Origin of the sequence: Anabaena azotica FACHB-119 (assembly GCF_014697625.1) — a bacterium.
In the GTDB taxonomy this organism is placed as follows: Bacteria; Cyanobacteriota; Cyanobacteriia; order Cyanobacteriales; family Nostocaceae; genus Trichormus; species Trichormus azoticus_A.
Genome location: NZ_JACJSG010000030.1, coordinates 57,672 through 100,376 on the forward strand (window position 1 = coordinate 57,672; position 42,705 = coordinate 100,376).

Annotated in this window: 34 protein-coding genes, 1 tRNA gene and 1 pseudogene (1 of these 36 cut by a window edge); 19 read left to right on the forward strand and 17 right to left on the reverse strand. The window is 40.8% G+C overall.

All coding sequences use genetic code 11. The annotated features are described in order from the left end of the window. A protein-coding gene (locus H6G83_RS21060) for a two-partner secretion domain-containing protein (RefSeq protein WP_190475911.1) crosses the window boundary here: on the forward strand, window positions 1–286 show its 3' end. The gene continues 2,138 nt to the left of window position 1, outside the view; only the last 286 of its 2,424 coding nucleotides appear in the window; its start codon lies beyond the left edge, outside the window; its stop codon occupies window positions 284–286. A gap of 33 nt (window positions 287–319) precedes the next feature. On the opposite strand, the gene H6G83_RS21065 is transcribed toward H6G83_RS21060, so the two are convergent. Then, window positions 320–1,351 carry a hypothetical protein gene (locus tag H6G83_RS21065; RefSeq protein WP_190475958.1) on the reverse strand — a complete coding sequence of 344 codons (1,032 nt, stop codon included), beginning with the start codon at window positions 1,349–1,351 and terminating at the stop codon, window positions 320–322. Window positions 1,352–2,205: 854 nt separating this feature from the next. Between H6G83_RS21065 and H6G83_RS21070 the strand changes: the two genes are divergently transcribed. From H6G83_RS21070 to H6G83_RS21080, 3 genes are all read left to right on the forward strand, one after another. Further along, a complete protein-coding gene (locus H6G83_RS21070) occupies window positions 2,206–2,436 on the forward strand; it encodes a NifU family protein (RefSeq protein WP_190475913.1) in 231 nt (76 codons plus the stop codon). A 212-nt stretch (window positions 2,437–2,648) separates the two neighbouring features. After that, window positions 2,649–4,883, forward strand: coding sequence for a glycoside hydrolase (locus H6G83_RS21075; protein WP_190475915.1), 2,235 nt, complete (start codon window positions 2,649–2,651; stop codon window positions 4,881–4,883). A gap of 363 nt (window positions 4,884–5,246) precedes the next feature. Beyond that, on the forward strand, window positions 5,247–6,308 hold the full coding sequence (locus H6G83_RS21080) for a serine/threonine-protein kinase (protein WP_190475916.1): 1,062 nt from the start codon (window positions 5,247–5,249) through the stop codon (window positions 6,306–6,308). A 74-nt stretch (window positions 6,309–6,382) separates the two neighbouring features. Here H6G83_RS21080 and H6G83_RS21085 read toward each other — a convergent pair whose 3' ends face one another. Continuing rightward, on the reverse strand, window positions 6,383–7,054 hold the full coding sequence (locus H6G83_RS21085; protein ID WP_190475918.1) for a GntR family transcriptional regulator: 672 nt from the start codon (window positions 7,052–7,054) through the stop codon (window positions 6,383–6,385). A gap of 75 nt (window positions 7,055–7,129) precedes the next feature. Here H6G83_RS21085 and H6G83_RS21090 point away from each other — a divergent pair, with 75 nt between their 5' ends. Next, entirely contained in the window at window positions 7,130–8,737 is a 1,608-nt protein-coding gene (locus tag H6G83_RS21090; RefSeq protein ID WP_190475920.1) for a 2-isopropylmalate synthase, read from the forward strand. Between the two features lie 726 nt (window positions 8,738–9,463). Here H6G83_RS21090 and H6G83_RS21095 read toward each other — a convergent pair. The 3 genes from H6G83_RS21095 to H6G83_RS21105 all read right to left on the reverse strand — a co-directional run bounded on the left by H6G83_RS21095 (window position 9,464) and on the right by H6G83_RS21105 (window position 14,228). Next, window positions 9,464–9,889 carry a KTSC domain-containing protein gene (locus H6G83_RS21095; protein ID WP_190475922.1) on the reverse strand — a complete coding sequence of 142 codons (426 nt, stop codon included), beginning with the start codon at window positions 9,887–9,889 and terminating at the stop codon, window positions 9,464–9,466. A 286-nt stretch (window positions 9,890–10,175) separates the two neighbouring features. Beyond that, window positions 10,176–11,210, reverse strand: coding sequence for a response regulator (locus H6G83_RS35460; RefSeq protein WP_242044717.1), 1,035 nt, complete (start codon window positions 11,208–11,210; stop codon window positions 10,176–10,178). A 9-nt stretch (window positions 11,211–11,219) separates the two neighbouring features. Continuing rightward, window positions 11,220–14,228: an ATP-binding protein gene (locus tag H6G83_RS21105; protein ID WP_190475924.1), complete on the reverse strand. Its 3,009-nt coding sequence runs from the start codon at window positions 14,226–14,228 to the stop codon at window positions 11,220–11,222. Window positions 14,229–15,216: 988 nt separating this feature from the next. Here H6G83_RS21105 and H6G83_RS21110 point away from each other — a divergent pair. Beyond that, a complete protein-coding gene (locus tag H6G83_RS21110; RefSeq protein ID WP_190475926.1) occupies window positions 15,217–17,670 on the forward strand; it encodes a two-partner secretion domain-containing protein in 2,454 nt (817 codons plus the stop codon). Next, window positions 17,663–20,311, forward strand: a complete 2,649-nt coding sequence (locus H6G83_RS21115) for a CHAT domain-containing protein (protein ID WP_190475928.1) — start codon at window positions 17,663–17,665, stop codon at window positions 20,309–20,311. The genes H6G83_RS21110 and H6G83_RS21115 overlap by 8 nt, the downstream gene beginning before the upstream one ends. A 217-nt stretch (window positions 20,312–20,528) precedes the next feature. On the opposite strand, the gene H6G83_RS21120 is transcribed toward H6G83_RS21115, so the two are convergent. Further along, window positions 20,529–20,735, reverse strand: coding sequence for a hypothetical protein (locus H6G83_RS21120; protein ID WP_190475930.1), 207 nt, complete (start codon window positions 20,733–20,735; stop codon window positions 20,529–20,531). A 37-nt stretch (window positions 20,736–20,772) separates the two neighbouring features. Then, window positions 20,773–21,399, reverse strand: a pseudogene (locus tag H6G83_RS21125) (Uma2 family endonuclease). Between the two features lie 373 nt (window positions 21,400–21,772). On the opposite strand from H6G83_RS21125, the gene H6G83_RS21130 reads away from it, so the two are divergent. From H6G83_RS21130 to H6G83_RS21145, 4 genes are all read left to right on the forward strand, one after another. Beyond that, entirely contained in the window at window positions 21,773–22,357 is a 585-nt protein-coding gene (locus tag H6G83_RS21130) for a Uma2 family endonuclease (protein ID WP_190475933.1), read from the forward strand. Window positions 22,358–22,781: 424 nt separating this feature from the next. Then, window positions 22,782–23,966 (forward strand): AAA family ATPase, encoded by a 1,185-nt coding sequence (locus H6G83_RS21135; protein WP_190475935.1) that lies wholly within the window; start codon window positions 22,782–22,784, stop codon window positions 23,964–23,966. Then, a complete protein-coding gene (locus tag H6G83_RS21140; protein ID WP_190475937.1) occupies window positions 23,966–24,529 on the forward strand; it encodes a DUF4276 family protein in 564 nt (187 codons plus the stop codon). Before H6G83_RS21135 ends, H6G83_RS21140 begins: the two co-directional genes overlap by 1 nt. A 6-nt stretch (window positions 24,530–24,535) precedes the next feature. Beyond that, on the forward strand, window positions 24,536–24,817 hold the full coding sequence (locus tag H6G83_RS21145) for a hypothetical protein (protein WP_190475939.1): 282 nt from the start codon (window positions 24,536–24,538) through the stop codon (window positions 24,815–24,817). Window positions 24,818–24,859: 42 nt separating this feature from the next. Here the strand turns inward: H6G83_RS21145 and H6G83_RS21150 are convergent. Further along, window positions 24,860–24,932: transfer RNA gene (locus H6G83_RS21150), tRNA-Val, on the reverse strand. Window positions 24,933–25,034: 102 nt separating this feature from the next. Between H6G83_RS21150 and H6G83_RS21155 the strand changes: the two genes are divergently transcribed. Then, window positions 25,035–25,637 (forward strand): metal-binding protein, encoded by a 603-nt coding sequence (locus H6G83_RS21155; RefSeq protein WP_190475941.1) that lies wholly within the window; start codon window positions 25,035–25,037, stop codon window positions 25,635–25,637. Continuing rightward, window positions 25,612–26,436 (forward strand): nucleoside triphosphate pyrophosphohydrolase, encoded by an 825-nt coding sequence (mazG, locus tag H6G83_RS21160; RefSeq protein ID WP_190475943.1) that lies wholly within the window; start codon window positions 25,612–25,614, stop codon window positions 26,434–26,436. Before H6G83_RS21155 ends, mazG begins: the two co-directional genes overlap by 26 nt. Here the strand turns inward: mazG and H6G83_RS21165 are convergent. From H6G83_RS21165 to H6G83_RS21180, 4 genes are all read right to left on the reverse strand, one after another. Continuing rightward, window positions 26,426–26,989, reverse strand: coding sequence for a thioredoxin family protein (locus tag H6G83_RS21165; protein ID WP_190475944.1), 564 nt, complete (start codon window positions 26,987–26,989; stop codon window positions 26,426–26,428). The genes mazG and H6G83_RS21165 overlap by 11 nt on opposite strands. Window positions 26,990–27,108: 119 nt before the next feature. Further along, complete coding sequence (locus H6G83_RS21170; protein ID WP_190475945.1) at window positions 27,109–28,671, reverse strand: cation:proton antiporter; 1,563 nt, start codon at window positions 28,669–28,671, stop codon at window positions 27,109–27,111. Between the two features lie 305 nt (window positions 28,672–28,976). Further along, window positions 28,977–29,195 (reverse strand): chlorophyll a/b-binding protein, encoded by a 219-nt coding sequence (locus H6G83_RS21175; protein ID WP_190475946.1) that lies wholly within the window; start codon window positions 29,193–29,195, stop codon window positions 28,977–28,979. A 177-nt stretch (window positions 29,196–29,372) separates the two neighbouring features. Next, entirely contained in the window at window positions 29,373–31,055 is a 1,683-nt protein-coding gene (locus tag H6G83_RS21180; RefSeq protein WP_190475947.1) for a DUF1565 domain-containing protein, read from the reverse strand. A 272-nt stretch (window positions 31,056–31,327) separates the two neighbouring features. Here H6G83_RS21180 and H6G83_RS21185 point away from each other — a divergent pair, with 272 nt between their 5' ends. Next, window positions 31,328–31,813 (forward strand): hypothetical protein, encoded by a 486-nt coding sequence (locus tag H6G83_RS21185; RefSeq protein WP_190475948.1) that lies wholly within the window; start codon window positions 31,328–31,330, stop codon window positions 31,811–31,813. Window positions 31,814–31,983: 170 nt separating this feature from the next. Next, window positions 31,984–32,853: a polyphosphate kinase 2 family protein gene (locus H6G83_RS21190; RefSeq protein WP_190475949.1), complete on the forward strand. Its 870-nt coding sequence runs from the start codon at window positions 31,984–31,986 to the stop codon at window positions 32,851–32,853. A 154-nt stretch (window positions 32,854–33,007) separates the two neighbouring features. On the opposite strand, the gene H6G83_RS36000 is transcribed toward H6G83_RS21190, so the two are convergent. Continuing rightward, a complete protein-coding gene (locus tag H6G83_RS36000; protein ID WP_277876389.1) occupies window positions 33,008–33,130 on the reverse strand; it encodes a hypothetical protein in 123 nt (40 codons plus the stop codon). A gap of 425 nt (window positions 33,131–33,555) precedes the next feature. Between H6G83_RS36000 and H6G83_RS21195 the strand changes: the two genes are divergently transcribed. Further along, the gene (locus H6G83_RS21195) at window positions 33,556–33,777 is read left to right on the forward strand and encodes a DUF4327 family protein (protein ID WP_190475950.1); all 222 of its coding nucleotides are present in this window, start codon (window positions 33,556–33,558) and stop codon (window positions 33,775–33,777) included. Between the two features lie 265 nt (window positions 33,778–34,042). Here H6G83_RS21195 and H6G83_RS21200 read toward each other — a convergent pair whose 3' ends face one another. Then, window positions 34,043–34,567 (reverse strand): GNAT family N-acetyltransferase, encoded by a 525-nt coding sequence (locus H6G83_RS21200; RefSeq protein ID WP_190475951.1) that lies wholly within the window; start codon window positions 34,565–34,567, stop codon window positions 34,043–34,045. A 236-nt stretch (window positions 34,568–34,803) separates the two neighbouring features. Continuing rightward, entirely contained in the window at window positions 34,804–35,058 is a 255-nt protein-coding gene (locus tag H6G83_RS21205; protein WP_190475952.1) for a hypothetical protein, read from the reverse strand. A 413-nt stretch (window positions 35,059–35,471) separates the two neighbouring features. Between H6G83_RS21205 and H6G83_RS21210 the strand changes: the two genes are divergently transcribed. The 3 genes from H6G83_RS21210 to H6G83_RS21220 all read left to right on the forward strand — a co-directional run bounded on the left by H6G83_RS21210 (window position 35,472) and on the right by H6G83_RS21220 (window position 40,334). Next, the gene (locus H6G83_RS21210; RefSeq protein ID WP_190475953.1) at window positions 35,472–36,062 is read left to right on the forward strand and encodes a Crp/Fnr family transcriptional regulator; all 591 of its coding nucleotides are present in this window, start codon (window positions 35,472–35,474) and stop codon (window positions 36,060–36,062) included. 9 nt (window positions 36,063–36,071) lie between these two features. Then, window positions 36,072–38,036, forward strand: coding sequence for an MFS transporter (locus H6G83_RS21215; protein ID WP_190475954.1), 1,965 nt, complete (start codon window positions 36,072–36,074; stop codon window positions 38,034–38,036). Window positions 38,037–38,147: 111 nt separating this feature from the next. After that, window positions 38,148–40,334 (forward strand): tetratricopeptide repeat protein, encoded by a 2,187-nt coding sequence (locus H6G83_RS21220; protein WP_190475955.1) that lies wholly within the window; start codon window positions 38,148–38,150, stop codon window positions 40,332–40,334. A gap of 366 nt (window positions 40,335–40,700) precedes the next feature. Here the strand turns inward: H6G83_RS21220 and H6G83_RS21225 are convergent, their stop codons facing one another. Then, on the reverse strand, window positions 40,701–41,351 hold the full coding sequence (locus tag H6G83_RS21225) for a sigma-70 family RNA polymerase sigma factor (RefSeq protein WP_190475956.1): 651 nt from the start codon (window positions 41,349–41,351) through the stop codon (window positions 40,701–40,703). A gap of 664 nt (window positions 41,352–42,015) precedes the next feature. Beyond that, window positions 42,016–42,573, reverse strand: a complete 558-nt coding sequence (locus tag H6G83_RS21230; protein WP_313936651.1) for a YidH family protein — start codon at window positions 42,571–42,573, stop codon at window positions 42,016–42,018. Window positions 42,574–42,705: the final 132 nt, after the last annotated feature.

Below are 42,705 nucleotides of genomic sequence, written 5' to 3' on the forward strand. Positions count from 1 at the left end.
CACAGATAAGGGAAGCACTACGGGAGTTGGAGACCAAAACACACAACAAGTTAATTCTAGCGATCGCCTACCCCCCACCGTCAATGATACCCCAGAAATTATCGAAGCCCAAGGTTGGCAAAAAGATGGCAATGGCAACATAGTTTTAGTAGCCCAAACACCCACCATCACCCCCCACAAACCAATGCTTAATTCGTCAGCTTGTGCTTTGGTGGGGACAGTGAACAGTGAACAGTTATCAGTGAACAGTAAACAGTTATCAGTGAACAGTAAACAGTGGAAATAACCTGATAACTGATAACTGATAACTGATAACTGATTAATTCGTCTCCTGAATTTGCAGCCTAACGGTATGTTCAGTTGCGCCAGTGAGTTGTATTTCCATCACTTCGCTACCTAGAGGTTCAATACAACTCAGGAGCGATCGCAAATTAGGAGTACTTGCGCCAGTATCCACATATAATCTATCCGCTAAATTACTGATGCGTTTCCAAGTCATGTATAATTTAGCAATTGTTTGTTCTATCTGGGATGCTTGATTTACCAAATCAGCAGCCACGCTTAAACAGCCGACTCTCTGGGCTTCTTCTAGGGCTGTTTCGATATCTACATCTTCTTTCGTCAACGCTTGGACTTGGGCGGCAGATTTGAGATATTTGGCTAGTTGTCGCGCTTCTGTGGTAGCTTGTTTGAGGGTATCCACATCAGGATTAGCGGCTATTTCTTTCTGGATGAATTTTTGGTGTGATTCTGGTAACTTCTCCATTTCCTTCACCAAAGGAGCAATGTAACGCGGGGGAAGGGAATTTTCGGCGGCTTTGACCTTGACTGGTTCTGGTAACAATTCTGACGACATTGCCGTCCATTCGTCAGTGAGTTGACGGACTTCCCGCCTAGTGATGCGATCGCCTTTACTAGCCGCTTCACTCACCATTTGCTGCACTTCTGGCGAGGCTTTGGAGGTTTCCACAAAAGCGCGTTTACTAAAATTATTGACTGCGCTTGGTTCAAGTTTGCCCTCTTGTAATAGGGTATCAGCACTATTTGCCAGTTGAATCCAGGCGTAGGCTTGACTCTTACTAATTTCCCGTTCCTTGAGCCAGTTGAGAAAGCCAGTACCGCGTCCATCACCGCCTTTCTTTTCTCTGTCGCGGATAGCCCTTAAGATACGCCCCCGCCAGATTTCCGTTTGCAAGTCAAAGCGATCGCATACCTGCCATGCTACATCCAACTGCTGTTGGAAATCTGACTCTGGAATTTGTTCATCTTCAGGATCTGGCAGTTCAAAGGTGAGATCCGCAGGCTGTTGTAAAGCCGCAGCAAGGTCGTTGATGTTGTCCGTTGATTGCACAGTTGGTAACTTATTACTCTTAGGAGTCGGCTTATTATTACACAATCTGGGGACATTGGCTATATTGAGAATTTTAGTCAACAGTCAATAGTCATCGGTCATTTGTATTTTTATATTTTGCACCACTTGCTGATTGCCAACATAACATTTTGTAGTGGCGTGGCAAGGCTAAAATAGTGCATTAGCCAACAATCTATCATCTTACTCATCTGCGTTCATCTGCGTTCATCTGCGTTCAATTTTTTTCAAATCTAATGCCACATTTGAGTCTAGACACGCCAGTAGTGGACTGGCAAGGCTAAAATGTTGCATTATTCCTTTCTTGTAGGATGGGCATCTTGCCCGTCCGGTGCGGACAAGATGCCCACACCACAAGATTTATTTTCATTGCACTATTTTAGCCTTGCCACGCCACTATTGCCAAAATGGAACGCAGATGGACGCAGCGAAAAGTTCTGTAGCAGGGTTAGCTCGACCTAGTAAACTTTTCAAGACAGATAAACGCAGATAATTAGGTTGCTCAAGGAGTTTTCCCAAAAATGTATTTAAGAATACGGTTTTTTTGATGATAATCAGTTTTGCAGATACCAATCACGGAGCGATCGCAAAACTTTTCAGTCTACTGAATATATTAACTTTTGGTGGACATTAACACAGATAACACCCAGCGCCGCCAGAGAACGCTGGAATTAGATATCATAGGTTTTGGACGAGACACAATTTAGCAACAACTCGATCTAGGATCATCTAAATAAAGCTGAAAATAAATTTTTGGCTGGGTGATGGGACAGTATAGAAGTAACATCTAATGCCCAAAGCCCAATCTACACTGTTAACTGATTAGGTATCAAGCTATGGAACTCACACTGGAAAACGTGGAAACAGTTTTGGATGAAATGCGTCCTTACCTGATGTCTGATGGCGGTAACGTGGAAGTTGTAGAACTCGATGGCCCTATTGTTAAGTTACGTTTACAAGGTGCTTGTGGTTCTTGTCCTAGTTCTACCATGACCCTGAGAATGGGTATTGAGCGCCGTCTGCGGGAAATGATTCCGGAAATCGCTGAAGTTGAACAGGTACTATAGGGACTGGGGGCTGGGGACTGGGGACTGGGGACTAGGGACTGGGAATTGGGAAACAGACAAGACAAATAAATCAGACCAAGCAGAAGCAGCAATAGCTATGATGGCAGTTGAGGTAACTTTGGAAACTAAAGCATTTCACTGCTTCCCCCCATACCCAATCCCCAATACCCAATCCCCAATACCCAATACCCCATCCCTAATACCCCATCCCTATGACTCATCCTCTTTACGTTGCTTTTATTTGGCATCAACACCAACCGTTGTATAAATCTCCAGACCACGGTATTTCTGGAGTCTCTGGTCAGCAATATCGTTTGCCTTGGGTACGGTTACACGGTACGAAGGATTATTTAGATTTGGTGTTGATTTTGGAGAAGTATCCGAAATTACACCAGACGGTGAATTTAGTTCCTTCGTTAATTCTGCAACTAGAAGATTATATTGCGGGTACGGCTTTTGACCCTTATCTGACGGCTAGTTTGACACCTACTGAGCAACTGACTCAGGTACAAAGAGAGTTTATCATTCAGCATTTTTTTGATGCTAACCACCACACTTTGATTGACCCTCATCCCCGGTATGCTCAGTTGTATCATCAAAGGCAGGAGAAGGGACAAGCTTGGTGTTTGGAGAATTGGCAATTAAATGATTACGGTGATTTGCTGGCTTGGCATAATTTGGCCTGGATAGACCCTCTGTTTTGGGATGACCCAGAAATCGATGCTTGGTTAAAGCAGGGGCGTAACTTTACATTAAGCGATCGCCAGCGCATCTATTCCAAACAACGCGACATTCTCAGCCGCATTATCCCCCAACACCGGAAAATGCAGGCATCGGGACAATTGGAAGTCACCACTACACCCTACACTCACCCAATTTTACCTCTGTTGGCTGATACCAATTCCGGGCGGGTAGCAGTACCAAATATGACATTGCCTCATGCCCGGTTCCAGTGGGCGGAAGATATTCCCCGCCATTTAAGCAAAGCTTGGGAATTATATATAGATAGATTTGGACAGGAACCGAGGGGTTTATGGCCTTCGGAACAATCTGTTAGTCCAGAAATATTACCATATATTATAAAACAAGGTTATCAGTGGATTTGCTCAGATGAAGCTGTTCTGGGCTGGACATTAAAACACTTCTTTCATCGGGATGGTGCAGGGAATGTACAACAGCCAGAACTGTTGTATCGACCTTATCGGCTGACAACTCCAGCCGGAGATTTAGCGATCGTTTTCCGTGATCATAGATTATCAGACTTGATTGGCTTTACCTACGGGGCAATGCCAGCGAAACAAGCAGCCGCCGACCTGGTGGGACATTTGCAGGCGATCGCCAAAACACAGAGAGAACGCCCCAGTGAGCAGCCTTGGTTAGTTACCATCGCTTTGGATGGCGAAAACTGCTGGGAATATTACCCCGAAGATGGCAAACTCTTCTTAGAAGCTTTATACCAACGTTTAAGCAACGAACCCCATATTCAACTCGTTACCGTCTCCGAATTTCTCGAAAAATTCCCAGCCACAGCCACTATCCCTGGAGAAAACCTCCATAGCGGTTCTTGGGTTGATGGTAGCTTTACCACCTGGATAGGTGATCCTGCTAAAAATCGCGCTTGGGATTACCTCACCGCAGCGAGAATCACGCTAGCAAACCATCCAGAAGCCACAGAAGAAAGTAATCCCGAAGCTTGGGAGGCTTTGTATGCTGCGGAGGGATCGGACTGGTTTTGGTGGTTTGGGGAAGGACATTCTTCAAATCACGATGCCATTTTTGACCAGTTGTTTCGAGAACATTTGTGTGGCATATATAAGGCTTTGAATGAACCTATTCCCGCATATCTCAAGCATCCAGTAGAGGTTCATGCAGCCAAAACAGATCATTCTCCCCAAGGCTTTATACATCCTGTAATTGATGGGAGTGGTGACGAACAAGACTGGGACAAAGCCGGACGGCTGGAAATTGGTGGGGCGCGGGGAACAATGCACAATAGTAGTGTGGTTCAGCGCCTATGGTATGGGGTAGATCACCTAAATTTCTACATACGGGTAGATTTTAAAAGCGGGGTGACACCAGGAGGAGATTTGCCTCCTGAGTTAAACTTGCTGTGGTTCTATCCTGACAGGACAATGCACAATAGCCCAATTCCTCTGGCTGATGTGCCGGATACGGCTCCACTTAATTATCTATACCATCATCATCTAGAAATTAACTTGCTCACCCAATCAGTTCAGTTTAGGGAAGCAGCAGAACATTATCAATGGCATCCTCGTGTAAGCCGCGCACAAGTGGCTTTAGACAGATGTTTGGAACTAGCGATTCCTTGGGCAGATTTACAAGTTCCACCTGATTATCCTCTGCGGTTGGTTTTAGTGCTGGCTGATGAAGGACGATTTAGTAAGTATTTGCCAGAGGATGCTTTGATTCCGATTGAAGTTCCTTGATAGGTGGTTTTCAGGACTTACGCACCAATGTTATTTGTTAAGACTGGGTGTAAGGGTGTAAGGGTGTAAGGGTGTAGGTTTTGAAGGCTTACACCCCTATACCCCTCTCTTACAAAGTTCTGATCGCCGGAAGCCGGCGCTCAGACTTTGCGCTATACCCCTATACCCTTGTCCAAACCCTTGATTTTTCGTTTTCATGCGTAAGTCCTAGTTTTTTAAAGGCAGAGGAGGGTGTTTCCTACCTCCTGCCTCTTAGCTGCTGCGATAAAATGGTAATGATTTGGTAAAGTTGCCGTAATGCTACTGGCATAGATGAAATTTTGTGGTTAGATTATTAACATCTAAAGTAGCTAGCGTTGGGCTATGAATCGCTTTTCGGGAAACATTACAAATTTACATGAGTACAATTGGCAGCAGAGTCATCTGGTGCAAATCTGTGGTTCTAAACACCTATTTCGCGATCGCTATCAGGTATTGCGAATATTAGGGAGGGGTGGTTTTGGGATCACCTTTCTAGCTCAAGATGCTGTGTTACCCGGAAATCCTTTATGTGTGATTAAACAGCTTTGTCCTAAAGCCACTAGTGCTAAAAGTTGGCAAAACGCCTGTCAGCGCTTTGAAAAGGAAGCCAAAACTTTAGCTAAACTCGGTAGTCACTCGCAAATTCCCATGCTGCTTAATTATTATCAAGGCGATGGGGAGCTTTATTTAGTCCAAGAATATGTGCATGGTTGTACTTTGGCGCGAGAAGTAAAACAAGGTGGGACAAAAACCGAAGCTGAGGTTAAGCAATTTTTGCAGGAATTACTCCCAATTTTGCAATATCTTTATCAAAATCATGTAATTCATCGAGATATTAAACCGCAAAATTTGGTGCGCTGTGCGGATGATGGACGGATGGTGTTGATAGATTTTGGTGCTGTTAAAGAACAATTGGCTGATGCGTATATAAATTCAGCAGTTCCATATCAGACGAATTTTGTAGGGACAATGGGATTTGCACCACCAGAACAGTTGTCTTTACGTCCAGTTTATGCTAGTGATATCTACGCTTTGGGTATAACTTGTATTTATCTGTTAACTGGTATATCACCTTTGGAACTGGAAAATGACAGCGAAACCGGGGAGATATATTGGCGTAACTACGTAAATGTCAGTGATAGTTTTGCCAAGGTTATCAACAAGATGGTAAAGTTTTCTTTAAATGAGCGTTACCAAAAGCCACAAGATGTTATCAGAGCTTTAAATGCAGAAGCTGACTTACCCAACTTGAGTGATTGTTTAACTAGCAAACCATTGAGTCATAGGTATCAGAAAAAAGTAGAAACTGCTGAGACTTATGTCCCTTCTGTGGCTAAAACTGCGATCGCTATTCGTGAATGGAAAGCTAGACTTCAGCAAAGACAGTCAAAATATTCTCACTAACAAAGTAATATAAAGTTCGTAGTGGGGACTTTAGTCCTCAAGAAAGGACTAAAGTCCTGACTACAAACCTTGATTTATTTAAACTTCTGCTGTAAATAAGCCACTAGCTGTTCCCCTGCACTGTCGATGTGTTGTTTAAGTAAGGGAACAGCTATTTTACTATCTCGCTTTCGACAAGCATCTAAAAGTTGATAGTGTTCTTTTTGAGAACGTTCTTGATAGTCCATTTGCGCCATTTGTACACGGACATAGCGATCGCAATTTATCTGTAATGTCTTAATCATCCCTAACAGTCGCGGACGTTCAGCCGTGGCGTAAAGAGTGGCGTGAAATTCCCAGTTTAATTTGGCTAACTCACCAGCATCGGTGGTTTGGTTGCTGGCTTCCAATATTACCGCCGCTTTTTCTATATCTATTTCCCTAATTTTGGGCATTGCTAATTCTATCGCTGTCACTTCCAAAGCACTGCGAATTTCACAAATTTCTTGCAATTCTGCCGCCGTTAGCACGGAAACCATCGCCCCACGATGCAGATGCAGCGTCACTAAGCCTTCCGCCTCTAACTGTCGCAATGCTTCACGCACAGGAATGCGGCTGACACCAAATTGTGTGGCAATTTCATCTTGTCTGAGAGATTGTCCTTCCGCAAAAATGCCGCGTAGAATCGCTTCCCGCAAAGCATCAGCAATTAAATCTGGGGTGCTGCGTTGTTGTTGCAGGTTAGCGGCTAGTTCGGTTAAATTCATAATTTATATTGTATACAATTTATGTTATTGTATACAATATCCAAAGTAAATCCCTTAAACCGATGGGAGACAGTTATGAGTATGGAATCCACAGCAGATAGAATTATCATCTTCGACACCACCTTAAGAGACGGCGAACAGTCTCCAGGTGCAACCCTGAATGTAGAAGAAAAGCTAGCGATCGCTCATCAACTGGCTCTCCTTGGTGTAGATGTGATAGAAGCGGGTTTTGCTGTGGCTAGTCCAGGGGATTTTCAAGCCGTGAAAACCATTGCTGAACAAGTGGGAACCCCTGATGGCCCGGTGATTTGTAGTTTAGCCAGAGCGACGCGCCAGGATATTCAAGTCGCCGCCGAAGCTTTGAAAGGTGCAGCACATCCACGTATCCACACGATGATTTCCACCTCGGATATTCACTTGCAATATCAGTTGAAAAAAACTCGCAGCGAAGTATTGGCGATCACCTCAGAGATGGTAGCCTATGCTAAATCATTTGTGGATGATGTAGAATTTTCGCCAATGGATGCAAGCCGTACCGAGCCTGAGTTTTTGTATCAAGTGTTGGAAGCGGCGATCGCCTCCGGTGCAACCACAATTAACATTCCCGATACCGTTGGCTACTGCACACCCAAAGAAATGGGTAATTTAATTCAAGGAATTCGGCAAAACGTCCCCAATATTGAGCGAGTCATTCTCTCAATTCACACCCAGAATGATTTGGGTTTAGCAACAGCCAATGCTTTGGCAGCAATTGAAAACGGTGTACGTCAGGTAGAATGTACAATTAATGGGATTGGCGAACGAGCAGGAAATGCAGCCTTAGAAGAAATTGTCATGGCTTTACAGGTTCGCAAACATTACTTCAATCCCTATTTTGGGCGTACAGTTGATAGCGATGCACCCTTAACCAATATCAAAACCCAGGAGATTTACAAAACTTCCTCCTTGGTTTCCCAATTAACAGGAATGCTGATTCAACCTAATAAAGCGATCGTTGGGGCTAACGCTTTCGCCCATGAATCGGGGATTCATCAAGATGGTGTGATTAAGCATCGCCAGACTTACGAAATTATGGAAGCCGCATCTATCGGTTTGCCAGAAAACAAGATAGTATTAGGTAAGCATTCTGGTAGAAACGCTTTTCGGACTCGGTTGCAAGAATTAGGCTTTGAATTGAGTGAGGCAGAATTAAATAAAGCCTTCAATCGGTTTAAAGAAGTCGCCGATAAGAAAAAAGAAATGTCTGATTGGGATTTAGAGGCGATCGTTAGAGATGAAACCCAGATGCAAGTAGACAGTGGTTATCAGATAGAACAAGTCCAAGTCATCTGCGGTGACTGCACTTGTCCCACTGCAACTATCACCATTGTCACTCCTGACGGGAAAATTATGACCGATGCTAGTGTCGGTACAGGCCCGGTAGATGCTGTGTATCAAGCAATTAACCGCTTAGTGCAGATTCCTAATCAATTGATTGAGTTCTCTGTACAGTCGGTGACGGGTGGAATTGATGCACTAGGAACGGTGACAATTCGCTTGGAGTATCAAGGACAGATATTCTCTGGACAAGCATCTGATACTGATATTGTGGTGGCAGCAGCTTATGCTTATATCAATGCTGTTAATCGTCTTTATCGGTATTTGGAAGCTCAAAAGTCAGTTTTGTTGACTGTTGACGGGTAAATATTCATTGTCTATAGGACTTACGCAAGTGTTATAGTCAAAGTAACTCAGGACTTACGCAAGTGTCACAATTGGTGGTAGGTGCGTGACGCTACAAGTCTCATGACTAGGTTCAAATATTATCGCTCCTCACACACCCTACAGAAAAAATATGCCAGTTGCGTAAGTCCTATAACTGTAGGGTGCGTCAGCCCCAATAATTTCGTATAAATTAACGTGAGTTCGATGAACCTCTCCCTCCCAACCTCCCTCTCCTAAAAGATGAGGGAGGAGAAACGAAAAAATCACCATCTCAGGACTTACGCACCAATGTTATCTGTTAAGACTGGGTGTAAGGGTGTAGGTTTTGAAGGCTTACCCCCCTACACCCCTCTCTTACAAAGTTCTGATCGCCGGAAGCCGGCGCTCAGACTTTGCGCTATACCCCTATACCCTTGTCAAAACCCTTGATTTTTCGTTTTCATGCGTAAGTCCTACATCTTACTCCCCTCTCCTCGAAGGAGAGGGGTTGGGGGTGAGGTCAAAATAAGTCCTGGTCTATAACGTTACTAACTGTTCATGGTTATTTATCGGCTTTATCGGCGGTAAATTACCTATGACTTTAGACTTTTGCAAGAAGTCTATTGATGAAAATCACATATATAGCAGTCGCCACATAGGTTAGGACATAGATGAATCATCAAATCTTTACTGCAAGAGCTTTCTGAACCTGTCCCCTGTAACCTATCACCTGTCCCCTGCTATATTATCTAAACGTTCACACTCATATCTGCCTTTAATTTCTTGATTAAAAAATTTACCAACGGAGTCTGCTGATTGTAAATCTTCCCAAGTTTCAGCTTCTACTCCTGAATATTGATAAACTGCACCATTGTAAAATTCTACCTGCAAAACTTGCTCCTCACTATCGTAGCCAACAGCCGTCGCCATTGATGAGTTCACTGGTAACATGGCAATTGCTTCTTCTTCAGGCGGAAGTGCATTAGCTTCAGCAACAATTTCGTTCAGTTCTTGCAAACCTTCATAAGCTTGTATTGGTGCAGGAATTTCTAAAAACTCAAATTCATCGCCTGTGTCGAGCAACAATTGCAAATATCCATCAGAGTGAGAGATAGCTACTAAATTGCTCAAGTCTATCTTCGATAGCTTCATGAATTTGCTCTCCTATGGGCGTAATTGGAGTTTTAAAACAGTTATCAGTTATCAGTTATCAGTTATCAGACGTATGGTGGGGGATAAAGAAGCGCCACCAACGCCATACACCAATTGGTGTGGTGTTTCACCTTCGTATTTAACTGGTAACTGTTGACTGTTCACTGTTAAATTGATGCAACTAAAATCTTATATAGTATATATGTACTAAATAAATTGTTACTTGTCAATTGGCTTTACAAAGACTTCACATAATACTTGATAGGCTAGGGTGGGAAATATAAATTTATCTGACGACGGCTGTAGTTTGATAAATTTGATATTGACGCAGGACTAACGCACAGTGATAGAGTACTTGTTTCACTAGGCGAATTTCCAGTTCTGAAAACATTTCTGCGTTTCTCTTCAACAGCCACAAATTACCGAAAATACCGTGGGTGGCAAAAATTGAGTAGATGAGAATTGTATGATGGCATTCCCATTCCTGTATCGAGTTAGGTTCCCAGCAACAAAATTGCGTCACATCTGCTGGCGGTAATTGGTGATAAAATTTAGGCGAGTTGATCAAGGACTCAATCACATTACAACTTTTACTATCTTGGCAATCGAGATATTGATGGGTAATAGTGCAATTGTCAAATTCAGGGTTGCACATAGTTAAATAACAACCATCGAGTTCTAAACTTCTAGCTAACTCTTGTACTACTAATTGCCAAATATTGGGTTCTGCGAAGCTATCATGCACCTTAGCTGTAATCAGTTGCATTTGCTCCACTAATTCTAGCGATCGCTGGAGTTGGTTAGTCAATTCTACAACTTTCTCTTCAAAAACTCGTTGAATTTTTTTTAAGTTTGCCTCTACTTGTAGACGTTGCTTAATTTCTTGTTGTAATTTTTGGTTTTGTGTTTTTAGTTGTCGCTGCTGGTGATGAATAATTAATTGGTGTGTAACTCTAGCTAAAACTTCCGCTTCTTGAAAAGGTTTAGTAATATAATCTGCCCCACCAAGGTCAAAAGCTTTTACTTTATCTATAGCTTGGTCTAATGCACTAATAAAAATAATAGGAATACTAGCAGTTTTTTCTTGAGACTTTAACTGTCTGCAAACTTCATAGCCATTAATTTCTGGCATATTAATATCCAGTAAAATTAAATCTGGAGGCTCGATTTGTGCAGCCTGAATTGCCATCTTGCCACTAACAGTTTTTCTTACCTTAAAGCCCTGAGACTCTAAAATTTTAGATAGCAACCTCAGATTATCAGGTGTATCATCAACAAGTAAAATAGGGCCAGATTCATTAAAATATTGAGGTATGTACATATTATTTTACTATAGACGGGTGAGGTTAATAATAGTTTCTAAATGAAAGTTATCAACTAAATCTTTTAGAGCATCAGCAAGTTGTTGCTCACTTTGGGGAATTTGGTTGATCAACCCATAGAGTTTTTCATCATCAATAACAAGGGCTGCATGATAGACTTGAGCAATCCAATCAGCAGGCATAATTTGCAAATCGGCTGCTGTTAACTGTAGAGATGACTTTTTAGGTTCAGGTAAGTTTTGAGTGGAACTTTCGGCATAAATATAACGTACACCGAGATATTCTGCCATTTTGTCAAAGAGAATAGTTTCTTCAAAAGGCTTGGTGACAAAATCATCAAAGCCAACTTTTAACACAAATTTTCTATCTTCCTCAAAAGCATTTGCAGTCAAAGCAATAATTGCTATATTTTCTCCTTGAGGAATAGCTCTAATTTGATTAGTTGCTTCATATCCATTTAATATAGGCATTTGGAGATCCATCCAAATCAAGTGCGGTTCCCATTCTTGGCAAAGATTAACTGCTTGCAAACCGTTCTCCGCCGCACAGACTTCAAAACCCACCGACTCCAAAAGTTTAACGATCAGCTGCCGATTTTCTTGAATATCCTCAACAATGAGAATGCGGTAATGAGGTTGTCCTGGTTCTAAACCAATTACTCTTCTAGTAATTTGTGCTAGAGGCAGAACATCAACGGTTTCTGCTATACTCAGTTGGACACGACAAGTAAAAGTTGTACGTTGAGATAAAGTACTCTGGACTGTTACCTCACCCCCCATCAATCTGGCAAACTGACGGCTAATAGGTAAACCCAACCCTGTTCCCTGGGTGAATTGTCGCCCACTCTTGGCTTGGACAAAGGCATCAAAAATTAACTCCATATCTTCAGTATCAATTCCAGGGCCTGTATCTTCAACTGCAAATTCAATCATTACTTTCCCTAGCGCTGGGGAAGAATCACGAGGATAGGAAACTTTGACTGCTATATGACCAGTAGCAGTAAATTTAATTGCATTACCTATGAGGTTAATTAATATTTGTCTGAGTTTATTTTCATCTCCACAAACATATTGATTCACCTCTGGACTTAATTCAATAATTAAGTCGAGTCCTTTATCTAAAGCTTTGAGAGCAAACATCTCCCGAATTGAGTAAATTAGACGATGCAGGTCAAAATAGTTTTCATTTAAGGTTAATTGACCAGCTTCAATTTTAGACATTTCTAAAACATCATTAATTAACCCTAACAAGTGTTCGCCACTTCTACTAATGATGTCTAAATTTTCCTTATCTTCATAGGATAAAGCGTGATTACGGGCTATAAGTTGGGTAAACCCCAAAATAGCATTAAGTGGTGTGCGTAATTCATGACTCATCTTGGCAAGAAATTGGCTCTTAGCGCGGTTGGCAATTTCTGCTTGTTCTGCTGCTTGCTTGAGTGCTGCATGGGAAAATTCTAATGCAGCAAGCATCAGATTATTTTTCATTTCCTGAGCAACTTCAATTTCAAAATGCTGCCAAGGCAATGATTTATCTTTGACAGTTTCTTTCCACAATTCAAATGATTTGCGTGGGGATAAAAGCAAGCTATTATCTGAATCAACAGACACTGGTTTATTAGGGTTCCCTGCCCAATTAACAGTATGAATTTGTTCTGGTCGGAACCAGATAATGTGATATGACCTATGATTAAGGACAATGGAGATTGCTAATATACCACAAGCTTTATCTTTAAAATTCTTTGCTTTTGCATACAGTTGGGGTAAGGAATCTGTGTATATAATCTCTTGAGCATTTTGGCTCATCAGCCAGTTGACGATCGCTTGCGTCTGTGTTGGTGTTGGTGTAGACCCCAGTAGCGTTAGTTGTCCCTCTAATAAAATCGCCGCCCCTTGTGCCTGAACTAATTCTAATAAACTTGCTTCATTCCGCTTAAATACATTCCCGATGTAGTCTGACTCATCAGATAATGCCTGTCTTAACTGTTCTTGAATTAATTTTACTTGTTGGCGGTAAGAATGCAGCGATCGCTCTTGTCGATTAAGTAATTCTATGGATGCAAACTTACCGATCAATTCGCATATTTTGCGAACTTCATAATTAACGTTTTTAGGTGTGTAATGGTGACAAGCTATCAAACCCCAAAGCCTTTTTTCATTAATCAGGGAGACACAAACAGTAGCTGTAACACCCATATTTTGCAAATACTCGATATGTAAAGGTGATACACTTCTCAATACCGCCTCGCTCAAATCAAGCGGTGTATCTGTCAGAGGATTGTTTGTGGGTATCAATCTTACAGGTTGATAATTAATATCTGGGATCAGTCGCAGCCATTTTTGATAGTAAAGTCTTCTGGCTTGCACGGGAATATCAGAGGCTGGATAATGTAGTCCTAAATAGCTATCTAAATGACTTTCTTTATCTTCAGCAATGATGACTCCACTGTTATCTGCTTCAAACTTATAAATCACTACCCTGTCAAATTGGGTGATTTGTTTCAACTCATGAGTAATGTTTCGATACAATTCTGCCATACTTGTAGAATTACGGATATTGGCGATCGCTTGTTCTAAAAATTGATAATTTTCTAAATAATCGCTGGTTTTTCTTGATTCTTGGGCTTCTAGCTCTAAGATTAAAACGTCACCAGAGCGATGCAGCATACCTAGAAAAAATTCAGACTTAAGCTGATGAGCAACTTCATTACCAGTTAACAGATTCTGATTAATCTTCAATAACTGTATAAATACTTGGTTTTCTTGCATTAAAGCATCCTGAATTATACTGACTTGCTCAGGTGATATTAAGTGGCTTAAATGTTTACCTATGAAAAATTCTGGGTAAACACTGAAAAAAACCTTCGTATTTTCACTAGCTTGTAAAATTGTCAGTTCTGGTTCTTGTAAAACTATCAACACGCCATGCGGCTGTGTCAGTCCTGGTATATGAATAGGCTCGCGATCGCAATTTGTAATATCAAATTTTTCTGGGACAATCACTTCTGAATCTTTCATCTTTTACAAGAATTTTTATACCCAATAATATTATGTAATTCATAACACAAATTTATTTAAAAATTCATGTGTTACTGATATTTTTGAAACAAATCCAAAATTGTTGTCGGCCTTGGTATTAAATCACCTTACTCTTCACTGAGTCTCACTCTGTATTCGATAGCAATAAGTAATTACTAGGGTAAATTAGTATATACAAGTAGGTAGCCGTAAATATTTACTGTTGGGAAAAGGCAGGAGTTATGAGGAAAGAAGGTTTCAGCTTGTTTTACTTTTATTTACATAGTTTGTTTTTTCCACTTCTTTATACTTAAATATACATAAAATTTTATCTATTTTTGTTAAAATAAGTTTATATAAACTGTTTTAAGTTTTAGGACTTACGCAAGTGTCATAATCAAACTAACTGTAGGTTGCGTCAGCCCCAATAATTTCGTACAAATTCAAGGATTTTCCACATCTGACGCACCCTAAAATTGTGCCAGTTGCGTAAGTCCTGAGTTTGTTAAAATATGAATTTTTTCTTATTTCTTGATTTTGTTTATGTAAATTGAACAAGTTGAGTTTAAGCTAATACCAATTCTCTATGAAGTTGAGCCAAATAAATAATGTAGAGACGTTGCATGCAACGTCTCTACAGTCAAGAATAAAGCGCATCTATGGCTACGCCAGACAAGCTACATGAAGAAACGGTATAAGGAACTTCTTAGTAAATATCTTATCCTGGCGCTGACTTTTCACGTCATGTGGAAAAGTTAACGCTCCTACCTAACCCCCCAGCCCCCTTCCCTTCAAGGGAAGGGGTAGCACAATTAAAGCCTCTCTCCTTCTAGGGGAGAGGTTTGGAGAGGGGTCTTTTAGAACCTTGCGAACTAGGTTGAGAATCAAAATTGCTAAAAAAACTATAAATAATCATAAAAAAAAATTCTTCTTTTATCACCTCAAAAAGGATATTAATTTTAATGTTGTTGCAGTAAAGGATAACGCTTTGCTTAGAACTGCATTATCATTATTGAATCTTACTGTTTTCTTTTGGTTATTAAACCTCACTGCCACAAAAGCAGACATCATTCCCGATACTACACTTCCCAATAACTCAACTGTTAGAGAGGTGGGAAACCTGAGAGTAATTGAGGGAGGTACTCAAAGGGGAGTAAATTTATTTCATAGTTTTCAAGAATTTTCTTTCTCTGCTTTAACTAGCAACTATACAGGTGACACTGCCATTTTTAACCATAATTTGGGAGTGCAAAATATTATTACCAGAGTAACAGGTAGTACATCCTCTTATATTGATGGACTGATTACAGCCACGAGAGGAAGTAGAGCTAATCTGTTTTTTATCAATCCCCACGGCATCATTTTAGGGCCAAATGCTAGTTTAAACATTGGTGGTTCTTTTGTAGCAACTACAGCCAATAGCCTCAAATTTGCTGATGGTACAGAATTTAGTGCGACTGCTGCCAATCAGGTTCCTTTATTAACAGTGAGTGTTCCTTTAGGGCTACAATTTGGTAATAATCCAGGGAATATTGAACAACCAATTTCTTATGATTTACCCTTGGTTTTGCAAGTAGAAAATGGCAAAACTTTGGCGTTAATTGGCGGTAATATACTGCTTGAAAGTAGTATTTTGTCAGCACCGGGTGGCAGAATTGAATTAGGTAGTGTGGCTGGCAATAGTTTTGTCAGCTTGAGCGAAATTGATAAGGGTTATGCTTTGGGATATTTAGGGGTAAAAGACTTTAGAGATATCAAAATCTCTGCGGGAACTTTGATTAATACAGATAATTTACCAAGGCAAGATAGTAGCGGTGCTATACAAATTCAAGCGAGAAATATCAGGATTGAAGATTCGCTAATTTTTGCAGTTAATTTTGGTGTACAATCAGGCGATCGCCTAACTATTAATGCTACAGAATCTCTCAAATTATCTGGTGGCTCTAGTATATTCACTATCGCACAAAATACAGGTCAAGCAGGAGATATCTGGATTAAAGCAAAAAATTCTCTAGAACTAGGACAAGAAGCATTTATTGCTTCACAAGTCTGCTCATTAAGTGGAAATTGCCAAAACGTTACAGGTAATGGTGGTAATATTCATATTGAAACTGGACGGCTTTTAGTAACAGATGGTGCAGGGATAGAAGCCTCTACATTTGGTGCAGGTAATGCAGGTAATATCTTCATAAAAGCTACAGATTCTATAAACTTAATCGGAGAAAGTCCTGATGGCAATATACCCAGTGGAATTTTTGCTGAAGTTGCTCGTGACGCTACCAAGAATGCAGGTAATACGGGAACAATTTCCTTGGAAACTCAACGTTTGCAGATCGCAGGTGGCGCACAAATATTAAATATCGCTAGATATGGTACTCAAGGAGGTAATGTCAATATCAAAGCTTCAGAAAGTATTTATGTGAGTGGTGCTTCTCAATTTGCTACAACCTCACCTTTAGATATTTTTCGGAGTGGGATTTTTGTATCTACTCAAGCAGGAACTACTAACAATACATTAAATATTAATACCGGAAAGTTTACTGTAGCAGATGGGGCCAGAATTACAACCGATAACTTAAATATTATCAGCGATCGCTTAATTGTCCAAGATGGTGCAAAAATTGCTGTCACCGGCGAGTCGGGGAACTTGGTAATTAATGCGCGATCGCTTAAACTAGATAACCAAGGTCAACTAACTACTCAAACTAACTCAGGTAATGGTGGCAATATCACCCTCAACCTCAACGAGAGTTTGCAACTCAGTCGTAATAGTCGCATTTCTACCTTTGTTGGTGGCAATGGTGGCAACATAGAAATTAACAGTCCCTTAATTGTGGCGACCCCCAACGAAAATAGCGACATCACCGCCTATACTTTTAGGGGTACGGGGGGTAAAGTCACAACTAATACTGCAAGTATTTTAGGTTTAGTTGTCCGTAGTCGAGCAGAACTTGCACAAATTCTCAATACTACCGATCCCTATCAGCTTGACTCAGCCAGCCTAGCAAGCAACGATATCATCACTCTCTCACAGACTAAACCCTCTTTAAAAGCTACACTCCCACCAAGCACACCTGAAGTAAACTCAAACCGAAAATTTCTCCCACTCCCAACTCGTCCTCTTGACACATCAGAGCAAATTACTCAAACTTGTAGTTCAAATAGTAGTTCCAAAGAAAAACTAGAAACCGGAAACTCCCCTGACAACAGCGACTCTCAAGAAAATCCTTCTTCCGCGCAACCTTCCCAACACAATCATTTGTTACAAAGCAGTAATATTTACCCGCATACTGTTGTGGAAAACCCTGATTCCCCTAAAATTGTAGAAGCACAGGGATGGATAATTGATCACAATGGCCAAATTATCTTAGTTGCTCGCATCCCTACTGCGAATTATCAGTATCCCTGGTATTCGTCTACCATCTGCCATGTTCATGAATAAAACTGCTCAGGTCTGTTATCGTGCTGTTATTAACAGCATAGCAAAGATGAAAGGCAAGTTAATCAAATTCTTCCGTTTGTCTTTGTGTTTTCTGTTGGCTTTGCTTTGTACAGTTAATGCGCCTGTGCTGGCTAAAGTATCAACCCCAAACACACCAGTTACTTCCACAGTTCCTTTGTTAGAGCAAGGTAAAATATTATACGACGCAGGCAGATTTGCCGAAGCAGTGCAGATATTACAGCAAGCTGTACAAGAATATAGGCAAAAAGGTGAGCATCTCAGGCTGGTTGCAACCTTGAGTAACTTGTCGTTAGCATACCAGCAACTAGGAGCATGGAACGAAGCACAGCAAGCAATTAAAGAGAGTTTAAATTTACTTGCAGACAAACAAGCAAACCTACAAGTATTAGCCCAAGCATTAGATATTCAAGGCCGTCTGCAACTAGCAATGGGTAAAGCAGAGACAGCTTTAAGCACTTGGCAACGCACAGCAGAGATTTATCGACAAACTGAGAATTTTCCTGGCGAAGTGCGATCGCAAATCAATCAAGCCCAAGCATGGCGGACACAAGGCTTTTATCGTCGGGCTGTGAAAATTTTACAAGAAGTTGGGGAGAAGTTACATTCACAACCAGACTCATTAGAAAAAGCCGTAGGATGGCGATCGCTTGGTGATGCCTTAATGGTAGCGGGAAATTTAACCGATTCCCAAACAAGTTTAGAACAAAGTCTAGCAGTTGCCCAGCGTCTACAAATACCTAAAGAAATCGCCGCCAGTTTCTTTAGTTTGGGGAATAACGCCCGCGCCAAACATCAAACTTCACAAGCAATCAATTACTATCAAAAAGCAGTAGCCATAACCCCCTCACACTTAACAAAACTGCAAGCTCAAATTAACTACCTCAGCTTACTACTAGAAAATCAACAATTAACAGAAGCGCAAACTTTAATACCAGCAATTCAAGAGGAAATTAATCAACTTCCTCCCAGTCGCGCTCCTATCTACGCCCAAATTAACTTTGCTCAAAGTCTGATCAAAGTGATCAATACAGATTACCTAGCGCTGAATAAAAATGGTACATCAATACCCAGCACTGAGGATTTAGCAAAGTTACTAGCAAAAGCTATCCAACAAGCCCAAAGTTTGGGGGACAACAGAGCAGAAGCCTATGCAACATTAAGTTTAGGCAATTTGTATGAACAAAACCAGCAATGGGCAGAAGCAAAAAGTCTCACAAGAAAAGCATTAATTTTAGCCCAAGGTAGTAATGCCGCAGACATTATCTATCGGTTAGAGTGGCAATTGGGAAGATTGTTATGGGCGCAAAAAGATATTTCTGGTGCGATCGCCGCTTATGATGCAGCAGTAGAAACCCTAAAATCTCTCCGCAGTGACCTAGTAGCTGTCAACCAAGACGTGCAATTCAACTTCCGCGACAGTGTAGAACCAGTTTATCGCCAATCAGTAGAATTACTATTACAATCCCAGCCAGACAAACTTGATGCAAAAACTCTTGATAAAGCCCGTCAACGGATTGAAGCCTTACAATTAGCAGAATTAGATAACTTCTTTCGGGAAGCTTGCCTACAAGGTCAAGCTGTGTTACTCGATAAAGTAGTAGACCAAGATAACCCCACATCTGCCATTTTCTACCCAATTATTTTGCCGCAACAGATTCAGGTAATCGTCAAGATTCCTAACAAACCTTTGCAGTTGCACAGCATTGATATTAAACAACCAGAAGTAGACAAAGTTATCAGCGAACTGCGAAGAAATTTAGTTAATCCCACAGCTAGCAAAGTTATTAAAGCACAAGCACAACAAGTTTATAACTGGCTCATCAAACCTGTAGAATCACAACTAGCAGCCAGTGGAGTCAAAACTTTAGTATTTGTCCCAGATGGGTTGTTACGAAATTTACCACTAGGCGCACTATATGATGGCAAACAGTATTTAATAGAGAAATATGCGATCGCACTCAGTGTGGGTTTGCAACTCCTCGACCCCAAACCCCTCCAGCGAGGACAACTCAAAGCTTTAACAGCCGGACTAACTCAACCCCCGCCAGATTTTCCCAACTTTTCCCCATTACCCGCCATCAAGGCAGAAGTAGACTTAATTGCTAGCGCCGGAGTGGATATCACCAGCTTGCTAGACCAGCAATTCACCCGCGAAGCACTAGAAAAAGAAGTTAAAAACGTTTCCTTTAACGTAGTGCATTTAGCCACACATGGTCAGTTTAGCTCCCGTGCGGAAAATACTTTCATTTTGGCAGCCGATGGGCCAATTAACGTCATTCAATTCGATACCCTACTGCGTGGTCGAGAGCAAATTCGCCCGAATGCAGTCGAACTATTAGTATTAAGCGCCTGTCAAACCGCAGCCGGCGACAACCGCGCCGCCCTTGGTTTAGCCGGAGCCGCAGTCCGCGCCGGCGCACGCAGTACAGTAGCATCTTTATGGCAAATAGATGATGAATCAACGGCTTTATTGGTGGGTGAATTTTATAAACAACTCAAAACTAGCAGCACCACCAAAGCCGAAGCCCTCCGCCGCGCCCAGTTAAAGTTATTAAAACATCCCAACTACGGCGCACCAAGTTATTGGTCTGCTTATGTGATGATTGGCAATTGGTTATAGATTAGTTATTGGTCATTAGTGTGATCGCCTTCTTTGCCGCAGACATATAGCCATTTTCAATCTAATGAGGTAGAGGTATGCAAATAGACCTAACCCCCTAACCCCCTTCCCGAAGCGGGAAGGGGGAACAATTCAAAGCCTCTCTCCTTTTAGGCTACGGTGTACACACAAGTACTATATACAAGGGTTTCAGGCGTTATAGCCCCTTAAATTGTCATTACGAGCGGAGCGAAGTAATCACATAATCCCGTGGTTTTTGCAATTGCTTCGTCGTTCCTCCTCGCAATGACAGGTTTGAGAGAGCGATCGCACAACCTAAAGCTAGATGACGAAACCAAGTACTAAAGGGAATTTTCCGACTTGTGTGTACACCGTAGCTCCTTTTAGGAGAGAGGTTTGGAGAGAGGTTAAAATTGTACTTCACTAGACCGAGAACCGCTATAACTCATATAAAATAATGCCTAGATTTGCACATCTCCTGTTTGAAAAATCTGTTCTGCGGTTAAATTCAATTCTCTTAATATGGGTGAAATAATGCGATCGCTTCCACGAAACTGGCTGATCTGGTACTCACCATCAACTAGTCAATAGACTGATATTGTCGGTTGTTTGGGATTGCCAATAAACCGCCTACCACCTAAAGCGGCGTAATCAACAATCCAATATTCAGAGATTCCCACTGTTTCATAAGCAGCCACTTTTGTCAAATAATCATCACGCCAGTTACTACTAACCACTTCAATCACCAATGGTAGAGATTTAGCTAGGCTGACAGTAGAGTCTTTTTTCCAAAGGGTTTCATTAACTAAATTGGGGCGGTTTAGTACCAGCACATCTGGTGAGTAAGCTGATTCACTCTCAAGCGGTTTAACTAATGCTGTTTTGGGAATGAAGTAGGGCAGTTTTAGCCGCCCAATTTCTATAGATATATTCAGTGCCAAAAAACCTATAACTTCTTCGTGTTCACCAGTAGGCTGAGACATCTCTATAACTACTCCATCATGCAGCTCATAGCGTTTTCCAGAGTTGTCTGGGTATTTGGCTACGAATTCATCGAATGTGACTAGTTTGCGTATGGCTTGAGTCATAAATTTATCGCTCCCAGTAGTTATTTCGGCAATGCTTGCGGTGGAAACTGAGTTTTGTTGAGGTGCTGGCTACGCATTTGTTATTTTAGCGATCGCATTTCTCTTGCCCAAGAGCGATCGCGTTGTGCTTTCTTAAATCAAGAGTAGGGCATTACGGATAAATCTATTTGTGTAAAATCAAAGTGCAGCAGAGATTTTTCTATATTAGGACTTACGCAACTGGCATATTTTTTCTGTAGGGTGTGTGAGGAGCGATAATATTTGAACCTAGTCATGAGACTTGTAGCGTCACGCACCAACCACCAATTGTGACACTTGCGTAAGTCCTGTATATGAAAGTGTGCGAGTCATCCAACCCAGGAGTTTCCCCACCATGATCGCAGCCAAAGACAACACCCCCCACCTCACCCCAGACGATTACTTTGCCTGGGAAGCAACCCAACTGGAAAAACACGAATACATCGACGGCAAAGTTTACGCCATGAGCGGCGGCAGTGTCAATCACGGTCGTATCGCCATCCGCTTCACCGCCATGTTCGACAGCCACTTAGAAAATACAGGTTGCATCACTGGAAATTCTGATGTCAAAGTCAATATCTTTGGCAGTAATAACTATACCTACCCAGATGCCAGCGTTACCTGCGACGATCGCGACAAAACCACAACCCATTATATTACTTACCCCTGCTTAATCGTCGAAGTCCTCTCCGCCAGCACCGAAGCCTACGACAGAGGTAGCAAATTCCGAATGTACCGCCAAAACCCAGCCTTAATCGATTACCTACTAGTCAGTTCCACCAGCATCGAAATCGATTTGTATCACAAAAATGACGCAGGGGACTGGTTGATTATTAACTACAAAGCAGGCGACACAATCGAACTCAAAAGCATTAACCTCAACTTTCCCATTGAACAAGTCTATCGCGGTTTAACCCTTGAACCAGAGAATAGGGAATAGAATCAAAGCATTACCCATTTCCTTCTACCTATTGCCCAATATGCTAACCCTGGAACCCGTAATCCAAAAAATCCAACAACTCCCCCCGAACAACAAAAAAGTGGTCGAATTTGTGGAATTTCTAGAATTTCAAGCGAGCCGCAAACACCCACTGCATCAGAAACCGCCGAAACATCCTTCGCCGACGCGACTAAAGAATTTATCGGCTGCCTTGATAGCGATCTCGAAGACCTATCCCATAATCCCCAATACTTAGCAGGATTCGGAAAATAATGACTCAAAAAAGGCAACGTCTTCGAGCGAGTGCAAGTATTTTTCGAGTTAGCAAGATTGTGGGAAAACAAGGAAATTAACACCAATTCCTACACATAGAAGCATAGCAGGAAGACAAGTAGTATTCTTTCTTTTTAAAGCAGATTTAGTGATGAAAATTGTTTCTATAAAAATTAAAAATTATCGAGCCTTTGAATCTCTAGAGATCAAAGAAATTCCAACCTTTTGCGTCATCATCGGAGCCAATGGTACAGGTAAATCTACCCTATTCGATATTTTTGGTTTTCTACGCGATGCCCTAAAAAATAACATTCGTCAAGCCCTTCAGATCCGAGGTGGATTTAATGAAGTTGTCACTAGAGGCAAAGAAAAAGAAGATATCGAAATAGAACTAAAATTCCGCATGAATATTCTGGAAACAGAGCGCCTCGTTACCTATGTCTTAAATGTTGGACAAGAAGAAAGACGACCCTTAGTTAAAAGAGAAATTCTACGTTACAAACGCGGCGAATACGGTTCTCCCTATCACTTTCTCGACTTCCAAAACGGTAAAGGATATGCCATCACCAATGAAGAAAACTTTGAACAAACGGACGAAGAACTAGAACGTGAAGAACAACAACTCGAATCCAATGATATTTTAGCAATTAAAGGACTGGGGCAATTTCAACGTTTCAAAGCCGCCAGCGCCTTCCGTTCACTGATTGAAAATTGGCACGTTTCCGACTTCCATATCAGCGATGCCAGAGGCAGCAAAGATGCACTCTATGCCGAACATCTCTCCCCCACAGGCGATAATATGGCACTCGTTGCCCAATATATTTATCAAAACCATCCCGATATATTCCAAACCATCCTCACAAAAATGCAGGAAAGAGTCCCCGGTATTTCTAAAGTAGAAGCAAAAGAAACAGAAGACGGAAGATTAATCCTTAAGTTTCAAGACCAAGCTTTTAAAGATCCCTTCATTGATCGCTATGTTTCTGATGGCACAATGAAAATGTTTGCCTATTTAATTTTGCTCTTCGATCCCAAACCCCACCCCCTACTTTGCGTCGAAGAACCCGAAAACCAACTTTATCCTAGTTTGCTTCACGAACTTGCTGAAGAATTTGCCAGTTATGCCCATAGAGGCGGACAAGTCTTTGTTTCTACTCATTCCCCCGACTTTCTGAATGCCGTTCCCCTAGACAGTATTTTCTGGCTGATAAAAGAACAAGGCACTACAAAAATTTTCCGAGCTACCGATAGCGAAATCCTGAAAAACTTAGTTCAAGCTGGAGATTTACCTGGCTATCTTTGGAATCAAGGTTGGTTTGAAGGAGTCGCTCCCTAATGAGTTACGATCTTATTTTTTTATTAGAAGAACCTTCTATAGAAAATGTTTTAAAGGAAATCTTACCCAAAATAATTCCTGATGAAATCTCTTTTATTTGTATTCCTCACCAAGGTAAACAGGACTTAGCTAAATCTATACCAAAGAAAATTAGAGCCTTTCAATTTAACCCTGCCACAAAATTTGTTATTGTTCACGATCAAGACTCCCATGACTGTAAAAAACTCAAATCAGAACTTTTAGAAATTTGTCAAAATGCAGGAAACAAAAACATACTGATCCGAATAATATGTCATGAACTAGAATCTTGGTTTTTAGGTGATTTAGTTGCAGTTGAAAAAGCCTATGGGCTAAAACCCGAAAGTTTGAGTCAAAAACAAAATCAAACAAAGTTTCGTAACCCCGATCAACTCAACTCTGCTAAAGAAGAACTCAGAAAGTTAGTTTCAGAATATTATCCCGGCACTCATTCTAGGATGATTGCGCCCTATTTATCCTTGACTGAAAACAAATCTCGTAGTTTTCAAGTTTTTCTCGATGGCATCAATAAAATTCTCAACTAGAGTAACATGACCCAAAGCGAAGCCGAACTAGAACAAAAGCAGATTTATCGCCTAACTGGACTAGGTTACGAACCCGTCACCCTTCGCAATGCTGAAGACTTCAAAGCGAACCTCAAAACCCAACTAGAAAAACATAACCACATCAAACTCAGCGACACAGAGTTTAACAGCATCCTCAACCATCTCGATAAAGGTAACGTCTTTGACCGTGCCAAACGCCTCCGCGATAAAATGGAACTCAGGCGCGACGATGGTAAAACCTTTTACCTAGAATTTCTCAACACATAACACTGGTGTTACATTGACAACGGACAATTAGAAAGTAAAAAATGGGTAGTACTGGACTCGAACCAGTGACATCCTGCTTGTAAGGCAGGCGCTCTACCAACTGAGCTAACCACCCGCGCTTTTCGTTTGCGCTCACAATTAAATAATATAGCAAATAATTTTGGATTGCGCTACTATTTTTGAGAAAAAATTTTGCAAAATTTTTGAGAACCGATAAATGCCCTCTGGTCGGACGCACGATCGCATTACTCTCTGGGCGTTACCAATGGTGGCGGGTGTGACTTTTTGGCAAACTCGCTCTGGTAATGTCACTTTGTTGGTGGCTGGTGGGTTTATGTTTGGGGGGTTGATGTTCGGCCCTGATTTAGACATCTACTCGCGTCAATATCAACGCTGGGGTTTTCTGCGTTGGATTTGGCTACCTTATCAAAAAAGCCTCCGCCATCGCTCTTTCTTATCCCACGGGCCGCTAATCGGCACAACTCTCCGGGTTGTCTACCTGAGTAGCTTGTTGGCTGTGTTGACGCTGGTGATATTGGCAGTTGCCGATAAGCTCTTGAATATGGCTGTGACATGGCAGGATGTAGAAAGGACTGTAGGGCGATCGCTTTCCAGCTACACTCCCGAATTTCTTGCCCTGTTCTTAGGCTTAGAATTAGGGGCTATGAGTCATTCTCTCAGTGATTGGGGCGGTTCGGCTTACAAGCGTTTCCGCAAACAGGGGATTCGCGGCATACTTCCTAGTGGCAAAATTAAGAAGCGTAAAGTAACTCGTCGTAAGGGAGTAAGGGCGAATGACCGAGGAAAAAGTACAAAGTAACGGTGATTTGGCGGCGTTGCAAGAGTTAATTGATGTTGTCGCTAAGTTGCGATCGCCTGATGGGGGTTGTCCTTGGGATTTGGCACAAACTCCGCAAACGCTGACACCTTACGTCATTGAGGAGGCTTACGAGGTTGTAGATGCAATTAAGACGGGGGATAAAGAAGCGATCGCTGAGGAGTTGGGTGATTTACTATTACAAGTAGTTTTACAAGCCCAAATTGCTCGTGAATACGGTCAATTTTCTCTACAAGAAGTCGCTCAAGGTATTACACAAAAATTAATCCGTCGCCATCCTCATGTATTTGGTGATGTGTCGGTAAATAGCGCTGATGAGGTGCGGCAAAATTGGGAACAAATTAAGGCGGCGGAAAAAGGCGCAACCTCACCGGAAAGTCAAAAGTTGAGTGAAAAACTCAGTCGCTATGGGCGTACTCTACCACCACTGACAGCAGCGATGAAGATTTCCCAAAAGGCTGCGGCTGTGGGTTTTGAATGGGAAAATATTGATGGTGTGTGGGCAAAATTTCATGAGGAGTTGCAGGAATTTCAACAAGCTTTGGCTGAGGAAACGCCAGAACGCCAACAGGCGGAGTTAGGTGATTTACTATTTGCAGTCATTCAGTTAGCCCGTTGGCATAATCTAGACCCCAGCGAAGGATTACAAGGCACAAATCAACGCTTCGTTCAAAGGTTACAAAAAATGGAGGCGGTAGTCAATCGCCCCCTTTCCGATTACAGTTTGGATGAGTTAGAAGCATTATGGCAACAGGCTAAAGCCCAACTCGCTAAGGAGTAGATTTCCATTTAATATTGCAACCCACACTCGGTTTTTGTTCACCACTCACAGCTTGACCCGCCAATACTGCATCGATAGCTGCACGTAAATCTGCACCAGTTACGGGTTTACCATTGCTGGGGCGGCTATCATCTAATTGTCCTCTATATGCAAGCTGGCGCGAGCTATCAAAGACAAAGAAATCAGGTGTACAAGCAGCAGTATAAGCCTTGGCTGTTTCCTGTGTTTCGTCATAGCAAAAGGGAAATTGCCAACCTAATTCTATTGCCAAGGCTTTTAAAGCATCTGGTGCATCATCTGGATAATTTTCGGCATCGTTGGCGCTAATGGCGAGGATGCCTAAATCGCTGTGGAGATAATCTTGCCCTATCTTTGTTAATTCGCCTTGAATGTGCTTTACAAATGGACAATGCCGACAAATAAACATGATCAACAGTGCTTTTTTATCGGCAAAGGTAGACAGAGAAATTGTTTCACCAGAAACTACGTCTGGTAGATGGAAATCTGGAGCTTTTGTTCCTAGTGGAACCATCGTGGAAGCAGTTAAAGCCATAGTAGAATACCTTGATTTTGAATTTGGGAATGGGTAATAGCTAATTGGTAATTGTTTTCTACTATTACCAATTACCAATCCCCAGGATATTTTAATTGTTTAAAGGAACATAATATCACCTATTGATTAGTATCTGGCAAAATATTCTCTAGTAAAGGTGCAAGTTCGTTATTTAACCGACCAGAACGCACAAATTCTGCATAGGTATCTGCCTCAATTGCTAATAGCTCATCACGGAATTGTTCGGCTGTAAAGTGCCGGAGATTGGGATATTCATCATGTAATTTATCAATCTGTGTTTGTATTTGCTCAATTTCGCCTTGGATGAGTTTCTCTTGATAGCGAATAAACTCTGGGTCAATGCCTGGACGTTGTTCTATTTGGAGGTATTGTAAAACTCTCTCTAGGGCAACATTACGGGCAACTAATTCTAAATAATGCTGGCGTAAGGGTGCATCGCCTAGTAAGTTGAGTTTTTCCAGTAAGGGTTTAATCGTTAAACCTTGAACGAGTAGGGTAAATAAAACTACACCAAATACAGTGGCAATGACTTTTTCTCTGTCAGGTAATATTGTCGGTACACTCAAGGCTAAGGCGATGGAAACTGAACCACGTAACCCACCCCACCAGAGAATTGTTTGGTCGGGTAAAGATATTGCTGATTGAGTGATGGTTGCACTGATGTTGCTGAGAAGATAAAGTGCGATCGCTCGCATTAAAATCATCGCTACAACTGTAATACCGATGATTTGCAAGTTTTCTCCTAAACTAGCAAAGCGGATTTGATCGCCAATCAATAAAAACACAATGGAATTCACAAAAAATGCCAAAAATTCCCAAAATTCGGAAACAATAATCCTTGTCCGGGGATTCATCCCTATGCGCGAACCAAAGTTACCTAAAATTAAGCCTGTGGTCACAACTCCAATAACGCCAGAACCTCCCAAGTCTTCAGTAATTAAGTAAGTACCATAAGCAGAAACCAAGGTTAAGGACTGTTCCACCATTGGCAAGTCAAACCGTTGGGTAAGATAGGAAATACCAAAACCAATCAAACCACCGACAGCTAAACCGATACCCACAACTTGGCAAAACTGCAATAACAGGGGTTGAAATCCTAATTCGGCATTTCCTAAAGGTAAGGCTACCAAAAAACCAAAGGCAACTACCGCCATACCATCATTAAATAAGCTTTCACCCTCCATTAAGGTGGTAAGGCGACTACCTACACCCAACTCCCGAAACAAAGCAGTCACAGAAACCGGATCTGTTGCAGATAAGCTAGCACCGATAAGCAAGGCTGTAGTTAAGGAAAGTCCGGCTATTTGATTTAAACCAATGGCGACTCCGGCGATGGAGATAACCACCCCTAACACTGCATACAGACATATGGGGAGAAAATCTCGCTTCAAGTCAGACCATTTCAAATTCCAGGCGGCTTCAAATAATAGCGGTGGTAAAAAAATGAAGAGAATTAAGGCGGGGGAGAGGATGACAAGACGGACATCAACAACTGCTAAACCTAAGCCGACAATAACTAAGAGTAGGGTGTAGGGTATTTGCCGAAACCAGCTAAATACTTGGGGTAGGGTTGCTACTCCCAAGGACACCGAAAGGACTAGGAGGAACTGCTTGAGATTGCTAGCGATCGCTTCTTCACTGATTGCTGATTCTATTACCATAAATCAATATTTGCTAGAATTTCGTCCTTATTGTCCTTTGACTATTTTTAGATGACATCGGCTAAATTTGATAATTTGAGATTTCGGTCAGTCATCGCCAACAAGCTGTAATCAAGTTCGTAGTGAGGACTTTAGTCCTCACTACATACCTACATAAAAAATTAGAGACGGGAACTTTCCCGCCTCTAGTTTTGTTAACTCTGTTTTTTACAAAAATTAAGATTTATGCTTACATCAGATACAAGAGGACAATAAGAGGTTTTCAAACCTGTTCCCTGTCCCCTGTCCCCTGTTTCCTGCTACTTTTATTGCAAAGCTGCTAAAAGACCGAAAATTCCTTTTCCTGTAAAGACTTCTAAGGCAATTAATGAGATAAAACCAATCATTGCCAAACGACCATTGAGTACTTCTGCATAAGGTGTGAACCCAGTGCGATCGCCTTGTTCATCTACATATACTTTTGGCTCAATCGCAAAGTTGTTCATCAAGCCTTGGTCGTCAACTATGGCATTGTTTGTACGCATTTAACTTTCCCCAGTTTGGTATCTTATTAAGTAATGTAACAAATATATGAATAATTGTAAAGTACTTTAATCTGCCTAAAGAGATAATCGGTCAATAGTCAACAGTCCATAGTCAATAGTCAACAGTCAACAGTCAACAGAACCTGATAACTGATAACTGTTAACTGTCAACTGTAATTAAGCATTGACGATATAAGGTGAATCAATTGCTGCTACACGGTCAGCATCTACTAAAGCTTGATAAACTATCGCCACTACCTCTGCACGTGTAGCATCGCGGGTAGGGTTGAGTTGTTTGACATTGGGATAGTTAACGATAATCCCTTTTTCTATGGCTTTGGCTATCTCGTCTTTGGCGTAATCTGGAATTTTAGCTTGGTCTTCAAATATTTTGATAGCTTTGGCGACATCACCCGACAAGCTGAGTCCCAGTCCGTTGACTAGTGAGACTATTACTTGTACACGTTGGATATTGTCATTGGGACGGAAGGTATTATCAGGAAAACCAGAAAGGAATAGACCTTGGTATGCTTGTTGAATCACCTTAAATGCCCATAACTTTTCCGGTACATCTTTAAATCTAACTACAGCCCGATTTGGTGATGGGTTGAAAGCTTTTACTAGTAAGGCTGCATATTGCGCCCTTGTCATTGTTGCATCTGGTCGGAATGTACCATCTGGAAAGCCGGTAACTATACCTTGTTGGACTAACTCCCGAATAAATGGTGCAGCCCAATGATTACCAATATCTTTTAATTCTATAGGTGCAGGTGTTGGTGTGGGTGTTGGTGCGGGTGCAGGGGTTGGTATGGGAGTTGGTGTTGGTACAGGCGCAGGTGTTGGTGTGGGTGTTGGTACAGGCGCAGGTGTTGGTGTGGGTGCGGGTGTTGGTACTGGTACAGGCGCAGGTGTTGGGGTGGGTGCGGGTGTTGGTACTGGTACAGGCGCAGGTGTTGGTGTGGGCGTGGGTGCGGGTGTTGGTGTGGGAAGTTGACTAACTATTACCTCTACATTTCCTGCAACTTTGGTTGCATCTATTTGATTACCTGTGGAAACCAACTTATTGGAACTAGTACTTTGCAAATCAAACTTGGCGTTATTGCGGAAAATATTGCCGCCTGGGCTGTTAGTTTTACCGATATCCGGTAGGGCGCTACCAATGACTGTCAAACCATCGTCAGTATTATTTTCTATGAGATTATTACGCAAAATAGGACTAGCAGCCCCAGAAATGATGATTCCCGAACGGTTTTCGTAAATTCTGTTATCTGCGATGGTGGGTGATGCGGTATCACTAACAGCGATACCAAAGCCAGTTTTGAAGCAAGTGTTACCTTGAATTTGTCCTTTGGAGTTTTTAGCGATCGCAATTCCATTAGCGGCATTCTCTGTAAATACATTACCAGTAATTACAGGGTTAGCATCGCCTGTAGCAAATACGCCTTCGCGTTTACAATTAATCAAGGTAGAATTAGCCACAGTCGCCGTAGTTGATTCTATCCAAACACCACTACCACGGCTAGCGGGATTTGTCACAGTTACGCCGCGCAGTTGGGAGTTATTTAACAGTACAAAGGTAACATTTTGCCCTGCAAAAGTACGGCTGAGGTAGTTACCACTACCTTCAATTAAAATATTTCTACCTTTGTTGGCTTCATTTCCTACTATCTTGAAAGTAGATGGAATCGTCAGAGGGAAAACTTCACCACTTGCAGCATTGTAATTACCTTCCGCCAGTTGAATTGTCGTATCAGAAGCGGAGACTTTCAGGGCTTGGGTAATTGTTTTGAATGGGGCTGACTGGCTACCGGGGTTAGTATCATTGCCTGTAGCGGGATTCACGTAAAAAGTTTGCGCCATATTTATACCATTGAGCAATATATAGCCATCCTAGCGCTAACCTTGAGGATAGATGGCGATCGCTAAAATTTGCAACATTGACTACCAAATAAGCTAGAGATATTCCAGAAATAGGGGTATAAGGGTATAGGGGTTTAGGGGTGTAGGGGAAAGACTAACAGCTAAATTCTTCCCTCACACCCTCACCACCCAGTATCAACAGACAAACTATTTGCATTAGTCCAAGTTGATTCGCTAGGCTATTGGTAATCCTGTTACTGATCTGGCTTGCTATGGATTTTGAAAGCAAAACCACCGCCCCGACTGCTACAGATAATGTAGAATTTAGGCGATCGCTTACAAGTCGTCAGCCATTAGAAATTTTGCGAAATACTGAGGCTTTACTACGTCGCCCAACTGTTGCAACGCTAACCCCAATTTTACCTCCCAAATTGAGCAATAGCTTACAGGCAGCCTCTACAGTTGCAGATGAATCTTTACAAGAATTAGCCAAAATTGACCTTGAGGAAATTAGCGACTGGGAATTGCGACCTGCGAGAATTTTTATCGGGTTAAGTTTTGTCGGTTTTGGTGCGTTGATAGTGCTAGTGCTGGTACTTTATTTGAACACCCTACATCCAGAATTAAATACTGTTGAGCAGATTCGCCAATACTGGTATCAATATATTTGGTTTGTCAACTTGGGTGTAGCGGGGATGTTTCTCTTAGGTCGAGAAGCAATGCGTCCTCCATATCAAAAACAATCAGTTAAGAAATAAGACAAGTCTCAAATTAATCAATGTCTTTGAGATTATATAACAAAGAGGATTTATCAATTGGTAACTTGATTTAAATTAAGAGGAAAAGGAAAGGTAAAAACCTCGCACCTTATACGCGACCTATTCATCCCTTTCCCCTTTCCCCTTTCACCTTTCCCCTCATTTTTAATATGAACCAGGATGCTTTCATTTTTCCCCCAGGGTCAAAAGTTTCTCTCCGAAAAAATTATGACCCAGCTTATCAGGATGGCTATCACGAAAAAGCTGATGCAGCCCAAAAACTACAAGAGAATATCCAACAACTAGCTAAATATCAAGATACCCTCTATGCCCAAAATACTTACGCCTTGTTGATTATCTTTCAAGCAATGGATGCTGCTGGCAAAGATAGCACGATTAAACACGTAATGTCTGGTGTAAATCCCCAAGGATTTCAGGTGTTTAGTTTTAAAGCTCCTAGTGATGAAGAATTAGACCATGATTACCTTTGGCGTGCAACAAAGGCTTTACCAGAACGGGGACGTATTGGTATATTTAACCGTTCATATTATGAAGAAACACTAGTGGTTAGAGTACATCCAGAAATTTTAAAAAAACAGAGTCTTCCTCAAAATTATAAAGGTAATCAGATATGGAAACAGCGTTTTGAGGAAATCAATAATTTTGAAAAATACTTAGTCAATAATGGTGTTGTTGTTCTTAAATTCTTTTTAAATGTTTCTAAAGATGAACAAAAGAAACGTTTTTTAGAACGCATTAAATACCCTGATAAAAACTGGAAGTTTTCAGTCAATGATGTGCGTGAACGAGCTTTTTGGGATGATTATATGCAGGCTTATGAGGATGTTTTTCAGAATACGAGTACAAATTATGCTCCTTGGTATATTGTCCCTGCCGATCGCAAATGGTATTCACGTCTAGTAGTATCTGATATTATCTGTAGCAGATTACAGCAGCTAAACCTCAAATATCCCACGGTCAGCGAAGAACATTACCAAGAACTTTTGAAGGCTAAAAGTATTTTGGAGCAAGAAGATTAATTAATAGCTAAATAGGTTAGTAGTCAACACTCTAGCCACAATAGTAGGGTGCGTCAGATGTGAAAAATCCTCTAATTTGTACGAAATTATTGGGGCTGACGCACCCTCCAGTTAGTTTGAATATGACACTTGCGTAAGTCCTATAGTAATTACATCAATTATCAGTTATCCGTTCTGACGGCGTATGGTGGCGGAAAAACAAGCGCCAAAATACGCCCTCTAACAATTGATGTGGTGTTTCACCAAGGTATTTAACTGATAACTGATAACTGTTCACTGTTAAAAGTCCTGATTATAACTTTGGAATGAGGCATAGCGCCTATAAATCTTGATAAGATAATATGGTTAACAGGTACAGCAAATGTCAAGTATATGCGGTCTACTCTAGCTTTCTATAAAATTGAAAGTAACTAGCAAATTCTACTTTTGTAGAAAGAATTATGCTGTATTTCATAAATAAGAGTATATATATATGATATTGATAATTTATGATTAGTTAAGATAATATATTAAATTAAATCATTTTATTAATAAAATAAACAAAACAACTCTACCCTAAGACAGAAAAATAAGTCATGTAAGGATATTTTTCTGTGGGGTATCTTCAAGATTTCTTCACATTTTTTTGATAAAGTTAAATTGGAGTCAAGGTATTTATTACTTTAACTCTTAATTCCTTGAGCAAGAGTAAAGGGAAAAGCTATGGATACTGCTGTCAAATACGATATTGAGGTTATCAAGGATGAAGCGCGTCTCCTTATCGCTAAGGGGCTTGTGAATCGTCAACAACCAATTTATGCTTTGTGTAAATATATTCCAGAGCGCGACTGGGCTTTTTTTGAATTAGAGTTAGAAAAAAACGAATTTTTGCTCAGAGATAGAGTTATTGACTTGTTGAGTCAGGAAAAATGGGAAGAAGACTAAACCTATAATTAACAATTCAAAATTCGCGCATTCAAAATTCGCGCATTAAAGACATTTTGCCTACGGCACGCTACGCGAACAGACGGGGATTTAAACCCCGACTGAAACTGATACTACGTATAGACGTAGGGGTCTTAAACCCTTTTATTTACGATAAAACTTGTTTCCTAAATTGAAAACGGGTTAGGGAGTGCAAAGGACGACTGTTTTAGAGTAATCACAATAAGACTTATTCCGGCATAGCTTATTTAGCAGGATATGCCGTTTATTTATAAATTCTATATTCAACCTCATCAAGAAGATGACCACTCTTATTAATCTGTTGAAACTCACGAAATACCTTACCCCCAATACTTTCTGCAATTTTCCGACTGGGGATATTTCTTTTATCAACAGGGTAGGATAGATAATTATATTTCAAATTTTTATCCACCCAATTTTTAAGTACATAAACTGCTTCTCTACCAAAACCATGACCATGAGCGGATTTTTTGAGCCAAATTCCTAACTCCGGTGTATCAGTGTTAATAGCACCAACTTCGCAAATTCCTAAAAACTCTAAACTATCCTTCTTAAGAATCACCAATACTAGGTTGGTGTGATTTTCTCGTTGTAAAATCATATCTTTAATGATATTTTCAGTTTCACCAAGACTGGAGGCTGGTTTCGGATACATAAAAGTGGTAATTTCACTTGTAAATTCTCGAAATACATCTTCTGTATATTCCAATAAAATCGGTTGTAAAATCAGTCTTTTAGACTCTAAACTTACTTTTCCTAGATTCTCCATAAGTGACAATCTTTATTTTTTGCTTTTCTGAGATATTTAATATTTTTAATAAAAAAGTAAAAGTAAGCAATGGGCAAGAAACAGTTAATGTAATCTATAAATAGTTGATTCAAAATTGCAGATACTGTGAAAAGCCCTCGCGTTAGTCGAGGGTTTAAAAAAGTAGATAACAACTCACGAAAGGTGTAGGCACTGAATTATTAAGGGCATAAATGTAGCCCATTGTTAACACTGACTTAGACCGAAACATCTTGTAAAGCTACCCATCCATTAATAGTTTGACGCTGACTGATAGAGTCAAAGTTATGGGACTGTTGTTGGTTGTGAAAATTGTGAGAAAACCTCTCGACCATAATTCCCGTGAAATAAACAGGCGTATTTATGGAAAACACTGGCATATCTTGCCAGCAGTGGCGACAAAACCAGTGAATTTGTGCATCACTGCGTATATGCGGCAATAGTAACCTAGAACAGCAAGGACAAGTAATCATATATCACATCCTTCCTTAAAAGGAATTGCTAACATCATTCAAGTCGATTGACAATCGTATTAATATTTAAATCTATCTTGAGAATAGTTGTTGAATGTGAGGATTTGTGAACAAAATTATAATTAAAAATAATTTGTAATATTACTACATAATTTAGGGACTAAAGGGTTGAACAGCAACACCCTCGGCAAAATACTTAATTTTTCGTTTTCCTGGGTAAGTGTTAATAACTACCTATAAACATGAGTGTAAGACTTGAATCAGTTATCAGTCCTGACGGCGCATGGTGGGGGAGAAAGAAGCGTCAATACAGCTTTTTTCGGTAACACACAGAACAGGTTGAGAGAGGCTAGAATAATGTACCTCATCCAGATGAAAAGTGCTTTGCTACAAGTCTTACTGTCCCCTACCATATGCTGACTCCCGCCTATCTGCAACTTAGCAATGTTCTACAAACTCTCACCGATATTCCCAGAGATGAACTTGCGAAATTAACCTGCATCTTCCAGCCACGAACCTTAAACACTGGTGAGTTTTTGATACGTGCGGGGGATATTCCCTCGCAAATTGGCTTTGTTGTTTCTGGTATTTTACGTCTCTACTACGTCAATTCTGTAGGTACTGAGTTTACCAAATCATTTTGTTTAGAAAACCATTTTGTTACTGCCTATAGCGCATTAATTTTAAAACAACCTGCGCCATTTTTTATTGAAGCTTTGGAAGACTCATCATTGTTAGTTGCAGATTATAGCCAGTATCTACAATTATGTGCAGAAAATTCATGCTGGCAGACAATTAATCATAAATTCGTTGAGGCTTTGTATATCAAGAAAGAGAAACGCGAGGCGGAGTTACTTCTTGATGATGCAACAACAAGGTACAAAAATTTTTTGCTGGAGTATCCTGATTTAGATTGCAGAGTTAAGCAATATCACATTGCATCTTATTTAGGGATTTCACCTGTATCTCTCAGTCGGATTCGGAAAAATCTTCAGCTTAATTAACATAAGTTAATGACTGCGCCATTGTTCCAGATTAATTTGAAAAAAATGTTTGGAAATGCGATCGCACTCACAATGGTCAAGACAAAAATTCCCCCTTTTCTCCTTTATACAGGCTTTTTGGCATTTTTTGGCTTCGGAGTCCTAAATCCCATTTTACCGACCCTGGTGGAGCTTTATGGCGGCACAGCTTGGGAAGTTGGGTTGCTATATGCCTCATTCTCACTAGCCCAATTTTTGACATTACCGGGAATGGGCTGTCTGAGTGATGTTTACGGGCGGCGATTTATGATGCTGGTAAGCCTGTTTGGGGCTAGTTTGGGATATTTCATCTTTGGCGTTGGGGGTACATTAGGCTTACTATTTACGGGATGGGTGATTGTGGGATTAACCGATGGTACTGCAAGTATGGTGTTTGCAGCGATCGCAGATACTACCACCCATCAACAACGAACCCGCGCTTTTTCCTGGGTGAGTGCGATGATTGCCATAGGGTTAATTATCGGCCCCGTTTTGGCTGGGGTACTGTCTGGCATTGATCCTAGTTTACCCTTGTATTTTGTGGCGATCGCTTTTTTTATAGCCTTGGTATGGGGTTATTTCGCCATGCCAGAAACTTTACCATCATCACAGCGTTCTCCCAAACCTAGTTTTGCTCAATTGAATCCCTTCACCCAACTGCAAGCCAGTTTAACATTACCGCATCTGCGCTGGCTGATGTTGAGCTTTTTCATCGTCAATCTGGCTATGTTTGCACTCATTTCTAACTTACCTGCTTTAGCAAATGAGCAATTTAACTGGCAAGCATCACAAATTGCCCCTTTATTTGCCCTATTTGGTATCATCAGCGTAGTCGATCAAGCAATAATTATTCCCTGGTTATTGCCCAGATGGGGCGAAAATCGCCTGGCATTTTTGGGTGCATTAATTACCAGTTTGGCTTTTAGTTTGTATGGTGTGTTTGCCATCACTGGTTCAGTAATAGTCATCTACATAGGTATTGTACTGGTAGGAATTGGACAGCCCCTAGCAGAAACAGCCTTAATTGGATTAATCTCCAAAACTGTGAGTGAAAAAATTCAAGGACGGATTAACAGCAATATTCAAACAGTACAAGCTTTAGCCAGAATGATAGCACCATTGTTAGCAGGTTGGTTATATCATCTTCATCCAGCTACACCTTATTGGTTGTGTGTACCCCAACTGCTACTGGCTGCGGTTGCTGTTAATTTATCGGTAAAAAAATCACCCATGTCAACTCACAGCAACACAGTTTTAATTACTGGAGGTTCATCAGGAATTGGTTTAGCATTGGCAAGAAAATTCCTGCAAGCGCAAAATACAGTGATTATTACTGGGCGCGATCCCCAGAAATTAGCTGCTGCAAAAGAAATATTACCTGGGGTAATTACGGAAGTTGCTGATATCACAGATTTACATCAGCTACAACAGTTAGTTAAGCGCTACTCAAATGTCAATATTCTAATTAACAATGCTGGGATTCAATATAACTACGAATTTGTAAATTCAGAGATCACACCAGAGTTAATTGAGACAGAACTACATACTAATTTAATCGCCCCATTGCAATTGATTAAACTAATGTTGCCTCATCTGCGGACAAAGCCCGAAGCTGCTATTATCAATGTTTCCTCTGGCTTGGGACTAGTACCGAAACAAACTGCGCCTGTCTACTGCGGTAGTAAAGCTGGACTGCATATTGCCACTAAAGCCTTAAGATGGCAATTGGAAACAACATCTGTTAAAGTGTTTGAGATTATCGCGCCTTTAGTTGATACACCCATGACTCAAGGACGGGGTAAAGGGAAAATATCACCCGAAGCCCTAGTAGATGAATTTTGGCATAATTTTACAAGCGATCGCTATGAAATGCGTATCGGTAAAACTAAACTGCTGTTTTTCCTCCAGCGCTGGTTTCCCCAAGTAGCCGAGAAGATTCTCCGACCAGGACTGTAGTTGTGCTAAGGTAAAAATCAGGCTGCATCGTCTTTGACAACAAAATTCTGTTATAGATTAGGAGAGAAGCACACCGCTTGCAAAATTGACCAACAAATTAGGATGGTTGTGATGACGAGCAAGAATCAATTTGTTGTATCCGTAATTTTGAAAAGCGCATTAGTCTTTTCGCCTTTGCTGCTGTGTGCTGATATTAGCCCTGTACAAGCTACAGCATCCACCTCACAACAACAAATAGTTGCTCAAGCACTCACAAATAAAGAAAGAGAAGAATTAACAAGGTTGCGTGCAGAAAAAAGAGATAACACAAAAATCCAAGCTGATCTTGAGCAACGCTTTAATCGTACAACCATCCTCTTCAATATCTGGCTAGTGCTTCTCAGTTTATTCCCCATTGCCATCATTGCTTTATTTTGGCTATTGCGGCGAGTAGCCATTCGGGAGATTGTCAATAGAGCAATGTCCCAGTTTGAGGGAATAGAAAAACTAGAAAGTCAGTTAGTCATTGTTAAGCAAGATGCGGAAAATCTTATCCAAGATGTAAAAAGTATCAATCGACTATTAGAAAGAGAAACAGAAACTCTACAGCAAAAAATTCGACTTGAACAAGAAAATTTATCTATTTTTACCTCTGAATTACTACAAGAAAAAACTGATAATTTCGCACAAATAACAGCAGAGATTACTAAGTTTCAAAGCAAAATAGAAACTTTAGTCGTGGAATTTGCCAATAAATTATCTCAATCTGAGTTAGATACGCAAAAGCAAAGAGATATAACTTTAGAAAATATAGTCAAGCTAGAATCACTATTGAATCATCAACTGACAGAAATACAAAAAGAAGCCGAGAAACACCAGCAGATAGCTTTAGGAAATATAGATACTGCCAAGGTTGAATTTGATAATCATCTATTAAATTTACAGGCGGAAATTCAGCAACAAAAAAATAGTCTGGTTGATAATATCACTCGCTGGCAATTAGAATTACAGGGAGATTTACAAAAAGAGAAAGACATTCAGCTAGGGAAGATTCAAGAATTAGCAAATGCTTTTAATTCTCAGGTCGCTGAATTGCAACTAGTAGCACAGAATGATAAAAATAACCTGAATGATATCTTACATCAATGGCAGTCAGATGCACAACTGGAAAAAGATAGAGTTTTACAAAGTTTAGAAGAATTGCGGAAATTATTCCAGGCTCAAGTATCAGAATTACAGCTACAAAATGGGCAAGAATTAATCCAATTACAATCAGAGTTTGCATCATATCTATCTGAATTAAAAACCACTGCTGAAAGTAATAAAGAAAGAATCATCGAGAAGTTAGAAAAATCTGGCACAGAGTTTGTTTCCCAGTTTTCAGAATTACAATCTAATACTCAACAACAAATTCTAGAAAGAATAGAAAAACTAGAAGCGGAATTTGTCAATCAACTCTTTCAATTACAGTTAGATGCTCAACAACGCAAGGATGCAATTCTGCAAGAGTTAGCAGAAAATCAACCTGCTGTGGTAACAGAAATACAACCAATACAAGAACCTCAGCCGGAAGAATTAACAGATGAAACTAAACAGCTAGAAGTCAGATTTGATGAATGTATTGCACAGGGAGATAATCTATTTTCTCAAAAGCGTTATGAAGAAGCGATCGCCTATTACGAACAAGCTGTTAAAATCCAAGCTAACGATGCTGTCGCTTGGTTTAAGCTGGGTCTTACCCTAGCAAAATTAAAACGCTTCAAAGATGCAATAAAATCCTACAATCAGGCTATTAAAATCCAACCAGACTATCATCAAGCTTGGTGTGATTTAGGTGTAGCCTTTGGCAATATCCGCAGACATAAAGAAGCATTCGCCGCCTTTGATAAAGCTACGCAAGTTAAACCAGATGATGGAGTTGCTTGGTTAAATCGCGGTTTGGCGTTGATAGAACTGGAAGAATACGAAGATGCGATCGCCTCTTTTGACAAAGCCTTACAATTCCCACCTAATTCCCCTAAAATCTGGGATAAACGCGGATACTGCCTAGTCAGATTAGGACTTGATGATGAAGCAATAATTGCTTTTGATAAAGCACTAGAAATTAAATCAGACTACGCCAGTGCTTATTATAATAAAGCTGCTTGTTATGCCTTGCAACGAGAAGTTAACTTAGCTTTAGCCAATCTACAACAGGCAATTATTATCAATCCTCGATATAAAGAAGATGCTGCAACTGATATAGATTTTGATGAAATTGCAGATAATAAACAATTTCAACAACTAATTTCAGACAGTGGAGAGCTAGAGGTTACGTGATGTAACTTATCAGTTAGTAGTAGCGTGGCAAGCTTAAAATGTTGCATTAATTAACCACAGAGGCACAGAGACACAGAGGTTAGAGAGGAAACTTATTGCACTATTTTAGCCTTGCCACGCTACTACTAGCGTGGCAAGACTAAACTTGTGCATTAGCGAAAAATTTATCATCTTGTTCATCTGCGTTCATCTGCGTTCATCTGCGTTCAATTTTTTCCAAATCTATTGCCACATTTTAGCCTTGCCAGTCCACTACGGTGATTTTTACCAAAAATCAAAAAAGAATGCGACAGACAGATTATTTAGGAATTTATTTACATCCCTAAAGCTATCCACTTGTCGCCAAGATTTATTATGAATCAATTGTCAAATTAAACCTTCTGTTTCAGCAAACTTTCGTAAGCGTGGTAAACACTGACGTTGATAGAAACTACTTAAAGTGGGGATTGGTAAGCCAAATTGCTCAGACAATTCTTTCCAACTCACTTCGGGGGGTAAGCGCTTGAGAATTAGCACCTGACAGTTCACATCAGGACGGCCTTTAATATGAGTACTGCGTAGTTCTCCACTTGAGTCTGTATTTACCCAAGTTTCTAACTCGTCCAGAATAGGGGGTGATTCGGGCGCAGCAGCCAAATTCTCAACAGGATCAATAACTTCACTACTGTCACCTGATTTAGATTGGCGGACTCTTAGAGATACTGTTGTCGCTTGTTCTTTGTTCTGGTTGAGGTAAAAGTCCTGTAACCTACGCTTTAGATATGCGTTTAACCAGGTAATCACACTACCGTAGGTAGGATCATACTTTTGTCCTGTCAAACCTTCACAAACGTTGCGACAAAAATACAACCAAGTTTGTTGCAGTGCGTCTTGATAGTAAGAGGTGTTTTCTCTCCAAAGTTTACGGGAAGTCAAGCGAATAATTTGTGTGAGCAGCTTTTGACGCTGGGGGCTTCCGGGTGGATGTCCGCAGGCTTGGGCAACTAAGCAGCGTAGCTGTTCATCAAATTCAACCATAATCATCTGAGCGAAGAAAGCAACAAAGCGTTAAAAGCAGCAAGAATATATTAGTATTACGTGTCACAATGCTCCAGAGGATACATCTGTATCGTAATGTTACCTCTGAACTAAGAATATAGGCATAAATAAGTAATAAGTACTGAGTGAATTAGAAAACTTAATACTAAAGAGCCTTTTCGCTTCAGTAGGAAGTGGGGAACAAGCGGGAAAAGGTAAAAGGGGAAAGAGAGAAACCTTTTCCCTTTCCCCTTTCTATGGACTAATGACTAATAACCAGGACTTACGCAACTGGCACATGGGCTAGTGGACTGGCAAGGCTAAAATGTGGCAATAGGTTTGGATAAATTTGAACGCAGATGAACGCAGATGAACGCAGATGAACAAGATGATAGATTTTTCGCTAATGCACAAGTTTAGGCTTGCCACGCCACTAGTAGCGTGGCAAGGCTAAAATAGTGCAATAAGTTTCCTCTCTAACCTCTGTGTCTCTGTGCCTCTGTGGTTAATTAATGCAACATTTTAAGCTTGCCACGCCACTAGGGTGCGTCAGATGTGTAAAATCCTTGAATCTGTACGAAATTATTGGGGCTGACGCACCCTACAGTTACTTTGATTATGACACTTGCGTAAGTCCTAATAACTAATGACTAATGACTTTTAATTACTCAGGAATCACTGGACTCAAGGGATCTAAAGGACTTGTAAATACAAAATAAACAACCCCAGCCCCCAAAATCATCACAGCTAGGCTAAAAATAATTACCCAACGATCTGCCGGTTCGTAAGTATCTTCCTCGATATCACGACGCACAGTAAAATAATGCCCTGTTGATAGCCATACTGTGATCAGACCTACCAAAGAGAATACTAAACCTAACTTCCAGCCAGTACCAGGACGGGGGACTAAGGGTACTTGAAATGACCGTAAACGCACAATCACAACCCCAAAACCTAATAGGGCTATCCCTGTTCGCATCCAAGCTAGGTAAGTGCGCTCGTTTGCTAAATGATCACGGACTCTTGACGGATTTAATTTTGCCGCCTTTTTTTTCTCTTGTAGTTCTTCTGTATTTTTTGGCTTTAACAGCATCAACAATTCCCTGGTAATCAAGGAGGCTTTTCTTCCCAAAATAGCAGAATAACGGCAAATATCTTTCCAAATAATCTGCCACGGGTAAGATAGTCGCACTCGCAAGAAATATTTATTTTGTTTACTCATTTTTCAAATTTTATTTTAACGGGACTTAAACAAAACTAGAGAGCAAAAAGGGGTATAATGTTTAACTAGCATAGGTTTCACGTTAAAAAAAGCTCATGAAAGAAACCACCCCCGCAGCCATGCCTCCATGTT

Bases quoted from the DNA above. Each gene is read 5' to 3' on its own strand.
- H6G83_RS21230 (WP_313936651.1), bottom strand. From the start codon at position 42,573: ATGAGTAAACAAAATAAATATTTCTTGCGAGTGCGACTATCTTACCCG.
- H6G83_RS21210 (WP_190475953.1), top strand. From the start codon at position 35,472: ATGCTGACTCCCGCCTATCTGCAACTTAGCAATGTTCTACAAACTCTC.
- H6G83_RS21220 (WP_190475955.1), top strand. From the start codon at position 38,148: ATGACGAGCAAGAATCAATTTGTTGTATCCGTAATTTTGAAAAGCGCA.
- H6G83_RS21165 (WP_190475944.1), bottom strand. From the start codon at position 26,989: ATGGCTTTAACTGCTTCCACGATGGTTCCACTAGGAACAAAAGCTCCA.
- H6G83_RS35460 (WP_242044717.1), bottom strand. From the start codon at position 11,210: ATGTACATACCTCAATATTTTAATGAATCTGGCCCTATTTTACTTGTT.
- H6G83_RS21075 (WP_190475915.1), top strand. From the start codon at position 2,649: ATGACTCATCCTCTTTACGTTGCTTTTATTTGGCATCAACACCAACCG.
- H6G83_RS21155 (WP_190475941.1), top strand. From the start codon at position 25,035: ATGCCCTCTGGTCGGACGCACGATCGCATTACTCTCTGGGCGTTACCA.
- H6G83_RS21170 (WP_190475945.1), bottom strand. From the start codon at position 28,671: ATGGTAATAGAATCAGCAATCAGTGAAGAAGCGATCGCTAGCAATCTC.
- H6G83_RS21190 (WP_190475949.1), top strand. From the start codon at position 31,984: ATGAACCAGGATGCTTTCATTTTTCCCCCAGGGTCAAAAGTTTCTCTC.
- H6G83_RS21105 (WP_190475924.1), bottom strand. From the start codon at position 14,228: ATGAAAGATTCAGAAGTGATTGTCCCAGAAAAATTTGATATTACAAAT.
- H6G83_RS21140 (WP_190475937.1), top strand. From the start codon at position 23,966: ATGAGTTACGATCTTATTTTTTTATTAGAAGAACCTTCTATAGAAAAT.
- H6G83_RS21215 (WP_190475954.1), top strand. From the start codon at position 36,072: ATGACTGCGCCATTGTTCCAGATTAATTTGAAAAAAATGTTTGGAAAT.
- H6G83_RS21225 (WP_190475956.1), bottom strand. From the start codon at position 41,351: ATGGTTGAATTTGATGAACAGCTACGCTGCTTAGTTGCCCAAGCCTGC.
- H6G83_RS21070 (WP_190475913.1), top strand. From the start codon at position 2,206: ATGGAACTCACACTGGAAAACGTGGAAACAGTTTTGGATGAAATGCGT.
- H6G83_RS21145 (WP_190475939.1), top strand. From the start codon at position 24,536: ATGACCCAAAGCGAAGCCGAACTAGAACAAAAGCAGATTTATCGCCTA.
- H6G83_RS21130 (WP_190475933.1), top strand. From the start codon at position 21,773: ATGATCGCAGCCAAAGACAACACCCCCCACCTCACCCCAGACGATTAC.
- H6G83_RS21200 (WP_190475951.1), bottom strand. From the start codon at position 34,567: ATGGAGAATCTAGGAAAAGTAAGTTTAGAGTCTAAAAGACTGATTTTA.
- H6G83_RS21085 (WP_190475918.1), bottom strand. From the start codon at position 7,054: ATGAATTTAACCGAACTAGCCGCTAACCTGCAACAACAACGCAGCACC.
- H6G83_RS21175 (WP_190475946.1), bottom strand. From the start codon at position 29,195: ATGCGTACAAACAATGCCATAGTTGACGACCAAGGCTTGATGAACAAC.
- H6G83_RS21095 (WP_190475922.1), bottom strand. From the start codon at position 9,889: ATGAAGCTATCGAAGATAGACTTGAGCAATTTAGTAGCTATCTCTCAC.
- H6G83_RS21180 (WP_190475947.1), bottom strand. From the start codon at position 31,055: ATGGCGCAAACTTTTTACGTGAATCCCGCTACAGGCAATGATACTAAC.
- H6G83_RS21115 (WP_190475928.1), top strand. From the start codon at position 17,663: ATGAATAAAACTGCTCAGGTCTGTTATCGTGCTGTTATTAACAGCATA.
- H6G83_RS21185 (WP_190475948.1), top strand. From the start codon at position 31,328: ATGGATTTTGAAAGCAAAACCACCGCCCCGACTGCTACAGATAATGTA.
- H6G83_RS21090 (WP_190475920.1), top strand. From the start codon at position 7,130: ATGAGTATGGAATCCACAGCAGATAGAATTATCATCTTCGACACCACC.
- H6G83_RS21080 (WP_190475916.1), top strand. From the start codon at position 5,247: ATGAATCGCTTTTCGGGAAACATTACAAATTTACATGAGTACAATTGG.
- mazG (WP_190475943.1), top strand. From the start codon at position 25,612: ATGACCGAGGAAAAAGTACAAAGTAACGGTGATTTGGCGGCGTTGCAA.
- H6G83_RS21205 (WP_190475952.1), bottom strand. From the start codon at position 35,058: ATGATTACTTGTCCTTGCTGTTCTAGGTTACTATTGCCGCATATACGC.
- H6G83_RS21195 (WP_190475950.1), top strand. From the start codon at position 33,556: ATGGATACTGCTGTCAAATACGATATTGAGGTTATCAAGGATGAAGCG.
- H6G83_RS21135 (WP_190475935.1), top strand. From the start codon at position 22,782: ATGAAAATTGTTTCTATAAAAATTAAAAATTATCGAGCCTTTGAATCT.